This window comes from Mesorhizobium sp. M0701, from assembly GCF_040320365.1.
GTDB lineage: Bacteria > Pseudomonadota > Alphaproteobacteria > Rhizobiales > Rhizobiaceae > Mesorhizobium.
Genome location: NZ_JAMYPO010000011.1, coordinates 1 through 54978, shown reverse-complemented (window position 1 = coordinate 54978; position 54978 = coordinate 1). Strand labels below are relative to the sequence as shown.

Annotated in this window: 59 protein-coding genes, 1 other RNA gene and 1 pseudogene; 24 read left to right on the top strand and 37 right to left on the bottom strand. The window is 62.6% G+C overall.

The window, feature by feature from the left end; all coding sequences use genetic code 11:
• The first annotated feature begins 34 nt into the window (after positions 1 to 34).
• From efp to NKI24_RS13595, 6 genes are all read left to right on the top strand, one after another.
• On the top strand, positions 35 to 601 hold the full coding sequence (efp, locus tag NKI24_RS13620; protein ID WP_023678016.1) for an elongation factor P: 567 nt from the start codon (positions 35 to 37) through the stop codon (positions 599 to 601).
• An 82-nt stretch (positions 602 to 683) separates the two neighbouring features.
• A complete protein-coding gene (locus NKI24_RS13615) occupies positions 684 to 1484 on the top strand; it encodes an inositol monophosphatase family protein (RefSeq protein ID WP_023678017.1) in 801 nt (266 codons plus the stop codon).
• A 99-nt stretch (positions 1485 to 1583) separates the two neighbouring features.
• Positions 1584 to 2291 carry a PAQR family membrane homeostasis protein TrhA gene (gene trhA / locus NKI24_RS13610; protein WP_352742970.1) on the top strand — a complete coding sequence of 236 codons (708 nt, stop codon included), beginning with the start codon at positions 1584 to 1586 and terminating at the stop codon, positions 2289 to 2291.
• Between the two features lie 115 nt (positions 2292 to 2406).
• Positions 2407 to 3432 carry a MotA/TolQ/ExbB proton channel family protein gene (locus tag NKI24_RS13605; RefSeq protein ID WP_352471212.1) on the top strand — a complete coding sequence of 342 codons (1026 nt, stop codon included), beginning with the start codon at positions 2407 to 2409 and terminating at the stop codon, positions 3430 to 3432.
• A gap of 1 nt (position 3433) precedes the next feature.
• Positions 3434 to 4465 carry a peptidoglycan -binding protein gene (locus tag NKI24_RS13600; protein ID WP_352683348.1) on the top strand — a complete coding sequence of 344 codons (1032 nt, stop codon included), beginning with the start codon at positions 3434 to 3436 and terminating at the stop codon, positions 4463 to 4465.
• A gap of 264 nt (positions 4466 to 4729) precedes the next feature.
• Positions 4730 to 5128, top strand: a complete 399-nt coding sequence (locus tag NKI24_RS13595) for a hypothetical protein (RefSeq protein WP_352683346.1) — start codon at positions 4730 to 4732, stop codon at positions 5126 to 5128.
• Positions 5129 to 5206: 78 nt separating this feature from the next.
• On the opposite strand, the pseudogene NKI24_RS13590 reads toward NKI24_RS13595, so the two are convergent.
• Positions 5207 to 5548 (bottom strand): annotated as a pseudogene (locus tag NKI24_RS13590) (DUF1304 domain-containing protein).
• A 184-nt stretch (positions 5549 to 5732) separates the two neighbouring features.
• Between NKI24_RS13590 and NKI24_RS13585 the strand changes: the two are divergent.
• Both NKI24_RS13585 and NKI24_RS13580 read left to right on the top strand, forming a co-directional pair.
• Complete coding sequence (locus NKI24_RS13585) at positions 5733 to 7217, top strand: carboxypeptidase M32 (protein ID WP_352745900.1); 1485 nt, start codon at positions 5733 to 5735, stop codon at positions 7215 to 7217.
• Between the two features lie 206 nt (positions 7218 to 7423).
• The gene (locus NKI24_RS13580) at positions 7424 to 9451 is read left to right on the top strand and encodes a DUF3857 domain-containing protein (protein ID WP_352745897.1); all 2028 of its coding nucleotides are present in this window, start codon (positions 7424 to 7426) and stop codon (positions 9449 to 9451) included.
• A 118-nt stretch (positions 9452 to 9569) separates the two neighbouring features.
• Here NKI24_RS13580 and NKI24_RS13575 read toward each other — a convergent pair whose 3' ends face one another.
• The gene (locus tag NKI24_RS13575) at positions 9570 to 11372 is read right to left on the bottom strand and encodes an ABC transporter transmembrane domain-containing protein (RefSeq protein ID WP_352450844.1); all 1803 of its coding nucleotides are present in this window, start codon (positions 11370 to 11372) and stop codon (positions 9570 to 9572) included.
• A gap of 204 nt (positions 11373 to 11576) precedes the next feature.
• On the opposite strand from NKI24_RS13575, the gene rpmE reads away from it, so the two are divergent.
• Positions 11577 to 11798: a 50S ribosomal protein L31 gene (gene rpmE, locus NKI24_RS13570; RefSeq protein WP_352450845.1), complete on the top strand. Its 222-nt coding sequence runs from the start codon at positions 11577 to 11579 to the stop codon at positions 11796 to 11798.
• A gap of 69 nt (positions 11799 to 11867) precedes the next feature.
• Here the strand turns inward: rpmE and NKI24_RS13565 are convergent, their stop codons facing one another.
• A complete protein-coding gene (locus tag NKI24_RS13565) occupies positions 11868 to 12509 on the bottom strand; it encodes a TetR family transcriptional regulator (RefSeq protein WP_352450846.1) in 642 nt (213 codons plus the stop codon).
• A gap of 133 nt (positions 12510 to 12642) precedes the next feature.
• Here NKI24_RS13565 and NKI24_RS13560 point away from each other — a divergent pair, with 133 nt between their 5' ends.
• A complete protein-coding gene (locus NKI24_RS13560; protein ID WP_352450847.1) occupies positions 12643 to 13122 on the top strand; it encodes an anthrone oxygenase family protein in 480 nt (159 codons plus the stop codon).
• 26 nt (positions 13123 to 13148) lie between these two features.
• Here the strand turns inward: NKI24_RS13560 and NKI24_RS13555 are convergent, their stop codons facing one another.
• The 3 genes from NKI24_RS13555 to NKI24_RS13545 form a co-directional block, all read right to left on the bottom strand.
• Complete coding sequence (locus tag NKI24_RS13555; RefSeq protein ID WP_352450848.1) at positions 13149 to 13460, bottom strand: Rdx family protein; 312 nt, start codon at positions 13458 to 13460, stop codon at positions 13149 to 13151.
• Positions 13457 to 14206 carry a YebC/PmpR family DNA-binding transcriptional regulator gene (locus tag NKI24_RS13550; protein WP_023678028.1) on the bottom strand — a complete coding sequence of 250 codons (750 nt, stop codon included), beginning with the start codon at positions 14204 to 14206 and terminating at the stop codon, positions 13457 to 13459. Before NKI24_RS13550 ends, NKI24_RS13555 begins: the two co-directional genes overlap by 4 nt.
• Before the next feature lie 237 nt (positions 14207 to 14443).
• The gene (locus tag NKI24_RS13545) at positions 14444 to 14767 is read right to left on the bottom strand and encodes an ArsR/SmtB family transcription factor (RefSeq protein WP_023678030.1); all 324 of its coding nucleotides are present in this window, start codon (positions 14765 to 14767) and stop codon (positions 14444 to 14446) included.
• Between the two features lie 51 nt (positions 14768 to 14818).
• Here NKI24_RS13545 and NKI24_RS13540 point away from each other — a divergent pair, with 51 nt between their 5' ends.
• The 4 genes from NKI24_RS13540 to NKI24_RS13525 are packed head-to-tail and all read left to right on the top strand — an operon-like array spanning position 14819 to position 16638.
• Complete coding sequence (locus NKI24_RS13540; protein ID WP_352450849.1) at positions 14819 to 15301, top strand: SRPBCC domain-containing protein; 483 nt, start codon at positions 14819 to 14821, stop codon at positions 15299 to 15301.
• Between the two features lie 28 nt (positions 15302 to 15329).
• Positions 15330 to 15722, top strand: a complete 393-nt coding sequence (locus NKI24_RS13535; RefSeq protein ID WP_352450850.1) for a VOC family protein — start codon at positions 15330 to 15332, stop codon at positions 15720 to 15722.
• Positions 15723 to 15777: 55 nt separating this feature from the next.
• Complete coding sequence (locus NKI24_RS13530) at positions 15778 to 16140, top strand: VOC family protein (protein ID WP_023678033.1); 363 nt, start codon at positions 15778 to 15780, stop codon at positions 16138 to 16140.
• 30 nt (positions 16141 to 16170) lie between these two features.
• Positions 16171 to 16638: an SRPBCC family protein gene (locus NKI24_RS13525; RefSeq protein ID WP_352450851.1), complete on the top strand. Its 468-nt coding sequence runs from the start codon at positions 16171 to 16173 to the stop codon at positions 16636 to 16638.
• Positions 16639 to 16680: 42 nt separating this feature from the next.
• Here the strand turns inward: NKI24_RS13525 and NKI24_RS13520 are convergent, their stop codons facing one another.
• The 6 genes from NKI24_RS13520 to ssrS form a co-directional block, all read right to left on the bottom strand.
• Positions 16681 to 16968, bottom strand: coding sequence for a BrnA antitoxin family protein (locus tag NKI24_RS13520; protein ID WP_352450852.1), 288 nt, complete (start codon positions 16966 to 16968; stop codon positions 16681 to 16683).
• A complete protein-coding gene (locus NKI24_RS13515) occupies positions 16949 to 17236 on the bottom strand; it encodes a BrnT family toxin (RefSeq protein ID WP_352450853.1) in 288 nt (95 codons plus the stop codon). The genes NKI24_RS13520 and NKI24_RS13515 overlap by 20 nt, the downstream gene beginning before the upstream one ends.
• Positions 17237 to 17289: 53 nt before the next feature.
• Positions 17290 to 18057: a TerC family protein gene (locus tag NKI24_RS13510; protein ID WP_352450854.1), complete on the bottom strand. Its 768-nt coding sequence runs from the start codon at positions 18055 to 18057 to the stop codon at positions 17290 to 17292.
• A 70-nt stretch (positions 18058 to 18127) separates the two neighbouring features.
• Positions 18128 to 18952, bottom strand: coding sequence for a TIGR00282 family metallophosphoesterase (locus NKI24_RS13505; protein ID WP_023678036.1), 825 nt, complete (start codon positions 18950 to 18952; stop codon positions 18128 to 18130).
• An 81-nt stretch (positions 18953 to 19033) separates the two neighbouring features.
• The gene (locus NKI24_RS13500) at positions 19034 to 19621 is read right to left on the bottom strand and encodes a 5-formyltetrahydrofolate cyclo-ligase (RefSeq protein ID WP_352742958.1); all 588 of its coding nucleotides are present in this window, start codon (positions 19619 to 19621) and stop codon (positions 19034 to 19036) included.
• Between the two features lie 141 nt (positions 19622 to 19762).
• A non-coding RNA gene (ssrS, locus tag NKI24_RS13495) (6S RNA) lies at positions 19763 to 19918 on the bottom strand.
• A 176-nt stretch (positions 19919 to 20094) separates the two neighbouring features.
• On the opposite strand from ssrS, the gene NKI24_RS13490 reads away from it, so the two are divergent.
• The 7 genes from NKI24_RS13490 to msrB all read left to right on the top strand — a co-directional run bounded on the left by NKI24_RS13490 (position 20095) and on the right by msrB (position 24704).
• On the top strand, positions 20095 to 20934 hold the full coding sequence (locus NKI24_RS13490; protein ID WP_352450856.1) for an AAA family ATPase: 840 nt from the start codon (positions 20095 to 20097) through the stop codon (positions 20932 to 20934).
• Positions 20935 to 21051: 117 nt separating this feature from the next.
• A complete protein-coding gene (locus tag NKI24_RS13485; protein ID WP_352745888.1) occupies positions 21052 to 21498 on the top strand; it encodes a GNAT family N-acetyltransferase in 447 nt (148 codons plus the stop codon).
• A gap of 61 nt (positions 21499 to 21559) precedes the next feature.
• Positions 21560 to 21754, top strand: a complete 195-nt coding sequence (locus NKI24_RS13480; RefSeq protein ID WP_126104508.1) for a type II toxin-antitoxin system HicA family toxin — start codon at positions 21560 to 21562, stop codon at positions 21752 to 21754.
• 9 nt (positions 21755 to 21763) lie between these two features.
• Positions 21764 to 22168 carry a type II toxin-antitoxin system HicB family antitoxin gene (locus NKI24_RS13475; RefSeq protein WP_254816428.1) on the top strand — a complete coding sequence of 135 codons (405 nt, stop codon included), beginning with the start codon at positions 21764 to 21766 and terminating at the stop codon, positions 22166 to 22168.
• A gap of 9 nt (positions 22169 to 22177) precedes the next feature.
• A complete protein-coding gene (locus tag NKI24_RS13470) occupies positions 22178 to 23368 on the top strand; it encodes a vWA domain-containing protein (protein WP_352745887.1) in 1191 nt (396 codons plus the stop codon).
• Positions 23369 to 24190 carry an MBL fold metallo-hydrolase gene (locus tag NKI24_RS13465; protein WP_352745884.1) on the top strand — a complete coding sequence of 274 codons (822 nt, stop codon included), beginning with the start codon at positions 23369 to 23371 and terminating at the stop codon, positions 24188 to 24190.
• 109 nt (positions 24191 to 24299) lie between these two features.
• Complete coding sequence (gene msrB / locus NKI24_RS13460) at positions 24300 to 24704, top strand: peptide-methionine (R)-S-oxide reductase MsrB (RefSeq protein ID WP_352745881.1); 405 nt, start codon at positions 24300 to 24302, stop codon at positions 24702 to 24704.
• Between the two features lie 3 nt (positions 24705 to 24707).
• Here the strand turns inward: msrB and NKI24_RS13455 are convergent, their stop codons facing one another.
• From NKI24_RS13455 to NKI24_RS13395, 13 genes are all read right to left on the bottom strand, one after another.
• On the bottom strand, positions 24708 to 25022 hold the full coding sequence (locus tag NKI24_RS13455; protein ID WP_352471234.1) for a hypothetical protein: 315 nt from the start codon (positions 25020 to 25022) through the stop codon (positions 24708 to 24710).
• A gap of 69 nt (positions 25023 to 25091) precedes the next feature.
• On the bottom strand, positions 25092 to 25532 hold the full coding sequence (locus NKI24_RS13450; RefSeq protein ID WP_352471235.1) for a hypothetical protein: 441 nt from the start codon (positions 25530 to 25532) through the stop codon (positions 25092 to 25094).
• A gap of 61 nt (positions 25533 to 25593) precedes the next feature.
• Positions 25594 to 25854: a DUF2312 domain-containing protein gene (locus tag NKI24_RS13445; RefSeq protein WP_023719653.1), complete on the bottom strand. Its 261-nt coding sequence runs from the start codon at positions 25852 to 25854 to the stop codon at positions 25594 to 25596.
• A 161-nt stretch (positions 25855 to 26015) separates the two neighbouring features.
• Complete coding sequence (gene pyc / locus NKI24_RS13440) at positions 26016 to 29474, bottom strand: pyruvate carboxylase (protein ID WP_352745877.1); 3459 nt, start codon at positions 29472 to 29474, stop codon at positions 26016 to 26018.
• A 191-nt stretch (positions 29475 to 29665) separates the two neighbouring features.
• Positions 29666 to 30784 (bottom strand): branched-chain amino acid ABC transporter substrate-binding protein, encoded by a 1119-nt coding sequence (locus NKI24_RS13435; protein WP_352471237.1) that lies wholly within the window; start codon positions 30782 to 30784, stop codon positions 29666 to 29668.
• A gap of 138 nt (positions 30785 to 30922) precedes the next feature.
• Positions 30923 to 31270: a DUF6867 family protein gene (locus NKI24_RS13430; protein ID WP_352471238.1), complete on the bottom strand. Its 348-nt coding sequence runs from the start codon at positions 31268 to 31270 to the stop codon at positions 30923 to 30925.
• Positions 31271 to 31289: 19 nt separating this feature from the next.
• Positions 31290 to 32018, bottom strand: coding sequence for an ABC transporter ATP-binding protein (locus NKI24_RS13425; RefSeq protein WP_352471239.1), 729 nt, complete (start codon positions 32016 to 32018; stop codon positions 31290 to 31292).
• Positions 32018 to 33184: an ABC transporter ATP-binding protein gene (locus NKI24_RS13420; RefSeq protein ID WP_352540330.1), complete on the bottom strand. Its 1167-nt coding sequence runs from the start codon at positions 33182 to 33184 to the stop codon at positions 32018 to 32020. Before NKI24_RS13420 ends, NKI24_RS13425 begins: the two co-directional genes overlap by 1 nt.
• Positions 33184 to 34812: a high-affinity branched-chain amino acid ABC transporter permease LivM gene (livM, locus tag NKI24_RS13415; protein ID WP_352471241.1), complete on the bottom strand. Its 1629-nt coding sequence runs from the start codon at positions 34810 to 34812 to the stop codon at positions 33184 to 33186. The genes NKI24_RS13420 and livM overlap by 1 nt, the downstream gene beginning before the upstream one ends.
• Before the next feature lie 4 nt (positions 34813 to 34816).
• Entirely contained in the window at positions 34817 to 35719 is a 903-nt protein-coding gene (locus tag NKI24_RS13410) for a branched-chain amino acid ABC transporter permease (RefSeq protein WP_352454929.1), read from the bottom strand.
• Positions 35720 to 36054: 335 nt separating this feature from the next.
• A complete protein-coding gene (locus NKI24_RS13405; protein ID WP_352683322.1) occupies positions 36055 to 37056 on the bottom strand; it encodes a 4-hydroxyproline epimerase in 1002 nt (333 codons plus the stop codon).
• A gap of 28 nt (positions 37057 to 37084) precedes the next feature.
• Positions 37085 to 38335, bottom strand: a complete 1251-nt coding sequence (locus NKI24_RS13400) for an NAD(P)/FAD-dependent oxidoreductase (RefSeq protein ID WP_352745868.1) — start codon at positions 38333 to 38335, stop codon at positions 37085 to 37087.
• 48 nt (positions 38336 to 38383) lie between these two features.
• Positions 38384 to 39277 (bottom strand): dihydrodipicolinate synthase family protein, encoded by an 894-nt coding sequence (locus tag NKI24_RS13395; protein WP_352450868.1) that lies wholly within the window; start codon positions 39275 to 39277, stop codon positions 38384 to 38386.
• 166 nt (positions 39278 to 39443) lie between these two features.
• On the opposite strand from NKI24_RS13395, the gene NKI24_RS13390 reads away from it, so the two are divergent.
• Positions 39444 to 40034 (top strand): GntR family transcriptional regulator, encoded by a 591-nt coding sequence (locus tag NKI24_RS13390; protein ID WP_502900811.1) that lies wholly within the window; start codon positions 39444 to 39446, stop codon positions 40032 to 40034.
• Positions 40035 to 40047: 13 nt separating this feature from the next.
• Here NKI24_RS13390 and NKI24_RS13385 read toward each other — a convergent pair whose 3' ends face one another.
• From NKI24_RS13385 to NKI24_RS13375, 3 genes are all read right to left on the bottom strand, one after another.
• On the bottom strand, positions 40048 to 40362 hold the full coding sequence (locus NKI24_RS13385) for a hypothetical protein (protein ID WP_352450870.1): 315 nt from the start codon (positions 40360 to 40362) through the stop codon (positions 40048 to 40050).
• Positions 40363 to 40666: 304 nt separating this feature from the next.
• Positions 40667 to 40963, bottom strand: coding sequence for a hypothetical protein (locus tag NKI24_RS13380; protein ID WP_352450871.1), 297 nt, complete (start codon positions 40961 to 40963; stop codon positions 40667 to 40669).
• Positions 40964 to 41367: 404 nt separating this feature from the next.
• Positions 41368 to 42864 carry a CoA-acylating methylmalonate-semialdehyde dehydrogenase gene (locus tag NKI24_RS13375; protein ID WP_352745862.1) on the bottom strand — a complete coding sequence of 499 codons (1497 nt, stop codon included), beginning with the start codon at positions 42862 to 42864 and terminating at the stop codon, positions 41368 to 41370.
• 378 nt (positions 42865 to 43242) lie between these two features.
• On the opposite strand from NKI24_RS13375, the gene NKI24_RS13370 reads away from it, so the two are divergent.
• Positions 43243 to 44124 (top strand): LysR family transcriptional regulator, encoded by an 882-nt coding sequence (locus NKI24_RS13370; protein ID WP_023678060.1) that lies wholly within the window; start codon positions 43243 to 43245, stop codon positions 44122 to 44124.
• A 37-nt stretch (positions 44125 to 44161) separates the two neighbouring features.
• Here NKI24_RS13370 and NKI24_RS13365 read toward each other — a convergent pair whose 3' ends face one another.
• The 8 genes from NKI24_RS13365 to rsfS form a co-directional block, all read right to left on the bottom strand.
• A complete protein-coding gene (locus tag NKI24_RS13365) occupies positions 44162 to 45418 on the bottom strand; it encodes a D-amino acid dehydrogenase (protein ID WP_502901456.1) in 1257 nt (418 codons plus the stop codon).
• Between the two features lie 138 nt (positions 45419 to 45556).
• The gene (alr, locus tag NKI24_RS13360) at positions 45557 to 46708 is read right to left on the bottom strand and encodes an alanine racemase (RefSeq protein ID WP_352745861.1); all 1152 of its coding nucleotides are present in this window, start codon (positions 46706 to 46708) and stop codon (positions 45557 to 45559) included.
• A gap of 29 nt (positions 46709 to 46737) precedes the next feature.
• Positions 46738 to 47259: an RNA pyrophosphohydrolase gene (locus tag NKI24_RS13355; RefSeq protein WP_352683312.1), complete on the bottom strand. Its 522-nt coding sequence runs from the start codon at positions 47257 to 47259 to the stop codon at positions 46738 to 46740.
• Position 47260: 1 nt separating this feature from the next.
• Complete coding sequence (locus tag NKI24_RS13350; protein WP_352683310.1) at positions 47261 to 48457, bottom strand: divergent polysaccharide deacetylase family protein; 1197 nt, start codon at positions 48455 to 48457, stop codon at positions 47261 to 47263.
• 203 nt (positions 48458 to 48660) lie between these two features.
• A complete protein-coding gene (locus NKI24_RS13345; protein ID WP_023678065.1) occupies positions 48661 to 49986 on the bottom strand; it encodes a S41 family peptidase in 1326 nt (441 codons plus the stop codon).
• Positions 49987 to 51330: a murein hydrolase activator EnvC family protein gene (locus tag NKI24_RS13340; protein WP_352745859.1), complete on the bottom strand. Its 1344-nt coding sequence runs from the start codon at positions 51328 to 51330 to the stop codon at positions 49987 to 49989. It abuts the gene before it with no gap.
• 151 nt (positions 51331 to 51481) lie between these two features.
• The gene (rlmH, locus tag NKI24_RS13335) at positions 51482 to 51964 is read right to left on the bottom strand and encodes a 23S rRNA (pseudouridine(1915)-N(3))-methyltransferase RlmH (RefSeq protein WP_023678067.1); all 483 of its coding nucleotides are present in this window, start codon (positions 51962 to 51964) and stop codon (positions 51482 to 51484) included.
• Between the two features lie 61 nt (positions 51965 to 52025).
• Entirely contained in the window at positions 52026 to 52403 is a 378-nt protein-coding gene (rsfS, locus tag NKI24_RS13330; RefSeq protein ID WP_023678068.1) for a ribosome silencing factor, read from the bottom strand.
• A gap of 239 nt (positions 52404 to 52642) precedes the next feature.
• On the opposite strand from rsfS, the gene NKI24_RS13325 reads away from it, so the two are divergent.
• Positions 52643 to 53500: a mechanosensitive ion channel family protein gene (locus NKI24_RS13325; RefSeq protein ID WP_352745856.1), complete on the top strand. Its 858-nt coding sequence runs from the start codon at positions 52643 to 52645 to the stop codon at positions 53498 to 53500.
• A gap of 26 nt (positions 53501 to 53526) precedes the next feature.
• Here the strand turns inward: NKI24_RS13325 and NKI24_RS13320 are convergent, their stop codons facing one another.
• On the bottom strand, positions 53527 to 54816 hold the full coding sequence (locus NKI24_RS13320) for an MFS transporter (protein WP_352745854.1): 1290 nt from the start codon (positions 54814 to 54816) through the stop codon (positions 53527 to 53529).
• Positions 54817 to 54978 lie beyond the last annotated feature (162 nt).

Below are 54978 nucleotides of genomic sequence, written 5' to 3'. Positions count from 1 at the left end.
TGCGGCGATCATCTCATTTCCGGATCACCTCACCATGGCCAAGATCAATGGCAACGAAATCCGTCCCGGCAACGTCATCGAGCATGATGGCGGCCTTTGGGTGGCGGTCAGGACCAACACCGTCAAGCCCGGCAAGGGCGGCGCCTACAACCAGGTCGAACTCAAGAACCTGATCAACGGCACCAAGCTCAACGAGCGCTTCCGTTCGGCCGAGACGGTCGAGCAGATCCGGCTCGATCTGAAGGATTTTTCCTTCCTCTACGAGCAGGGCGACGCGCTGGTGTTCATGGACACCGAAAGCTACGAGCAGCTCGAATTGCAAAAGGAGTTCGTCGGCGATCGCGCCGCCTTCCTGCAGGACGGCATGATGGTGACGGTCCAGCTCTATGACGAAAGGCCGATCGGCATTTCGCTGCCCGACCAGGTGACGCTGACCATCACCGAGGCCGACCCGGTGGTTAGGGGCCAGACGGCAGCCTCGTCCTACAAGCCGGCGATACTCGAAAACGGCATCCGCGTGCTGGTGCCGCCGTTCATCGGCTCGGGCGAGCGCATCATCGTTGATACCAACGAAATCACTTACGTGCGCCGCGCCGACTAAGGCGTGATCCCAAAGAGTTGCAGACTTTTTGGATAAAGATCATGCGTCAAGGCAAATAGGCGCAGCGACAGGAAGAACAGCAATGGCGCGTTCCGCGATCCTCAATGTCATGGTCCAGGCCGCAATGAAGGCCGGCCGCTCGCTGTCGCGTGACTTCGGCGAAGTGCAGAACCTGCAGGTCTCGATGAAGGGGCCGGGCGACTATGTCAGCCAGGCCGACCGCAAGGCCGAAGACATCGTCTTTGCCGAACTCTCCAAGGCGCGGCCCGGCTACGCCTTCCTGATGGAGGAACGCGGCGTGATCGAGGGCGACGACGGCCAGCACCGCTGGATCGTCGACCCGCTCGACGGCACCACCAATTTCCTGCACGGCATTCCGCTCTTTGCCGTTTCGATCGCGCTGGAGCGCCAGGGCCAGATCGTCGCCGGCGTCGTCTACAATCCGGCGATGGATGAGCTCTATACCGCCGAGCGCGGCGGCGGCGCTTTCATGAACGACCGCCGGCTGCGCGTCGCCGGCCGCACCAAGCTGGTCGATGCGGTGATCGGCTGCGGCATGCCGCATCTCGGGCGTGGCCAGCACGGCAATTTCCTCATCGAGTTGCGCAATGTCATGGCCGAGGTCTCTGGCGTCCGCCGTCTCGGCTCCGCCTCGCTCGATCTCGCCTACGTCGCCGCCGGCCGCATGGACGGGTTCTGGGAAACCGGCCTGTCGGCCTGGGATGTCGCCGCCGGCATTTTGCTGATCCGCGAGGCGGGCGGTTTCGTCTCCGATTTCGCCGGGGGACAGGATGTGCTGAACGCCGGTTCACTCGTCGCCGGCAACGAACTCATCCAGCGCGCGCTGTTGAAGACTATCAAAAGGCCACTCTCAGCCGGCTGATAGAGGCACGCCGCGCTGAACCGCCGCAGTCGCAAAACCGCAACCAAAGCTTGAAATACTGTCCCGCGGCCGCCCAGATAAGGTGGCGCAGGATCATCGATGACGAACAGCCGGCCCCAACCCCAGAGCGAACTCTCCCAGCTCGACATTCCCTTTATGGGGCGCTGGCATTACTCGCGCGCCGAGATCATCGCCGACGGCATTGTCCACGCCGTGGGCATCGTGCTGGCGATCGCTGCCGGCTCGACACTGCTGGCACTGGCCGCCTATCGAACCGGCCCCGGCGAATACGTCGCCGCCGCCTTCTATGTAGTCTCGCTGCTCACCGTGCTGTCGGTTTCGCTGGCCTACAATGTCTGGCCGGTGTCGTCGCCGGCAAAATGGATATTGCGGCGTTTCGACCATGCCGCGATCTATCTGCTGATCGCTGCCACCTACACGCCTTTCCTGGCCCAGCTCGGCGGCTCGCCGCTGGCCGTTTCCATGATCGTGCTGGTCTGGACCGCCGCGGCGGTCGGCATCGCCATCAAGGTCTTTCTTCCCGGCCGTTTCGACCGGCTGGCGATCGTCTTCTACCTAGCCATCGGCTGGAGCGGTATCGTTCTGGTGGAGCCGCTCGTGCGGACGCTGCCGGCGACATCGATCGCGCTCATCGTTGCCGGCGGCATCGTCTACTCCTGTGGCGTGATCTTCTTCGCCTGGAAGGGCCTGCGTTTCCACAATGCGCTGTGGCATGGCTTTGTCGTCACCGGCGCCGGCCTGCATCTGGCCGCCATGGTCGACTGCCTGGTCATCCACCGGCTTTGACCTCCGGTCGCGGACAGTGGCAATATTGCCAAGCGCCATTCAATTTCGTCACAATTCCGTTTAGAGTCGCAAACACAAATTGATCGGCGGCGACGGCATCGGAAACGGGGCACGGATGACTCTTCTCAGATCCTTCGGCATGGGCAGGCGCTCCGACGTTCTGATCTACGACCCGCACAAATTGTCGAGCCCGCAGGTGTTTCTGCTGACCATGGTGATCTTTCTGTTCATCGTGGCCTTCATCGCCGCCATCCTGACCCGCCAGATCTCGACCGCCTTCGTCACCAATCCCGGCCTCAACGGCCTGATCATCGGCGTGCTGGCGGTCGGCATCCTGCTGGCCTTCGTCCAGGTCGGCCGGCTGTTCCGCGAGGTGCGCTGGGTCAACTCGTTCCGCGCCGGCTCCGAAACCACCGAACCGGTGCTGCTGGCGCCGATGAAGGCGATGATCGGCCGCTCCTCGACGATTGCCTTCTCGACCAGTTCGATGCGCACCATGCTGGATTCGATCGCCACCCGGCTCGACGAAAGCCGCGACACGTCGCGCTATCTTGTCGGACTGCTGGTGTTCCTCGGCCTGCTCGGCACTTTCTGGGGCCTGCTCAACACGATCGGCTCGATTCGCGAAACCATCGAGTCGCTCGACCCCGGCACCGGCGATGCCGCGGCCGTGCTCGAATCCCTGAAGCAGGGGCTTTCCGCTCCGTTGGCCGGCATGGGCACCGCCTTCTCGTCCTCGCTGTTCGGCCTCTCCGGCTCGCTGGTGCTCGGCTTCCTCGACCTGCAGGCCGGCCGCGCCCAGACGCGCTTCTATACCGAACTCGAAAACTGGCTGTCCTCGGTCACCGACCTGTCCTCCGACATCGTCGTTGCCGACACGGCCAAGACCGAACCCTCCGAGGAAATCCGGCTGTTGTCGGAAAAGCTGCGCACTCTGCAGGAGAATGGCGGCGGCTCCAATCCGCGCGTCGCCACCGCCATGGCCAATCTCGCCGACGGCATTTCCGGCCTGGTCAAGAACATGCGCTCGGAACAGCAGATCATGCGCGACTGGGTCGAGGCCCAGTCGGACGAGCAGAAGGCGATGCGCAACACCCTGGAGAAGATCGCCGACGCCTTGAAGAAGCCTGGAGTGCATTGACGTGGCGTTGGCACGAGGCCGGCGCTCCGACCGCCGCATCGATTACTGGCCGGGCTTCGTCGATGCGCTGTCGACGCTGCTGTTGGCGATCATGTTCCTGCTGACTGTTTTCGTGCTGGCGCAGTTCCTGCTCGGCCGCGAGATCTCCGGCAAGGACACGGTGCTCAACCGCCTCAATTCGCAGATCAACGAGTTGACCCAGCTTCTGGCGCTGGAGCGCTCGACGACGCAGGACAAGGAGGACACCCTTGCCAATTTGCAGGCATCGCTGTCTGCATCGGAGGCGGAAAAGAGCCGGCTCGAGCAATTGCTGGCGCAAGGCGCTGGTGCCGGCGATGCCGCCAACCAGCGCGCGACGGCACTTTCCGGCGAACTCGACAGCCAGCGCCAGATCAGCCAGCAGGCGCTGAGCCAGGTCGAGATCCTCAACCAGCAGATTTCGGCGCTGCGCAGGCAGATCGCAGCGCTCGAACAAGCGCTCGACGTGTCCGAAACGCGCGACCGCGAATCCAACACCAAGATCGCCGATCTCGGCCGCCGCCTCAATGTCGCACTGGCGCAACGCGTGCAGGAGCTAAACCGCTACCGCTCCGATTTCTTCGGCCGCTTGCGTGAAATTCTTGCCGACCGCGAGAACATCCGCATCGTCGGCGACCGCTTCGTCTTCCAGTCGGAAGTGCTTTTCCCGACCGGCTCCGAGGTGATCAACGATGCCGGCAAGCTCGAGATGAAGAAGCTTGCCGATGCTATCATCGAATTGCAAAAGGAAATCCCACCGGAGATCAACTGGGTGCTGCGCGTCGATGGCCACACCGACAACAAGCCGCTCTCCGGCACCGGCCGCTACCGCGACAATTGGGAATTGTCGACGGCGCGCTCGACATCGGTGGTCAAGTTCCTGATCGAGAACGGTGTGCCAGCCAACCGGCTGGTCGCGGCCGGCTTCGGCGAATTCCAGCCGCTCGACCCCGCCGATACCGAAGAGGCGCGCAACAAGAACCGCCGCATCGAGTTGAAGCTGACCGAGCGGTGATCTGCAAGCCTTTGGCTTGTATCATGCGCCAGGTCGAGCCGGCTCAAGTCGGCGGCATTTAGGGCACTGGTGCGGCAGCGGCAAGAACTGAAAAAATTACCTTTTTTTAATTACACTTTGCCGCCATGGCCTTTTAGCCTTGGTCATGGGCCGAGAACCGCCGGCGGTGGAACCGCTCATCGCGACGCGACGGAACCTGACGGCCCGCGGCCGGAAGGCAGAACCCTCCCAACCACCGCCTTCCCCAGTAAAGGAGACGCAACCATGCGCTTCTTCGCTCCCAGGAATCTCAGGACTGCTACGCTCGCCACACTTCTCCTCGCCGTTCCGTTTGCTGGCGCTTACGCCGGCCCGCGTGAGACGGCCTTGATCAATCAGATCCAGAGTGTGGAGACGGGTATCCAGGGCGCCATCCGGGCGAACAAGCTCGAGCCGGGCGAGGCACGTGACTTGCGCACGCAGGTCGCTCAACTCGATCGGGCCGCCCAGAGGGCCGCCCGCCGTGGAACGATGCCGAGCACGCAATATCAGCAGTTGATGGCGCAGCTCGACGATATCAGCCAAAAGCTGCGCGCTGACACCGGCAGTGCCTTCCTCATCGGCAACGGCGCCGATGGCGGATACTATCCCAACGGCTATGGCCCAACTTATCCAGGCGGTTGAAATCGGCCGCAGTGCCGGGCGCTGTGGCAATTGATTTGCGCATGATCCTTTTCCAGCTTTCGGTTCAGGGATCATGCGCTAGTCCAACGCCAGCGCAATCAGCGCCAGTACTGCCGGCACTGTCTCGATGAACAGGATTTTGCGCCCGCCGTTGCCGCCGTAAAGGCCGGCGACGGCGACGCAGAGCAAGAAGAAGACTACTGAAAACCGGCTTCGCCGAGGTAAAGCCCCAGGTCAGGCCGGCTGCGAGAAAGCCGTCGTAAAGCCCTGATTGGCCGCGAGCACTTTCGATGCACTGGCGAATTCCGGCGTCAGCCTGAATACCATATGGCCGCGCGGCGTGTCCCACAGCACCATCTCCAGATAGACGATGCAGAGGTGGATCACGGTCACCAGCCCGACCAGCACATTGGCGATCATGTTTCGTCTCCCCCATCGCGGTCTGCCGCCGCCGGACGACATTGATCACGCACGCCACCGCTTCCGCGAGATGCCTTTCGACCGTTGCGGCCGGCAGTCAATGCGTCGGTCGCGGGCGGCTTTCGGGGTTGCCAACAGTTTTGCATTGGTATCTTTTCCCGCCGTCAAATCAGCGGAACCCACAATGTCCTTTCAAAAACTCGACGACCTCGGCCACAAGCTCGAAGCGCTGGAACACGCCCTCGCCATCCTCGGCGCCGACGAGGCGACCCATATGGCGGTCGGCGGCGGCGAGAAGCGCGCAGAGGCAATGTCGGCGCTTGCCGGCATGCACCATGCCCGGGCGACTGCGCCGGAGATTGCCGACTGGATCGCGGCGGCCGAGCAGGAAGCGCTGAACGAAGAGCAGCAGGCCGCGGTCAGGGAGTTCCGCCGGCAACACACCAACCTGACCTGCCTGCCGGTCGAGTTCGTCGAGCGCCAGACGACCGCGCGCATGCGCTCCGAGCAGCTCTGGCGCGACCTGCGCGCCAAGAACGACTGGGCGGGTTTCCTACCGGCGCTCGAAGGCGTCGTGGCGCTGGTCCGCGAGGAGGCGGCCCTTCGCGCCGAGGTGCTCGGGCTCGAGCCTTACGACGCGCTGATGGAGCAATATGACCCGGGCAATCGCGCCGCCGACATCACGCCTGTGTTTGTCGAGTTGAAGACCTTCCTGAAAGGCTTCGTGCCGGAGGCACTGGCCGTGCAGGAAGAGCGGCTGGCGAAACATCCGCTGAAGCCGCTTTCCGGCAGATACCCCTTGGACAAGCAGCGCGAGCTTGGCCTCGCCATGATGGCGGCGGTCGGCTTCGACCTCACCCACGGCTCGCTGTCGGTTTCGCACCATCCCTTCTGCGGCGGCGTGCCGAGCGACGTGCGCATCACCACCCGCTACAAGACCTCGGATTTCCTGTCGGCGCTGATGGGCGTGCTGCACGAGACCGGCCATGCGCTGTACGAGCAGAACCTGCCGAAGGCGTGGGCGCACTGGCCTCTGGGCAGAGCGCGCGGCATGGCGGTGCATGAAAGCCAGAGCCTGTTCGTCGAAAAGCAGATCGGCCGTAATCCAGAATTCTGGCGCTGGGCGCTGCCGGTGGTCGAAAGACACCTCGGCGAGAGCTGGACGATCGACGACATCCTGGCGCATGTACATCGGGTCGAGCGCGGCCTGATCCGCGTCGATGCCGACGAGGTCACCTATCCGCTGCACGTCATCCTGCGCTACGAGCTGGAGCAGGAGCTTGTCTCGGGACGGCTGGAAGCAGCCGACCTACCCGAAGCCTGGGATGCCAAGATGCGCGATTATCTCGGCCTGTCGACGTCAGACAATCCGGCTGACGGTCCGATGCAGGACGTCCACTGGCCGGGTGCCGCCTTCGGCTATTTCCCCTCCTACACGCTGGGCGCCATGATGGCGGCGCAGCAATGGGCGGCGCTGACCAGGGATCATCCTTCAGCCGACGAAGACCTCGCCAAGGGAGATTTCGCCGCAATCAACGACTGGCGCCGCAAAAGGATCTGGTCGCAAGGCTCGCGCTGGTCGACACCGGAACTGCTCGAACGCGCTACCGGCGAAAAGCTCGATGCCGCACATTTCACTGACCATCTGAAGAAGCGGTACGGGAACTGAGCCGCTTCGTCTATTCCAGGTTCTTGCCGCGGTGACTGCAGAAATCCGCGAAACTGGCCTTTACTTTGGTGGGAAAGCCTCTGAAAAAGGAGTTCTTCCAAGTTGGGCGAGCGTAGATGTCTGTCTGTTACAGTTTTCATAGGATGAAGTCTTTCTGGCTCCGCTTGGTATTTTTCATCTTATTGATCGGCCTGAGTTCTCCGGCCATGTCCGACGACATGGTTCTCAAGGGTCCGGCAGAAAGCTGGGTAAAGCAGCTTGATATTCCGGCTGCCGATCCCACCCGATCGGATCAAATCAAGAATGGCGTTTCATGGCTGCTCTCGGACGACCAGATCAAGCATCGCGCCGGCGGCTATGTCGAGTACTCGCGCACCGTCTATAAAATCGTCGACCGTCCCGGCCTGGATCGTGGCGCGAGTATCGATCTGCAGTTCGATCCGTCCCGGCACAAGGTCACGCTCAACCATCTTCACATCATCCGCTATGGTGCCGTTTTGGACCGGCTGGAAGGCGTCGAATTCGACATCTTCCGCAGGGAAAGAGACGCCGAGAAAGGCGTCTTCGACGGCTGGCTGACAGCACATGTCAACATCGATGACGTGCGTGCCGGCGACATCGTCGACTACGGGTCGACCTATGAGATAACGCCGCTGGTCGGCAAGGACCTTTTCTTCAAGAATTTCTCCACCGAATGGGAAGAGCCGGTAGCGCTTATCCGCACAAGCATCATTTGGCCTTCGGGCCAGCCGCTCCAGATCAAGACAAGGGGAACCCGACTTAAGCCGTCAATCTCCCCGACTGGGCCGGACACCACCTATCTATGGGAAGTTCCAAACCCGAAACCGGTCAATGTCGAGGACAACCTGCCCGTGACCTATCCAGGCTGGGGCTCCATCGATGTCGCGTCTACCGCGAATTGGCAAAGTGTGGTCGATGCCGTTGCGCCCTATTACAAGCCAGCGACCGTTTTTCCCCCGGCTTTTGCCGCAAAGCTCGACGACATCGCTCTGCGGCATCCGGTGCCCGAAGACCGGATGGTCGAGGCAATGCGGTTGGTGCAGGACCAGATCCGCTATGTAAGCCTGTCGATGGGTGCCGGTTCCTACGTTCCGCGTGATCCCGCGACGGTTATCCTGAGCGGGTTCGGTGACTGCAAGGACAAGGCCCTGCTGCTGGTTTCGTCGCTTGTGCGGCTTGGCATTGCTGCCGAGGTCGCCTTGGCCGATCTCGACGAGGGACGGGCCCTGGACCAGCATCTGCCGGCGCTCCGCGATTTCGACCATGCCATCGTCAAGGCAAGGATCGGAGCAAAGACATATTGGCTGGACGCCACGAACTATCTTCAGGGCGGCAGGGCGCACAATCTCGCACAGCCGGACTACGGCTTCGCGCTGCCGCTTTCCAGCACCGGCGGGTTGGAGAAGATGCCGAGCCCTGTGCTTAGCAGCCCATCGATCCAGATCGCCGAGGAATTCGACTTTCCGCGGAAACCGGGCGATCCCCTCGTGCTGACGGTCTTCTCGACATATGAGGACGCCGATGCCGATTGGATGCGCGGCAATTTCGCCAGCCGGTCGCTGAGCGAGGTGTCGGACGCCTACCTGAAATACTACAACAAGCAATATCCGGGCATCCAAACCATCGCCAAGCCGGAAATCGTGGATCGCCGCGACGGCAACATAGTGAGCGTGAAGGAAAGTTATCGCTTGCCGGCGGAGGCGCTGGCGGCCAACGATCTGGCAAAGAATTTCCCGATCCGCGCGGCCGATCTCGGCAACAACTCTCTTCCAACCCCGACAATCGTCGACCGAACCGGGCCCGTCTCCCTCGGCCCCCAGTTCTACCGCCGCCACAAGGTGACCGTGCGCAACCTCAAGGCGAGGTTTTCCGGCGAGTCGATGAAAAACGTCGTGACGCCCTATCTGTCTCTCAAGGCATCCTGGTCCAACACGCCCACCGAATTGCAAGTTGAATGGAACTTTCAGACGCTGGCGACTGAAGTACCGGCCAAGGCGATTGCCGATTATCTGAAAACCGTCGATGACCTCGCAGACCAAATTCGCTGGCAGTACGATTTTACCTATGAAGAGCCGCCTGCCGATGTGCAGCTCAGCGATCCGGCAAAGGAGCAGCGACAGACCGTCGCCAGCATGCTTTTGTTGTCGTTGCTTGTCGGCGTTCCCCTGTTCATCGCCTATCGACGCGGCAAACGCCGAGCTTTCGGTAGCTGAAGAATCTCGGCCGCCGCTGGGCACCATGATCCCGAAAAGTGGATGCCGGTTTTCGGAAAAGATCATGGCCAAACAAGAAGATGGAGCCTCATCCCGATTTCATCGGGATGGAGCAATGCTACTCGGCCGCACCCCTGAAAGCATTCGCCCCGGTATCGAACTGCAGCTTGGCCAGCCGCGCATAGATGCCGCCCTTGGCGACCAGGCTCTGATGCGTGCCTTCCTCGACGATGCGGCCGCCATCCATGACCAGGATGCGATCGGCCTTCAGCACGGTTGCCAGCCGATGGGCGATGACGATCGTGGTGCGGCCCTTCATCAGCCGGTCCAGCGCCGTTTGCACCAGCGTCTCGCTTTCGGCATCTAGCGCCGAGGTCGCCTCGTCGAGCAGCAGGATGGGCGCATCGCGCAAAATGGCGCGGGCGATCGCCACGCGCTGGCGCTGGCCGCCCGACAGCGTCACGCCGCGCTCGCCGACCTGGCTGTCATAGCCCTTTTCGAGTTTCAGGATGAACTCGTCGGCAAGCGCGTCCTTCGCCGCCGCCTCGATCTCGGCCTGGCTGGCGCCAGGCCGGCCAAAGCCGATATTGTCGCGCGCGCTTGCGGCAAAGATGGTGACGTCCTGCGGCACGATGGCGATGCGCGCGCGGATCGCCGCCGGATCGGCCTCGCGCAGATCGACCCCGTCGATGACGATCCTGCCGGCCTCCGGATCGTAGAAGCGCAGAAGCAGCGAAAACACCGTGCTCTTGCCGGCGCCGGATGGCCCGACGATCGCCACCGTCTCACCGGGTTTGACCTGAAAGCTCAGGCCATGAACGGCGGCGCGGTCGGGCCGGGCCGGATAGGAGAAGGAGACATCGTCGAAGCTGATCGCGCCTCTCGCCTTTGCCGGCAGCGGCTTCGGATCGGCGGGCGCCTGGATCGCGGGTTTCTCGGCCAGGATCTCGGTCAGCCGTTCGGCAGCGCCCGCTGCCTGGGACAGTTCGCCCCAGACCTCCGACAGGGCGCCGAGCGCGCCGGCGGCGAACACCGAATAGAGCAGGAATTGACCGAGCGTGCCCGGCGACAGCGTGCCGTCGAGCACGTCGCGCGAACCGAACCACAGCACCGCCACGACCGAGGAAAAGATCATGAAGATGGCGACGAAGGTGAGAAAGGAGCGGGCAAAGATCGAGGTCCGCGCCGCTTCGAACGCTGCTTCCACGGCGGACGAAAAATACCCGGTCACAAGCTTCTCGTTGGTGAAGGCCTGCAGGGTGCGCACCGCGCCGATCTGCTCGCTGGCGTAGGCGGTGGCATTGGCCAGAGTATCCTGCGCCAGCCGTGACTTGCGCCGCACCGAGCGGCCGAAGGCGACCAGCGGCAGCACGATCAGCGGAATGGCCGCGATGACCAGGCCGGACAGTTTTGGGCTGGTGAAGACCATCATCGCCACGGCGCCCAGGCCGAGGATGACGTTGCGCAAAGCCACCGAGGCGGTGGCACCGACGGCCGATTTGACCTGTGTCGTGTCGGCGGCGAGCCGCGAGACGATCTCGCCCGACTGGGCCGTGTCGAAAAAGGATGGCGACAGCGTTGTGACGTGGGCAAAGACATCGCGGCGGATATCGGCAACGACGCGCTCGCCGAGTGTGATGACGAAATAGTAGCGGCTGGCCGACGCCGCCGCCAGAACGGCGGCCATCACCACCAGCATGGCGAAATATTCGGCAATGAAGCTGGAATCGGAAGCGGAAAAACCGTGGTCGATCATCCGCCGCACGGCCAGCGGCAGCGCCAGCGTCGTCGCCGCCGCGACGGCCAGCGAGACGATCGCGCCGATGACCATTTTGCGGTAATGCGTAATGTAGGGAAACAGGCGCTGCAGCGGCCTCAGCGAGCGCCTGCGCTCGTCTGCATCGCCGCTGATGTTCGCCATGACCGTTTCCTTTGGCCCTATGAGGCTTGCGCCATCAATATGCGCTTGCCGCGGCCTTGTGATTCAATTCCGGCTGATGTATAGGCTCGCCGACCGTTTTAGAAACCGTGGCTCCTCAATAGCTGCGGCTTCGAGTTTTAAAAAGGGGCGCATCGACGCAGGCTTTAGCCCGTCGGCAGCACCCGGCAAGCCAGGAACAGACCCATGAAGAACGATATTCATCCCGACTACCACACCATCAAGGTCGTCATGACCGACGGCACCGAATACATGACCCGTTCGACCTGGGGCAAGGAAGGCGATACGATGAACCTCGATATCGACCCCACCACCCATCCGGCCTGGACTGGCGGCCAGCAGACCCTGCTCGACCGCGGTGGCCGCCTGTCGAAGTTCAAGAAGCGTTTCGAAGGTTTCGGCCTCTAAGCCGCATTGGCGTTTCGCAGATCGAGAAACCCGCCTTCGTGGCGGGTTTTTTATTGCGAAAATACGGCCCTATTCGCCGACCAGCTCGCGCAGCGCCATACGCTTGTAGGCGGCAACCAGCCGGTCGCCCTCTTGCCGCCCGACCGAGATCGCCAGCCGCATTGCGGCCTCGCCCATCTGCCAGATGAGAAACGCCGTCGTTTCCAGCGCTTCCGGATCGGCGGATGGCCGCAGCCGTTTCAGCACGGCTGTAAGGAATTCGGCGTTGGCCCGGCTATCGGCAAGCTCGAGTTCGCGTAGCGCCTTGTCGGCCTGCGTGCCCGACCAGATGTCGCGTATCACCGGCTCCGCCAGGAACATTCCGTAGTAGATATTCACCAGTTCCGAAAATGCCCGGCGCAGGCCGTCGGCGTCACTGACCTCCGCCAGTGCCGCGGCAATGCAGGCCTGGCTTTCGGCGGTGTAGCGTTCGGCCAGCGCCCAGATGAGCGCCCGCTTGTCGGGGAAGAACTGGTAGAGCGAGCCGATCGACACGCCGGCCCTCTCGGCCACCTCGCCCATGCGCATGGCGTCGCTGCCTTGCTCGGCGATCAGCGCCGAGGCGGCGGCCAGCATCCGCTCGACCCGCTCGCGGCTGCGCTGCTGGCTCGGCGCCCGGCGCGGCGATGCGGTCTGCTCATTGCGGGAACCCGGTGCAGCGGTGCCTTCCATGACTGTCTCCAGAAAAATGGCTTGACTGACAAAATACGAGGGTTTATCACGTTTTGCAAATATGAGGATCGCTCACATTTTCTAAACGCCACGCCAATCAAATTGCTCGAACCCCGAAACCGGAGCAACTGACATGATCATGAAACTGCTTCCCACCCTCACCTTCGTCGCTGCCATTGGCTCAGGCGTTGTCGGCGGCGTTTTCTTCGCCTTCTCCAACTTTATCGTGCCGGCGCTCGCCCGCTTGCCTGCCGCAGGCGGCATCGCCGCCATGAATTCGATCAACATCACCGTGATCACGCCGGCATTCATGACCGCACTTTTCGGCACCGGGCTGGTCTGTCTTGTCCTCGCCGCCGGCGCTCTTATCGGCTGGAGCCAACCGGGTTCGTTCTGGCTTCTCGCCGGCGCCCTGATCTATGTCGTCGGCAATCCGATCGTGACGATGATGTTCAACGTGCCGCTCAACAACGCCCTGGCTGCGGTCGATCCGGCAAGCGCCAACGGCGCCGCCGTGTGGGCCACCTATCTCAAGGACTGGGTGATGTGGAATCATGTCCGCACCATCTCCGCCATCGTGGCGCTGGGCTGCCTCATCTTCGCATGGCGGTGAATGCAGGACGGAAGCGTAAAAGGCCTTCAGGCAGGATCTTTTGGCTTATGGCCCTTGCGATCGGCATGGCCGAGATCGCGATCCGGATCGATGACGTCGCGAACCAGCTGCTTGAGCTTTGCGGCGTCGGGAAAACCGCCGTCACGCTTGCGGTCCCAGACCAGCGTGTCATTGCAGGAAATGGTGAAGATGCCGCCGGTGCCGGGCACCAGCGTCACCTCGCCGAGATCGGTACCGAAGGTGGACAGCAGCTCCTGCGCCATCCAGCCGGCCCTGAGCAGCCACAGGCACTGGGTGCAATAGGTGATGCGGACGGTGGGCAGCGTGTCTTGGATCATGCCGCGCTGAGCTTCGCCAAGGTCTCCTCGTCGACCTCGAAATTGGCGTAGACGCTCTGCACGTCGTCGTCGTCCTCGAGCGTCGCAACTAGCTTCATCAGCGATTGCGCCCGCTCCTCGTCGACCGCGATATTGGTCTGAGGCTTCCAGATCGGCTTCACCGATTCAGCCTCGCCAAGCGCGCCTTCCAGCGCCTTCGACACTTCGCCGAGATTCTCGAAAGCGCAGTAGATCGTGTGGCCTTCCTCGTCCGACTGGACGTCGTCGGCACCGGCCTCGATCGCCGCGTCCATCACCTTCTCGGCGCTGCCGGCCGATGCCGGATAGTAGATCTCGCCGACGCGGTCCCACATGAACGACACCGAGCCGGTCTCGCCCATCGCCCCGCCGGCTTTGGTGAAGGCAGCGCGCACATTCGACGCCGAGCGGTTGCGGTTGTCGGTCAGCGCCTCGACGATCAGCGCGACACCGCCTGGCCCGTATCCCTCGTAGCGCACGGCTTCGTAGGTCTCGGCATCACCCATCGACGCCTTGTTGATGGCGCGCTGGATATTGTCCTTCGGCATCGACACCGCCTTGGCGTTCTGCACCGCAAGGCGCAGGCGCGGGTTCATCGATGGATCGGGCGTGCCGCTCTTGGCGGCAACGGTGATTTCGCGCGCCAACTTGGAAAACATTTTCGACCGCACCGCATCCTGGCGGCCCTTGCGGTGCATGATGTTCTTGAACTGTGAATGGCCAGCCATGGCACCCCTGTCATCTTCTCGGCTAGAGCATCTGCCGCCTGGTGAACCACCCGGCATCTTGCAAAATGCTCGAATTCAAAATTTCAGAACGTCCTGCTGCGTCCCTGACGGACGGACGGCGCTCGCTGTCGGAATGGCCGGCTTATAGATAAATCGGCTCAATTCGTCCAGCCGCGCCATTGCTGCCGGCACGCAAGGGTTTCAAGATCCGAAAATCGGCAGGCTTCGGCAAACCTTTCATCCCTCAAGATCGGATTTCAGCCGGTCGAGGATGCTGATCGCGTGCGTGGCATATTGACTGATCCAGCGGTCGTGGATGTGCTTGATCGGCAGCGCGTTGAGATGGTTCCAGCGTTCGCGCCCCTCGCGCCGCGCCACGACCAGGTCGGCCTCCTCCAGCACCTTCAGGTGCAGCATGACCGTGCAGCGGTCCATGTCGGGGAAGGCATCGCACAACATGCCGGTGGTCTGCGGCGCATCCTTCAGCCGGTCCAGCAACGCACGCCGGCGCGGATGCGCCAGCGCCTTGAAAACATTGTCGTCTCGCGATTGGCTTGACATGTTATATTTCTATAACATATCCTTGAGCCATTCAAGGAAGGAGCTGTGGATATGTCTCTTGGATTCAGGGTTTCTGGCCGCATCGGCAAACCCGTCGCCGAAGTCTTCGATGCGGTCGTCAATCCGAAGAAACTCAGCGGCTACTTCACCACGATCGGCGGCGCCAGCGCACTGCTGGAGGCGGGCGCCACCGTCATCTGGTGGGGCAAGGTTCCGGTCGAGGTCGACGAGGTGAAGAAAGACAGCCGCATCGTGCTGCGCTGGGATGCCACCGACGCCGACGGCAAGCCGACCTACAAGACCCGCATCGAAATGAATTTCGAACCGCTCGACGATGGCGGCACCTTTGTCACCATCGCCGAAACCGGCTGGCACGAGGACGCGGTCGGCCTGAAGAAGTCCTACCTCAATTGCGAGGGCTGGTCGCAGATGCTGGCCTGCATGAAGGCCTATGTCGAATACGGCATCAATCTGCGCGACGGCTATTACCGCAGCGAGATGAAGGGCGAGCCGGCCAACGAGAACAACATCTGAAAAGCCACCAAGATGACGGAGGCCTGCGATGAAGCAAGTGACGCCATTTCTGATGTTCGAGGGCAAGGCCGAAGAGGCAATGACCTTCTATTGCGAGACGATCCCCGACAGCAGCGTCCTTGACATCACACGTTACGGCTCCGGCGAAGACGGCCCGGAAGGAACGGTCAAGCTGGCGCGCGTGTCCATAAGCGGTCTGGAAGTGATGGTCTACAACAGCCCCGTGCACCATGCCTTCACGTTCACGCCGTCGGTCTCGCTGTATGTGAATTGCTCCACGGAGGCAGAGCTGAACGACATTGTCGAGGCTCTGGCCAAGGACGGCAAATTTCTGATGGCGCTGGACAATTATGGTTTCAGCCGCCGGTTTGCATGGCTCAACGACAGGTTCGGAGTCTCCTGGCAAATCAATTTGGCATAGCGAGTTCTGGACCGAACCGGCCAATCGAACCTGAACACGGCAATGGAGTCAGCAAATGACCGCGAAGATCACCGGCGGCATCAACATCGCCATGAAGGTCCCGCCGCATCAATACCAGGCAACGATCGCCTTCTATCGCGACGTCATCGGCCTGAAGCCATTCACGGCCAAATCGCCGGCCGTCGGGTTCGAACTCGGTCCCAATCGACTGTGGATCGACGAGGCGCCGATGATGAGCCAGGCCGAGATCTGGCTGGAACTGTTCACCGATGATTTTCCGGCCGCTGCGGAGCATCTCGCCGAGGCCGGCGTCGTGCGCTGCGATGCCATCGAGGCACTGGGTGAAGGCTTTCGCGGCGGCTGGATCACCAATCCGGCCAACATCATTCACCTCGTACGCGAACCCGATGCCTGGTGAACAGGGCGGCGCCGTGGAAAGGAGGACGCTATGAAAATCCGTGAAACACCGACCGCCGAAGCCGGCATGCTGATAAGGCGGCCGGTCGCCGACGTATTCGAAGCCTTCGTCGATCCGGCGATCACGACGAAATTCTGGTTCACCCATGGCAGCGACAGGTTGGACAGCGGCAAGGAAATCAGTTGGGAATGGCGCATGTATGGCGTCTCGACGACGGTCAATGTCAGTGAGATCGTCGATAACAAGAAGATCGTCATGCAATGGAGCGATCCGCCGACCACGGTGGTGTTGACATTTACCGAGATGCCGGGCGGCACGACCTTTGTCGAGGTCCGCAATTTCGGCTTTGTCGGTAGCCCCGATGAGCAGGTCAAGCAGGCGATCGGCTCGACCGGCGGTTTTGCGCTGGTGCTCGCCGGCGCCAAGGCGTGGCTGGAGCAAGGCGTGATGCTCGGCCTGATCGGCGACCGTCATCCGAAGGGCGTTCCAGCAAATTAAGCAACGGCGAGCCAAGATCGGCTGGCAACAGACCGCGAATGCTCAGGAACGCCGCTTTTCCTGCTCTAGCACATGACGGCGGAGCACGCGGTTGATCTCCGTTTGATAGCCACCGCCTTCGACATGCTCCTTGAACCAGGACAGCACATCAGCGTCAAGCCGAATGGTCACCGGCTGCTTTAGTGGCCGGTAGAGGTGCCCTCGGCGAGCATGAACCCAATTCTCGGCCGAAGTTTCCGGAATGTCGGACGTGTCAATTTCGCTGTCAGGCAAATCTGCCAAATTGGCGAGCTGGTTGCGCTGATCTTGGCTAAGTTCCTTCCTGCTCATAGCGCCTCCTTTCATGCGGCGTTGCTTTCCGGGCACCGACAATCCGAATTCGTTCCTCATCTTCGAGATCGGGATAAGTGTGAACAACGAGCAGTACCACCAGCCCTTGGATCATCCCGATCGCATGCCACCTTTGCTCGCCATCTTCAAACCGGTCAGGCACAATCAGATGAAGCGGATCCTTGAAGACATCTTTGGCGAGATCGAACTCAACACCATGCTTGGCACGGTTGCGCTTGGCCTTCTCGGGATCCCATTCAAATCGCAATATGGCGGCACCGTTATTTACAAAATTGTACGCACAATTCTGTAAGAGTCAAGTCAATGCCCGCCCCCGCCCTTTGCCTTCTTCCGCCGCCGCGCCAGCATGTTGAGCCCTTCGACCAGTGCCGAAAAACCCATGGCGGCGTAGATGTAGCCTTTCGGCACGTGGTAACCCATGCCGTCGGCGATCAGCGTCGTGCCGATCATCAGCAGGAAGCCGAGGGCCAGCATGACGATGCTGGGGTTCCTGGCGATGAAATCGGCCAGCGGCCCGGCCGCCAGCATCATCACGCTCACCGCCACGATCACCGCGATGTACATGATCGCGATTTCGTCGGTCATGCCGACGGCGGTGATGATCGAGTCGATCGAGAAGACGAGGTCGAGCAGCAATATCTGGAAAATCGCGCCGGCCAGCGACAGCTGCAATGTCTCGCCCATCATGGTGTCCTGGTGATCATCGAGATCGACCGTGTGGTGGATCTCCTTGGTCGCCTTCCAGACGAGAAACAGGCCGCCGGCGATCAGGATCAGGTCGCGCCATGAAAACCCGTGGCCGAAGGCGGTGAATATCGGCGTCGTCAGTTGGACGATGATCGAGATGGTGGCCAGCAGGATCAGCCGCATCACCAGCGCGGCCGAGATGCCGAGCCGCCGGGCGCGGGCCCGCTGCGCTACCGGCAATTTGTTGGTCAGGATCGAGATGAAGATCAGATTATCGATGCCGAGCACGACCTCCAGCACGATCAGCGTCAGCAGCGCGACCCATGCCGTCGGGTCGGAGACAAAGGCGAAATGCGGCGCCAGGAATTCGACTAGCTGCATGGAGGTCGTCCCCTCTACGATCTAGAGCAGTTTCGCCGGCAATTGGGTATTGCAAGCGTCTATATCAATGTCACGACCAGAAGGATGGAGCCGTTTCCTCCAGCCGCGGGCCGCGGCGAAACGGCGCGATCCGTTCGGTCAGGCCGCTACGGTCGGAAATGTCGACGCCGACGCCGCACAATGTCGCCGGTCCGGTCGATGCCTCGAAGCGGCCTTTCGGCACCTTGGACAAGAACCGGTTGAGCGGCTCCTCCTTGTCCATGCCGAGCGAGGAATCGTAATCGCCGCACATGCCGGCATCGGAAATATAACCGGTGCCGCCATTGAGGATCTGGTGATCGCCGGTCGGCTGATGCGTATGGGTGCCGACCACAAGGCTGGCACGGCCGTCGACGAAATGAGCGAAGCACATTTTTTCCGAGGTCGCCTCGGCATGGAAATCGATGACGATCGCATCGGCCTGCTCGCCAAGCGGGCAAGCGGCAAGTTCGCGCTCGCCGGCCTGGAACGGATCGTCGAGCTCGGGATGCATGAACACCCGGCCCATGATGTTGGCGACCAGCACGCGCGCGCCGTTCCTGGCGATGTAGACGCCTGAGCCGCGCCCCGGCGTACCCTTGGGGAAATTGGACGGACGCAGGAAGCGCTCTTCGCGCGGCGCGAAAATCAGCGCATCGCGCTGGTCCCAGACATGGTTGCCGGTGGTGACGACATCGGCGCCGGCCGAGATCGTCTCGCGAAAAATCTCCTCGGTGATGCCGAAGCCGCCGGCGGCGTTCTCGCCATTGACGATGACGAAGTCGAGCTTGAAATCCGAGATCAGGCCAGGCAGTTGTTCCCACACCGCCGTACGTCCTGTCTTGCCGACCATGTCGCCGAGGAAGAGAAGTCTCATATAAGCGTGATCCCGAACCGAAGGTCAGCGAAGCAAAAAGCTGCATGACTTTCGCAAAAGACCATGCGTCCAGGAACTTATCTACAATTTCGGCGCGAAGCGGCGCAACCCGCTCTCGGTGAGTATTTCCGGAATGATCACGTCATGCGGCTCGTCCGGCACCAGGGCCACCTCCTGGCAGTCGAAGGCAATGCCGATCAGCCGCGGCTGCTGTCCCTTGTCGGCCAGCCGCACGATCGCCCGGTCGTAATAGCCGGCGCCGTAACCGATGCGGTGGCCGCGCGCGTCGAAGGCGGCGAGCGGCACCAGCATGAGCTGGGGGTCGAGTACCTCGGCTTCCTCGTGCGGCCCGACGGTGCCGAACCCCATGTCGATCATCGGCGCGCCACGCACCAGCTCGCGAAAGACGATGGTGGTCTTGTCCAGAATGGCCGGCAGGCAGAGTCTTGCCCCCTTCTCGCGCAAGGCAAACATCAGCGGCCGGACGTCGACTTCCGAGCGCATCGGCCAGAAGCCTGAGACGATCTGGCCCGGCTCGACCGTGATCCGGTCGCGCGCCGTCTCGGCCATTTCGAGTGCTGCCTCCACCCGCCAGAAAGGATCGAGCGCGTCGCGGCGCCCGAGGGCTTGGTTGCGGAGATTTTTTTTCAGGTCTTTTGGGGATGTCATGCGCCGACGTTAGAAAAGGTCAGATTTGGATGGAGTTTTACGAGCGACGTTTTGGAGGAGCGGGGCGAACTTTTCGTTCGTGAGAGCACCCCACAAAGCGGCGCGACGACAAGATCCGCCAGAGATGGTCTTTTCGATAGGTGACGATCCACACAACCGGTGGAGAGAGCGATCCCGGGAACCTACAAAGTAGGTGGGCGCCGTATGAGAAAACCCACGGGTCTTCCCAGGGACAGCTCCCTAGGGATCATTAAGGCCCCGGGGAAAATGTTCTCCTGCCGGGAAGCGCAGACCGTCTCCGCCAATATAGGCAGACGGCAGACCAAGCGCCAGAGAGACGACATGTTTCGAGTCTTAAATCGACGCAGAACCGCTCGACGAGGGTCGCGCCGGCAAGATCCCCGCTTTACCAGCAGCGCCTTGCACCGCGAAGGCCGCGTCCTTAGGGTCGCGCGATGAACCCGGGAGCAAAAATGCGTTTCGAAGGCACGGCAGCCTATGTCGCCGACAAGGATCTGATGGTGGCGGTCAACGCGGCGATCGCGCTCGAGCGGCCGTTGCTGGTCAAGGGCGAGCCCGGTACCGGCAAGACCGAACTTGCCCGCCAGGTGGCGGCGGCGCTCGGCCTCGATCTGATCGAATGGCATGTCAAATCGACCACGCGGGCGCAGCAGGGCCTTTATGAATATGATGCCGTCTCGCGGCTGCGCGACAGCCAGCTCGGCGACGAGCGCTTCAACGACATCCGCAATTACCTCAAGCGCGGCAAGCTGTGGGACGCCTTTGCTGCCGGCAAGAAAGTCGTGCTTCTGATCGACGAGATCGACAAGGCCGATATCGAGTTCCCCAACGATCTGTTGCAGGAACTGGATCGGATGGAGTTCTTCGTCTACGAGACCGGCGAGACCATCCGTGCCACCGTCCGGCCGATCGTCATCATCACCTCCAACAACGAAAAAGAGCTGCCGGACGCCTTCCTGCGCCGCTGCTTCTTCCACTACATCCGCTTTCCCGACGTCGAGACGCTGCACAAAATCGTCGACGTGCACTATCCCGGCATCAAGCAGAACCTGGTGCGCGCCGCACTCACGCAATTCTATGAAATCCGTGACGTGCCGGGCCTCAAGAAGAAGCCGTCGACCTCCGAGGCACTCGACTGGATCCGCCTGCTGGTCGCCGACGAGATCGCGCCCGAGGACCTGCGCGCCGACCCGAAGAACGTGCTGCCCAAGCTGCACGGCGCCTTGCTGAAGAACGAACAGGACGTGCACCTGTTCGAGCGCCTGGCCTTCATGGCGAGACGGCAGGGATGAGGGGCCGGTCGGCCGGAAGCCCACGAAGTCACCGGACAGCGCTTTCCCGGTGCTGGACCGTTGCCTCTAGCCGGGCACGGAGGCAGCTTCAGGTTGCCGACTTCAGAGGGAAACGAAATGACCGAGATCACCATCCGCCCATTGGCGCAATCTGACCACGCCGATTGGCGGCGTCTTTGGACCGCCTATCTCACCTTCTACGAAACCAAGCTGCCGGAAGAGGTTTACTCCGTCACCTGGAAGCGGCTGTTCACGGCGGGCGAGTTCGAGCCGAAAGGCTTCATCGCCACCCTCGACGGCAAGGCCGTCGGCCTGACGCACTATCTCTACCATCGCTCCTGCTGGTCGCAGATAAACAACTGCTATCTGCAGGACCTGTTCGCCGACCCCGATGTACGCGGCAAGGGCGTCGGCGCCGCCCTGATCGAAGCGGTCAAGCAGGAAGCCGGCAAGATCGGCGTCAAGAACGTCTACTGGATGACCCACGAAACCAACACCACGGCACGCAAGCTCTACGACCACGTGGCGCGGCGGACCGGCTTCATCGAGTACGATCTGCTATGATGAAGCCAACGATTGAAATAATCACCTGTGCGCAATATATTGCGCATGATCAGGGGCGACAGTGCCGCTGATCGAGACCAACACGCGCAAGATTGTCACGAGGCTTTTACGTGACGGCTGGGTGAACGTAGGCGGCGGCAAACACGAGAAGTACGAGCATCCGGAAAGGCCGGAGATCATGATTATCGTGCCGCGGCATCGCGAACAATCTCTGGGTGTTGCGCGGTCGATCGCCCGGCTTGCTGGATGGATTTAAGGACGAATCATGACGCACTATGTCGGAATTCTTGACGGCGCAGATGAAGTCTGGGGAGTGCGGGTGCCTGATCTTCCCGGATGTCACGGCGGTGGCGCAAGTCCCGAAGAGGCGATAGCCGATGCGACTTCTGCCGTTCGCGAATGGGCAGAGACACGAATGGCGAAGAACTTGCCCTTGCCCGCGGCGCGCACTGTGGCAGATCTGCTCCGACTGGGCGAAGTCGATAGCGCTGCCGGTGAATCCGCCGTGATGATCCCTGTGCTGATCGATTCCGGACGGCCTGTCCGGGCCAATCTGTCGCTCGACGCAGGTCTTTTGGCGGCAATCGACGAAGAAGCGGGTCGGCGTGGTCTGACGCGTTCCGCCTTTATCGCCAGCGCCGCACGGGAGAAGATCGAGGGACACAGATAAAGTCGGACCATGTTCATCCCCTTCTTCCTCGAACTGAAGGCAGCGCGGGTTCCGGTCTCGCTCCGCGAATATCTGTCGCTGCTGGAGGGGCTGGAGGCCGGGCTGGTCGACTATGATGTCGAGGGCTTTTACTATCTCGCCCGCGCCGCTCTGGTGAAGGACGAGCGCCACATCGACCGCTTCGACCAGGTCTTTTCGCACATCTTCAAAGGTGTCGAGGCGCTGACTGACGAAGACGCGGTCGATGTCGCAAACATCCCGGAGGAATGGCTGCGGAGGCTCGCTGAAAAGCACCTGACCGATGAGGAGAAGAAGCTGGTCGAGGCGCTGGGCGGCTTCGGAAAGCTGATGGAGACGCTGAAGAAGCGGTTGGAGGAGCAAAACGGCCGGCATCAGGGCGGTTCGAAATGGATCGGCACCGGCGGCACCTCGCCCTTCGGCGCCTATGGCTACAATCCCGAAGGCGTGCGCATCGGCCAGCACGAAAGCCGCAACCGCCGCGCGGTAAAAGTCTGGGACAAACGCGAGTTCAGGAATTTCGATGACGCCGTCGAACTCGGCACCCGCAACATCAAGGTCGCGCTGAAGCGCTTGCGCCGCTGGGTGCGCGAAGGCGCCGAACAGGAATTCGACCTGCCCGGCACCATCCACGCCACCGCCGAGCACGGTTATCTTGACGTTAAGACACAACCCGAACGTCGCAATGCCGTGAAGCTGCTGATGTTCTTCGATGTCGGCGGCTCGATGGACGACCATGTCAGGAGCGTCGAGGAGCTGTTTTCGGCCGCCCGCGCCGAGTTCCGCCAGCTCGAATATTTCTATTTCCACAACTGCCTCTACGAGGGCGTGTGGAAGGACAATCGCCGCCGCCATGCCGAGGTGATTCCGACCTTCGATCTCCTCCATAAATATGGCCCCGACTACAAGGTGATCGTCGTCGGCGACGCCTCGATGAGCCCCTATGAGATCGCTCAACCCGGCGGCTCGGTCGAGCATTGGAACAAGGAGCCCGGCGCCGTCTGGCTCGGCAGGCTGCTGCAGCAATGGCCGAACGCCATTTGGCTCAATCCGGAAGACGCGAAGAACTGGGGTTTTACCCATTCGATTGCCATGATCCGCGATATTTTTGGCGGCCGCATGTTTCCGCTGACGCTCGCCGGCCTCGAAGCCGCGACGAAGCAACTTTCAAGGAAGCACTGAATGGATCCACGCAAAACAGGACGGTCGACCTGTTTCCTTTGCCTGCAATGCGGTGTCCAGTTCGCGGCGACAGCGACGCCGCCGCGACATTGCCCGATCTGCGAGGACGAGCGGCAATATGTGCGCTGGGAAGGTCAGGCCTGGACCACGCCGGAAGAGCTCGCCGCCGGCCATCGGGTCGTGATCAAGGATGATGCCGGCGTGCTCGCCTTCGGCATCGAGCCACGCTTCGCTATCGGCCAGCGCGCATTGCTGGCGCAAACGCCGCACGGCACTGTGCTGTGGGACTGCATCTCGATGGTCAGCGACGAGGCGGTGGCCGAGATCAACCGCCGGGGCGGCCTGGCCGCCATCGCCATTTCGCACTGCCATTATTATTCGGCAATGGTCGAGTGGAGCGAGGCGTTTGGCGGCGTGCCGATTTATCTGCACGCCGATGATCGTCCGTGGATCATGCGGCCGCATCCGGCAATCATCAGTTGGGAAGGCGAGATGCGCGCCATAAACCCGTCGCTGACGCTCATCCGCTGCGGCGGCCACTTTGCCGGTGGCCAGGTACTGCACTGGAAGCGCGACCGCGGCAATGCCATCCTGGCCGGCGACATCCTGCAGGTGGCGCCGACCCGCCGTCATGTCAGCTTCATGTACAGCTATCCGAACTATATCCCGCTCAACGCGACGAAAGTGCTCGGCATCAAGGCCGCGCTGGAGCCTTTCGCGTTCGACCATATCTACGGCGCATGGTGGAACCAGAACGTCATCCGAGATGCAAAGGCAGCATTTTCAGCATCGGTTGCGCGCTATCTCGCCGCCATCGCCTGAGGGATTCTTCGCAGCAGGATAGGAAATACGAGCAAACGCCGTAACAAATGCCTATTTCAGGCGAAGTTGCGAAGGCAACCCAAATAGCGACATAAGCTAAGAGGAAAAAATGGACAGCCGCACCTACCCCGTTACCCGCACCGATGCCGAATGGCGCGCCCGGCTGACGCCCGAGCAATATGCGGTGATGCGCAACCACGGCACCGAGCGGCCGGGAAGCTGCGCCCTGCTGCACGAGAAGCGCGCCGGCACCTTCTCCTGCGTCGGCTGCGACCAGCCCTTGTTTGAATCCAAGCTGAAATTCGAGAGCGGCACCGGCTGGCCGAGCTTCAACGACCCAGTGCGGGGTTCGGTCGAGACCACCGTCGACCGCAGCTACGGCATGGTCCGCACCGAATGCCATTGCGCCCGCTGCGGCAGCCATCTCGGCCATGTCTTCGAGGACGGCCCGCCACCGACCGGTCTGCGCTATTGCATCAACGGCGTGGCGCTCAAATTCGCGCCGGCCGCCTGATCGTCAGGCCACAACCACCAGGATCAGCCACAACGTGGCGCCAAGCGTCATCAGCGAGGCCATGACGCCACTCGATTTTCCGGCAGTTCGCCAAACGGCAAAGGTCAGGAAGATATTGTAGGGCACCGGCGCGAAATGCACCGCCAGGACGAGCGCAAGCGGCAGCTTCAATCCTAGCAGAATGAGCGCCCCCACCGACGACGCGACGTTGATCGCTGTGCCGACAACGACCAGGTCGCGCCAGAACAGCCGATCGAGCGGCACGCCGCCGAACCAGCGTGAGCGGAAGAAGGCGGCAACGCGCGACATGATCGTCATCGATCGATCGGCTCCCTGGCTGCGCACCAGAGCAACCCTTCCACAAGGATTGCGTCTGGAAACCCTGCTTTATTCCTGACCCAGAACGTCGGCAATCGCGCGCTCGAAACGTGAGGCTTCCGTCACCAGCCAGTCGGTCATCGCCGGCCAATTGTCCTCGGCAAAACAATTCACCCGCCACATCGAATTGATGCCGAGGCCGTCGCAACTTTGTTCTGGCCTGAGCTTCAGCCTGTCTTCGATGGCCGGCTGGAACGGCTTCAACCGCGACCAGGCTTGCGTGGCACCGAACTTCTCGTTGCGGCCGAAGAAGACGCCGACATGATTGTGCGCAGGCGCGACATACATGGAAAGGACCAATGCGAAATCGGGCAGCCCACGCTGCCAGAACCACGGTCCGCGCCTCGCCAACAGAGCCCTTTCATCCGGATGCCGTTCCGCGAACAGCGTCCAGAAGCTGCGTTGGCGGAATTCAGAGGCGCGGTGGGCGCCGAAGTCGAATTCACTCATGGCTGGATTCCATGGTCAGAACCGCTTCTCCCGCGATCGTCTCCGGCGCCGAGGCCGGCCTTTACACCATGCCGAGCGCAGCCTTGTACAGATCGAGGATGGACTCCTCTTCCTGCCGCTCGGCCTGGTCCTTCTTGCGCAGCCGGATGATCGACCGCATCGCCTTGGTGTCGAAGCCAGTGCCCTTGGCCTCGGCGAACACTTCCTTGATGTCGTCGGCAATCGTCTTCTTCTCTTCCTCGAGCCGCTCGATTCGTTCGATGAAGGCGCGCAGCTGGCCGGCGGCAACAGTCTGGCTGGTCTCGGTGATGTCGTCGGCCATATTCTTCTCTCCGCGTCGTTTCTCGCCGCGACTCGGGGTGACCCGAGCGGCGAATTGCAGCGGTTCGATGCCCGACCGGGCGCGGCGGGTCAAGGTACTATCGATGCGGCATGAAGGGCTGCTGCCAGGCGCCGACAAGGCCCTATCGATGCCGGCCTGTTTCACCCGAACGCGATCAGCAGATCCTTGGCATCGATCTGGTCGCCGGCCTTGACCAGCACCTCGGCTATGGTGCCGTCGCGTTCGGCATGCAACGCCGTTTCCATCTTCATCGCTTCGATCGACAGCAGCACGTCGCCGGCCTTCACCGCCTGGCCGGCAGCGACCGCAAGCGCCGAGACGACGCCAGGCATCGGCGCGCCGACATGCGCCTCATTGCCCGGCTCCGCCTTGCGCCGTGCCTTGGCAGCGGACGCGCCATGCGCCCGGTCCGGCACCTTCACCCGGCGCGGCTGCCCGTTGAGCTCGAAGAACACGGTGACCATGCCCTTTTCGTCGACATCGCCGATGGCAAGGCAGCGCACCACCAGCGTCTTGCCTTTTTCGATGTCGACGAAAATCTCGTCTTCCGGCTTCATGCCGTAGAAATAGGTCGGCGTCGGCAGCACGCTGACCGGCCCGTAGGTCTCCTGCGCGGCGGCAAAATCGGAAAACACCTTCGGATACATCAGCCACGACGCGAACTCGAACTCGCTGAGCTTGCGCTCGAGCTTTTCCTCGACCTCCGCGCGACTGGCCTTGAGGTCCGCCGGTTTGAGCAGCGAACCCGGCCGCACCGTGATCGGCTTTTCGCCCTTCAGCACCTTCTTCTGCAATGGCTTTGGCCAGCCGCCCGGCGACTGGCCGAGATCGCCGCGCAACATCGACACCACCGAATCCGGGAAGGCGATGTCCCTCGCCGGATTCTCGACGTCGGCGACGGTCAGGTCCTGGCTCACCATCATCAGCGCCATGTCGCCGACGACCTTGGACGACGGCGTCACCTTGACGATGTCGCCGAACATCAGATTGACGTCGTGATAGGTCTGCGCCACCTCGTGCCAGCGTGTCTCCAGCCCGAGCGAGCGCGCCTGTTCCTTGAGGTTGGTGAACTGACCGCCCGGCATTTCGTGCAGATAGACCTCCGATGCCGGTCCCTTCAGGTCGCTTTCGAAGGCTGAATACTGGTTGCGCACCGCCTCCCAGTAGAACGAGATGTTCCTGATCCACTGCGGGTCGAGGCCCGGATCGCGCTCGGTGCCCTTCAGCGCCTCCACGATCGAACCGAGGCACGGCTGCGAGGTGTTGCCGGATAGCGAATCCATCGCCGCGTCGATGGCGTCGACGCCGCTCTCCACCGCCGCCAGCACGGTTGCCGCCGACAGGCCGGATGTGTCGTGGGTGTGGAAGTGGATCGGCAGGTCCGTCGCCTCGCGCAGTGCCTTGAACAGCGCGCGGGCAGCGCTCGGCTTTAGAAGCCCAGCCATGTCCTTGACGGCGATGATATGGGCGCCTGCCGCCTGCAATTCCCTGGCCAGGCCGACATAGTATTTCAGATCGTATTTGGCCCGCGCCGGATCGAGTATGTCGCCGGTATAACAGATCGCCGCTTCGATCAGTCTGCCCTCGGCGCCGATCGCATCCATGGCCACGCGCATGTTCTCGACCCAGTTCAGGCAGTCGAAGACCCGGAACAGGTCGATGCCGCCGGCAGCGGCCTGGCGGACGAAATGCTGGACGACATTGTCGGGATAGTTGGTATAGCCAACGCCGTTGGCACCGCGCAGGAGCATCTGCAGCAGAAGGTTGGGTGTTGCCTCGCGCACCAGGGACAGCCGCTCCCATGGGTCTTCGGTGAGAAAGCGCATGGCGACGTCGAATGTGGCGCCGCCCCAGCATTCGAGCGACAAAAGCTGCGGCAGAGCACGCGCATAGGTGCCGGCAATTCCGGCAATGTCATAGGTGCGCACACGCGTCGCGAGCAAGGATTGATGCCCGTCGCGCATTGTCGTGTCGGTGACCAGCACCTCTGTTTGCTCGCGCATCCACGCGGCGAATTTCTCCGGCCCGAGCACGTCGAGCTTCTGCTTGCTGCCTTGAGGCACATTGCCGTTGAGATATGGCACCACCGGTGGCGCCGCATCGGCCTTTGGCTGCGGCCGGCCGCGCGTCTCGGGATGACCATTGACCGAAACGTCGGCAAGGTAGTTGAGCAGCTTGGTCGCGCGGTCCTGCCGCTTCACACTGGCGAACAGTTCCGGCGTCGTGTCGATGAACTTGGTGGTGTAGGAATTGTCGGCGAAGCTCGGGTGATTGATGATCGCCTCGAGGAACGTGAGGTTGGTCGCCACGCCGCGGATACGGAATTCGCGCAGCGCCCGGTTCATGCGGGCGATGGTCTCGGCCGGCGTCGGCGCCCACGCCGTTACCTTTTCCAGCAGCGGATCGTAGAAGCGGGTGATGACCGCGCCCGAATAGGCGGTGCCGCCATCAAGGCGGATACCGAAGCCGGTGGCACCGCGATAGGCGGTGATGCGGCCATAGTCGGGGATGAAATTATGCTCGGGATCTTCCGTGGTGATGCGGCACTGCAGCGCGTGGCCGTTGAGCCTGATGTCCTTCTGCGCCGGAACGCCCGATTCCGCCGTGCCGATGGCAAAGCCGTCGAGGATATGGATCTGCGCCTTGACGATGTCGATGCCGGTCACCTGTTCGGTGACCGTGTGCTCGACCTGGATACGCGGATTGACCTCGATGAAGTAGAATTTTCCGGTATCGGCATCCTGCAGGAACTCGACCGTGCCGGCGCCGATATAGCTGGTTTCGCGCGCGATCCTCAGCGCGTAGCCGCAAAGCTCCTCGCGCTGTGACATTTCGAGGTAGGGCGCCGGCGCCCGCTCGACCACTTTCTGGTTGCGGCGCTGGATCGAACAATCGCGCTCGAACAGGTGCACGGCGTTGCCATGAGTGTCGCCCAGCACCTGCACCTCGACATGGCGTGCGCGCTCGATCAGCTTTTCGAGATAGACCTCGTCCTTGCCGAAAGCCGCCTTCGCCTCACGCTTGCCTTCCATGACCTCGCGCGCGAGATCGGCCTCGGAGCGGATGGCGCGCATGCCGCGGCCGCCGCCGCCCCAGGATGCCTTGAGCATCACCGGGTAGCCGATCGTCTTGGCGAGTTCCTTTACCGCCTCCATGTCGTCCGGCAAGGGATCGGTGGCGGGAATTACCGGCACGCCGACTTCGATCGCGAGGTTGCGAGCGGCGACCTTGTTGCCTAGCCTGCGCATCGTATCCGGCTTTGGCCCGATGAAGATGATGCCGGCCGTGGCGCAGGCCTCGGCGAATTCCGGGCTTTCCGACAGCAGGCCGTAGCCTGGATGGATGGCATCGGCGCCCGATAGCCTGGCGACGCGGATAACCTCCTCGATCGACAGATAGCTTTCTATCGGCCCCATGTCCCTGGCCAAATGCGGCCCGCGCCCGACCTGGTAGCTTTCGTCGGCCTTGAAGCGATGCAGGGAGTATTTGTCCTCCTCTGCCCAGATCGCCACGGTTTTGAGGCCGAGCTCATTGGCCGCGCGGAAGACGCGGATGGCTATTTCGGAGCGGTTGGCGACAAGGATCTTCGAGATTGCCAAGGACAGGGCTCCGGACGCGGGAAAGGGAACTGCTGGACATGATTAGCGCGAAAATGCTGCAGTGCAAACAAAAATGGAGACGTCGGCTAAACCGATTTAAATCCTTGCGGCTATGCGATGAAGCAAAAGACAAATGAAAAATGCCCGGCGCGAGGCGCCGGGCATTTTTTGGGCTGCAGGCGTTTGCCGGCTTATTGTTCGAAGTAGGTGTACTTGCCGTCGTCACCCTTCTTCCAAGTGTAGATGACGTAGTCGGGACGGGTGATGTCGCCCTTTGCGTCATAGCCGATGTCGCCGATGGCGGTCTTCCACGGGCCACTCTTCTTGATCTCTTCCGCAACCTTCTGCGCGTCGTCGGAAGAGCCGACCTTGTTGGCGGCGGCGGCGACGATCTGCAGCGCGGCGTAGGAGTAGAGCGTATAGGCTTCAGGCTCGAAACCGGCGGCGCGGAACTTCTCCACGAGTTCCTTGGCGTTCGGGTTCTTGCGCGGATCGGGAGCGAACGTCATCAGCGTGCCGTCGACGGCATCGCCGGCGATGGAGGCCAATTCGTTCGACACGATGCCGTCGCCGGACATGAACTGGGCCTTGAGACCCTGATCGGCGAGCTGGCGCATAATCAGGCCGGCCTCGGTGTGCAGGCCGCCATAGTAGACGACGTTGACGCCGGCATCCTTCATCTTGGCGATCAACGCCGAGAAGTCCTTGTCGCCGACATTGATGCCCTCATACATGGCTTCGGTCACGCCATCAGCATTGAGTGCCTTCTTGGTTTCGTCGGCGAGACCCTGGCCGTAAGGCGTCTTGTCGTGGACGACGGCGATCTTGCCGTCCTTAAAGTGCGCGGCGAGGTAGTCGCCGGCAACCTTGCCCTGCTGATCGTCGCGTCCGCAGGTACGGAACGTGTTCCACAGGCCCCGCTCGGTCAGCTTCGGGTTGGTCGCGGAAGGCGTGATGACGAGAATGCCGTTCTCGGCATAGACCTCTGACGCCGGAATGGTGACGCCCGAATTGAAGTGGCCGACGACATATTTGACGCCATCGGCGACAAACTTGTTGGCGACCGAGATGCCCTGCTTCGGATCCGACACGTCGTCGCCGACCTCGATCTTGATCTGCTCGCCGTTAATGCCGCCAGCCGCGTTGATATCGGCGGCAGCCTGTTCGGCGCCCTTCTGCAACTGCGCGCCGAATGCTGCGTTCGGGCCAGTGATCGGACCGGCAACGCCGATCAGGATGTCAGCCCACGCGCTGCCGCTGAACGCGACAAGCGCGGTCAGGGCGACGGCGGACAAAAGTGACTTTTTCATTGAAACGCTCCCATTTACCGAGTGGGCGTGGATGTTGCTTTCATGCGATGCCCACTCTTGCTCGCAGAAAGAGTACTTTGCCGATTTTCAGGCACTTGTCACGCCGATTCATCCCTGAAGCGCCGTTAATGATAAATGTCAACCTTTTGGTTTCCAGCTCAAAAGAGAGGCTCTTTCGTAAAGCCAATTATACTGCGTTACCATCTGGTTGGTGCGCGTGTATTGGTAGCCAATGAAGCCCAATATCATCAGCACGATGGTGTCGACCACGTAGTAATGCAGCGAAAACATCGTTCCGCCGAACAGCGCATGATGGATGAATCTTACGCCGATGCCGAGCCCCAGCATGTAGGCGAACAACTGGGCGAAGCTGCGCCACGTCTGCGCACATGCCTTGCCCGTCATCCACGCCGCCCAGCCGCCGAGCAGGCAGGTGACGAAGAAGAACTGCCAGATCGAGGGTTCCTCATAGACAATGCCCTGCATGATTGATGTCTCCTGAAACTCAGTGATGGCCGCCTTCGAGATAGGCGGCGCGCACCTCCGGATTGGCGAGCAACTCCTTGCCGGTGCCGCTCATCGTCACGTTGCCGTTGACCATGACATAGCCGCGCGTGGCGAGCTTCAGAGCGCCGAAGGCGTTTTGCTCGACCAGGAACACGGTCAGTCCCTGCGTGCGGTTCAGCTCCCGGATAGCGTCGAATATCTGCTTGACGATCAGCGGCGCCAGGCCAAGCGACGGCTCGTCGAGCAAAAGCAGCTTCGGCCGCGCCATCAGCGCGCGCCCGATCGACAGCATCTGCTGCTCGCCGCCGGACAGCGTGCCACCACGCTGGGCAATGCGTTCCTTCAGGCGTGGAAACAGCGTGAACACCTTCTCGACGTCCTCGTCATAATGCTCGAGGTTGTCGAGGCTGGCGCCCATTTGCAGGTTTTCCATCACCGTCATGCGTGGGAAAATGCGGCGCCCTTCCGGCGACTGGGCGATGCGCATGCGCGCGATCTCGTGGGTCGGCATCTGGGTGATGTCGGTACCGGCGAATGTGATGGTACCCGCGCGGGCGCGGGGAGCACCGAAGATGGTCATCATCAGCGTCGACTTGCCGGCGCCGTTGGCACCGATCAGCGCTACGATCTCACCTTGCTTGACCGTGACATCGACGCCGTTCAGCGCCCTGATGTTGCCGTAGTAGGTCTGGACGCCCTTGATATCGAGCAGCGTTGTGCCGGCCATTATTTCCGCCCTCCACGCCGATTAGAGGTGCCGGGAGTTTTTGACTTCACCGGAGCCTTGGAGGCCGGCTTTGCAGTGGAAGATTTTGCGGCAGAAGATTTCGCGGCCGATTTGGCTTTGGCCGGCGATCCGGACTTTGCCGCGGCACTCGACCTTGCATCGATCTGCCCGGCTTTCGAAGCGCCCTTTGACACGGTGACGCGTTCGCCCTCGCTGTGGCCAACCGTGTCGGCAACCGGTCCGGCGAGATACGAAGACGATGTGCCTGGGCCATGGGCCGCATCCGGACCCGTATCCAATTGCTCGATGACGTCTTCGTCGCCGACTTCGGTCAGCACCGTCTCGACGTCCTCGTCTTCGACGCCGAGGTAGGCAGCGATGACGCGCGGGTCGGTCCGCACCGATTGCGGGTTGCCGTCGGAGATCTTGCGCCCGTATTCGAGCACGACGACATGGTCCGAAATCTGCATAACCACCGCCATATCATGCTCGATCAAAAGGATCGACGTGCCGGTGTTGTCCTTGATGTCCATCAGCAGTGCATTGAGCGCCGCCGATTCCTTCGGATTAAGGCCGGCGGCCGGCTCGTCGAGGCACAGAAGCTCAGGGCCGGTGCACATGGCGCGAGCAATTTCGAGCCGTCGCTGCGCGCCATATGGCAGATCGCCGGCAGGATCGTCGGCGCGGTCGACGAGATCGGCCTTTTCCAGCCAGTGCTCGGCCAGTTCAACCGATTCCGCCGAAGCCTGTCTGTATCCGCTATAACCGAACAGGCCGAGAATGGTATAGCCGGACGCCTTCATCAGCTTGTTGTGCTGGGCCACCAGCAGGTTCTCCAGCAGCGTCATGCCCGAGAACAGGCGGATGTTCTGGAAGGTGCGCGCCACCTTGGCCCGCGCCGGGATTTCATGGTTCGGCAAACGTTCGAGCAGGAAGGTCGAGCCGTCGCGCCGATTGAGCGTGATCATGCCTTCCGACGGTTTGTAGAAACCGGTGATGCAATTGAACACGGTGGTCTTGCCGGCGCCGTTGGGACCGATCAGCGCGGTGATCTCGCCGCGTTTGGCCTGGAACGACAGGTCGCCGATGGCGACGAGACCGCCGAACTTCATCGACAAATGATCGACCTGCAGGATGGCATCGTTCACGGAGGGGCTCGCGTTCATCAGCCGTGTCCCTCCTTGGTAAAGGACCCCGACACCGCCCTGCGCACCTTGAGGAAGGCTGTCGGCTCGCGGCTGCCGACGAAGCCGCGCGGCTTCCACAGCATGACGATGACCATGGCCATGCCGAACAACAGCATGCGATAAAGCTCCGGCGTGAAGTCGGGGCCGAACCCGGGTATAACCTTGATGTTGCCCCAACTCAGGCCGGTCTTGAGGAAATCCAGTTCGCGCAGGATTTCGGTGCCGCCGATCATCACCATGGCGGCGACGGCAATGCCGACCAGCGAGCCCATGCCGCCAAGCACGACGATGGCAAGGATGATCGCGGATTCCAGGAAGACGAAGGATTCCGGGCTGACGAAGCCTTGCCGCGCGGCAAAGAACGAGCCGGCGAAGCCGCCAAACATCGCGCCCGTGGCAAAGGCCGTGAGCTTGGTGGTGGTGGTGTTGATACCGAGCGAGCGGCACGCGATCTCGTCCTCGCGCAGCGCTTCCCAGGCGCGGCCGACCGGCAGACGCCTGAGCCTCACGGTGACGAAGGCCGTCAGCAGACAGAGCCCAAGGATCAAATAGTAGAGGAATATCTTGTAGTAGGCACCCGATTGGGCGATGCCGAGCACCTTCGAGATGTAGTTCGGATCGGAGACGTTGAACGACATCAGGCCGAAGAAAGACACCTTCGGGATGCCGGAAATGCCGGCCGAGCCGTTGGTCACCTCGCGCCAGTTGATGATCACCAGCCTTATGATTTCGCCGAAGGCGAGCGTCACGATCGCCAGATAGTCACCGCGCAGGCGCAGCACCGGGAAGCCGAGCATCACGCCCCAGAACGCAGCCATCAGGCCAGCGGCGGGCAGCAGGATCCAGAAGGAGAGGCCGAAATGCGTGCCGAGCAGCGCATAGGCGTAGGCACCGACGGCGTAGAAGGCGACATAGCCGAGATCGAGCAAGCCGGCCAAGCCGATAACGATATTCAGCCCCCAAGCCAGCATCACGTAGATCAGGATCTGGATGCCGTAATTGTCGACATATTTCAGCGAGCCCTGGAAACCGGCGGCCATCGACCCGGCATATAGAGCCAGCACCAACACCACGATAATCGGGTAGAGCGCCAGTGCGGTTATGCCCAATGCCGAGAAATGAGCGTGAATGAAGGCCCGGAACCGATATATCAGCCAAGCCAGCGCATAGATGATTGCGAGCGCCCGCAGGAACCGCACAAAATCGGAAAGTTCCGGCCCTAAGGCCTCGGTCAGAAAGCCGCTGAGCGCGAGCAGAATAACGGCGACGGCGAGCGCCACGATGAACGCGGGAAGGCGGAAGAATCGCGAAGCCAGGCTGACCGGCAGCAGGCCGGTGGCGACGTCGACGATCTTCTGGTTCGCCAGGAAGGGCTGGCCATAGGCGACATAGAGGAAGCGTCCTGCCATGGTGGCGATCACGACGCCGGCGAGCAAGCCCCAGCGTTGCACCAGGATCAGTTCGTTGGAGATATTCTGGTCGGTTTTCAGGCCGATGAACAGCACGAACAGGCCAAGCGAGATGGCGCCGGCATAGAGCGCTTCGCGAAAAGCGCGCTGGACCGGGGTGGCAACGACGGTGCTTTCCGGAGACACGGTAACCGCCATGATCTCAGACCTTTTCGACTTCTGGCCGGCCGAGAATGCCGGAAGGCAGGAAGATCAGCACGATCGCCAGGATGGAGAAGGCGGCGACGTCCTTGTAGTCGATCGAGAAATAAGCCGACCACATGCTTTCGATGAAGCCAATCATCAGCCCGCCGAGCACGGCGCCGGGCAGTGAGCCGATGCCGCCGAGCACCGCGGCAGTAAACGCCTTCACACCGGGCGTAAAGCCGTCGGAAAACACCACAACGCCGTAATACATCAGGAACAACGTGCCGGCGACGGCGGCAAGGGCGGCGCCCATGATGAAGGTGATCGAGATGGTGCGATCGACGTCGACGCCGAGCAGTGCGGCCATCTTGCGATCCTGCTCGCAGGCGCGCTGTGCCCGGCCGAGCGAGGTCTTGTTGACCAGGTACCAGAACAGCGCCAGCAGGACTATGGTGACCAGGACGATGATGATCTGCTTCAGCGAGACGCTGATGCCTTCGATGTTGTAGACCTTGGACACCATTGGCGGGACCGGCTTGTTGCGCGGCCCTTGCGTCACCTGGACGAAATTGGACAGCGCAATCGACATGCCAATCGCGGTGATCAGCGGCGCCAGCCGGAATGAACCGCGCAAAGGCCGGTAGGCCACCTTCTCGATCGTCCAGTTATACAGGCTGGTCAGCAGCATCGCGACGATCATCATGATCAGCAGCGCAACGACGATCGGCAGCGAATAGAACAATGCACCGAGGATAAGGAAAACGATGAGCGCGGTGAAAGCGCCGATCATGAAAATGTCGCCATGGGCGAAATTTATCATGCCGATGATGCCGTAGACCATCGTATAGCCGATCGCTATCAGCCCATAGATCGATCCCAGCGTCAGCCCGTTGATAAGCTGCTGGACAAAATACTGCATGCTGTCGTGGCTCCCCTGGAATGTCGCCCATGCAGACGCATTCCTTTTCGTATTTTCCCTAGTCGTAAAGTTTCGAGCCCGGATTGCAACGTGATTTTTCGATCATTACGCGTGTTTTCGCCGCACGTCGTCCGATTGCCCGTTTTGTTCCGGTGCGCCCCCTGGACCATCGCGGACCCTACCATTGGCCTAACGCAATGTCTTTGACGATTCAATCGCAGCATGCGCTCCATTTCGAAGAAATCGCCGTCAAAATAAGTTGATGAGCGGGATCGTTGCGTCGTCGAAGGCAATCCGTTTGCGCTCTCTTTCTTTCGCTTGCGTCAGCGTTTTCTCTATTTGACGACGAAGCCGTGCGCGAATGGGTCGCGGTCGTCGATGAAGATCGTGTTCAATCCGGTCATCCGCGCCCACCCGCCGATCGACGGAATGATTGCCGGCTTGCCGGCGACGGTGACCTCTTTCTCCACCCTGCCCTTGAACAGCGACCCGATGATCGATTCGTGGACGAAGTCGTTGCCGACCCCAAGCTTGCCCTTGGCGTGAAGCTGCGCCATCCGCGCCGAGGTGCCGGTGCCGCAGGGCGAGCGGTCGATTGCCTTGTCGCCGTAGAAGACGGCGTTGCGGGCATCGGCTTGCGGGTTGGTCGGCGCCCCGGTCCACAATATGTGCGACAGCTTATCGATGCCGGGATTCTCCGGGTGGACGAAGGAATATTTCTCGTTGAGCCGCTGCCGCATCACCGGGCTCCAGGCGATCAGTTCGCCGGCCGAATGGTCGGCCATGTCGCGATAGGTTTTTTGCGGTTCGACGATGGCGTAGAAATTGCCGCCATAGGCGACATCGACGCTGATCTCGCCGAGCCCGGGGCATTCGACCGTCAGAGCCTCGGCATAGAGGAAGGAAGGCACATTGGTGATGCGCACCTCCTCGACATAGTCGCCGACTTGGCTGTACTCCGCTACGACCAAGCCCGCCGGCGTATCCAGCCTGAGCACGCCCGGTGTCTTCGGCTTGATCAGCCCATGCTCGACGGCAAAAGTTACCGTGCCGATGGTGCCGTGGCCGCACATCGGCAAGCAGCCCGAGGTTTCGATGAACAGGATGGCGATGTCGCAATCTTCACGCGTCGGCGGATAGAGGATCGAGCCGGACATCACGTCATGGCCGCGCGGCTCGAACATCAGCCCGGTGCGGATCCAGTCATATTCGGCCAGGAAATGCGCTCGCCGCTCCATCATCGTCGAGCCCTTGAGCAAAGGCCCGCCGCCGGCGACCAGCCGCACCGGATTGCCGCAGGTGTGGCCGTCTATGCAGAAGAAGGAATTCTTGGCCATGCCGGCTCCCAACTGACTGTCTTCGAACTCAAAACCGTTGCGGGCTGAACGGGCCGAGATCGAGCGATGGATTCTGCCCGAGAACGAGCTCGCGGATCAAGCGCCCGGTCACCGCGGCCTGGGTCAGGCCGAGGTGACCGTGGCCGAAACCATACACCACCGACGGCGTTTGTTGCGACCGCCCGATCACCGGCAGCGAATCCGGCAGCGACGGCCGGAACCCCATCCATTCGCGTCCATTGGCCGGATCCAGTCCCGGCAGGAATTTCTGCGCCTTTTCGAGCAGCGCTTTCGAGCGCGCATAATTGGGCGGCCTCTCAAGGCCGCCGAGTTCGACCGCGCCGCCGACGCGCAGGCCCGTCTCGAGCGGCGTGATGACGAAGCCATGCCCGGAGAAGATCAATTGCCGCTTTACGTCGAAGGCAGTCTTCGGCAACGTCGTGTTGTAGCCACGCTCGGTCTCCAGCGGGATTCCGTCGCCGAGATGTCTCGCCAGCAGATGCGACCAGGCCCCGGCAGCGATGACGACGTGCTTCGCCCGTCGCCGCGTGCCGTCGGCCGTTGTCAAGATCGCGCCGTCCTGTCCCGCCTTGACACGCTCGATCCGGGCCCTTTCGAACCCGGCGCCCAACCTCTCGGCATAGGCCCACAAGGCCTTTCCAAGCAGCTTGGGATCGGCAACGGTTTTCCACCCCGGCACGAACGTTCCCTTGACGAAGCGCGGCGACAGACCGGGCTGCAGGGCTGTGAGAGCGCTCCCCTCGACATGGCTGAAGCCGATGCCGAAGCGCTGCCTTGCCGCCCAGCCGGTCAGCGAGGCCTTGAACTCGGCCTCGCTGTCGTAGAGTTCGAGCGAGCCGTCCTCATGCAGCATCGGCCGTGTGCCGGAACGGTCGAGCAAGCCCATCCATTCCGCCTCGGCGAGCTTCATCATCCCGGCCTGCGCGGCAAGGCCGGCTTCATAGCGGTCGCTTCGGCCGGCGCGCCAGAAGCGGACCAGCCAGGGCAGCAGCTTCGGCAGATACGCGGGTGGGATGCTGAGCGGGCCGAGCGGGTCGGCGAGCCATTTCGGCAACTGCTTGATCATGCCCTTGTGGGCGAGCGGCAGCACATCGGAGAAGGCAAAGGCAGCGGCATTGCCGGAGCTGGTTTCCTCACAGATCCCCGTCCGATCGAAGATCGTGACGTTTCGCCCCGCCTCGGCCAGAAAGGCGGCGGCGCAGATGCCGATTATGCCGCCACCAATGATGGCGACATCGAGCGTAGCATTATCATTCATTGCCATGCGCCGCGCTGCACATCTGCAAATGCCTTCAAAGCGACCGGATCAGAATGTCGGCAGCTCTGGCCGCACCACCAGCGCATCCCTGACGATCTTTTCGACTGCCTTGCGCCGCTCGCCCGACAATGGCTGGCGCGGCATGCGCACGCGGTCGTTGGTGTTGATCGCCAACACTTCGGCGAGCTTGATGTTCTGCACCAGATAGGTCGAGACGTCGAGGTCGAGCAGCGGCCGGAACCAGCGGTAAATCTTCAACGCCTCCTCGCGGCGGCCCTGTCTCATCAGCTGGTAGATGGCGACGGTCTCGCGCGGGAACGCGGTGACCAGGCCCGCCACCCAGCCGATGGCGCCGACCGACAGCGCCTCGAAGGCGAGATTGTCTACGCCGGTGAACAGGTCGTAGCGGTCGCCGAGGCGGTTGATGATCTCGGTCGAGCGGCGGATGTCGTCGGAGGACTCTTTTATGGCGACGAAGCGTTGGTCCTTCGCCAACTCCTCCATCTGGTCGACGGTGACGTCGACGCGGTAGGCAAGCCGGTTGGAGTAGATCATCACCGGCAGGTCGCCGGCCGCGGCGACGGCGCTGAGTGCCGCGACCGTCTCCTCGGCATTGGTATGGTAGATCGGGCTCGGCACCACCATCAAACCATTGGCGCCTTCCTTGGCGGCGCGGCGCGCGATCGCCGCCGCCTCGCGTGTACCGGCCTCGTTGACCGTCAACAGCACCGGTTTGTTGCCGGCGATCTTCTGCGCGGTCTTCAGCACCGCGATCTTCTCGTCGTGCGACAGCATCGGGCCTTCGCCGAGCGACCCGCAGACGATGATGCCGTCACAGCCGGCCTCCATCTGCAGCGCAAAGCAGCGCTCCATCTCGGCATGGTCGAGGCCGTCGTCCTCGGTGAATTTGGTCGTAACGGCGGGGAAGACTCCGGCCCACATGTCGATCGCTCCATCTGATATATCAGCCGTATATTTCTTAAGAAGCCGGCTGTCAACGTTGAATCTGATGTGATATATCAACAATATATCAGGAGATGTCGCATTGGTATATGACAGACCTGGCTCCGAGCCGGCGACCGCGAAGGCCTACCGCAGGCTCGAGCACATGATCGTAACTCTCGAACTGGCGCCGGCGAGCTTCATCACCGAGGGGGCGCTGATCGACAGGCTCGGCCTCGGCCGCACCCCGGTGCGCGAAGCGATCCAGCGGCTGGCCTGGGAGGGGCTGCTCGAGGTCCGGCCGCGTGCCGGCATTGCCATTGCCCCGCTTCACCCTGGCGACTGGCTGCGTGTCCTCGACGCCCGCCGTGGCGTCGAGGTGGTGCTTGCCCGCTCGGCCGCCCGCTTCGTCACCCGCGAGGCCGCCGACCTGTTTCATGACGCAGCGTTGGCCATGCAGAAAGCGGTGATTTCGGAAAATGTGTTTTACTTCATCCAGGCCGACAAGGCGCTCGACGAGGCGCTGGCGCTGGCTGCCGACAACCCGTTCGCCGCGCGCCTGGCGGCACCCTTGCAAACCCATAGCCGTCGCTTCTGGTTCCGCTACAAGGCCGATACCGGATTGGCCGAATCCGCCGAGCATCATGTCGCGCTGATCCGTTCGATCCTCGCCAGCGACGAAGAGGCCGCGGCCAAGGACGCCAAGCGGCTGATGGCGCTTTTGCGCGGCCATGCCGAGGCGGCTGCTACGCGCTGAGCCTGCCATTTCGTCATGCGCCCTGGCCGGGCAGGGGCATCACGTTTTCCCAATTGTCGCCGGCCGCGACGATGCAGCTTCTGCCGGCGATATCGGTGACGACGATGGTCCAGGTTCCGGTCTCGGCGACAAAGACTTCCATGACCGCCTCATGACCGATCAGCCCCAAAGCAAACTGCCTTTCCTGGAACTTCTCGCTCAAATGGGCGACGAGCTCGCCATGTTCAACGCAGTATTGATATTGCGCGCCTGCGGTGTTCGTACCCACCGCCAATGCGCCAGCAAGAACCAGGGTTTTCACCCATCTCAACAGCGATTTGCGTGCCATAGGGCACCTCCTTTGCCATCACGTTCCGGCAAAGGAGGGGTTTGACGGCCTCATTTTGCCGGAGCGATTCAGGCCGGTTCCGACGTCATCATCATCGCGTCGTTCCTTTCTGTGTTCCGGTCTGCCATTGGTGGGAACGATTCCAGATGTTCCCATTATGTTCTCGATATATGGTATCGGCAATGGAAAAGCGCAAGCAGGCGCCCAAGCGGGCGCCTGCAGATCCGTTTTACGGCTGTCGCCGAAAAGAATGGGCCACAGGCTGCGCGGCCATGCCGAGGCGCGCAGACCCGTGATAAATCGTTCAGGTGCCTGGCAGCGCCGCTATCGTCATCGCGCTTTCCCAGCCTTCGCCGACTGAAATCACGCAGCTTTGACCTTTTGTGTCGCTGGCGAGGATGGTCCAGGTGCCCTTGTCGGAAACGAAGACTTCAAGCACCACATTCGGATTGACGACGCCGACCGCGCTTGGGTTTTCATGAAACTTCTCGCCGAGCGCCTTGACCATATCGGCGCGAGCCGCGCATTGCTCGGCAGCCATTGCCGGGACGGCGGAAAGGGCCATCGCAGCGCAAGCTATAGTCGCCATGAGACGTGTCATCTGACACCTCCTTTGCGCCGGACATATCCCCCGGAGCCGTTACCAGCGCCGTTGGTTGATCTGCCAGCGTCTCCTTCGCGGCAGGACTGCAACCTAAGAAGATTGCTGCCTTCTTGGTTCCATCACATTAGTGTTCATGCCGATGAAGACCGCGACAAAAAGGCCCGAGCTTGGTGCCCGGGCCTTTTCTTGCTTTCTGCGATTTGGATCAGTTCATCGTCGGAATGCCGAATTCGGCGCCATCCTTCACGCCGGCCCGCGCGCCCAAGCCGAAGGCGAGGACGCGCAGACAGAAAACCGTCCGGCTAATTCATCGTCGGGATGACGAACTCGGCGCCATCCTTCACGCCGGCCCGCGCGCCCCAAGCCGAAGGCGAGGACGCGCAAGACAGAAAACCGTCCGGCTAATTCATCGTCGGGATGACGAACTCGGCACCATCCTTCACGCCGGACGGCCAGCGCGACGTTACCGTCTTGGTCTTGGTGTAGAAGCGGAACGCGTCCGGCCCGTGCTGGTTGAGGTCGCCGAAGGAGGACGCCTTCCAGCCGCCAAAGGTGTAGTAGGCGATCGGCACCGGGATCGGCACGTTGATGCCGACCATGCCGACCTGAACCCGCGAGGCGAAGTCGCGCGCCGCGTCGCCGTCGCGGGTGAAGATGGCGACGCCATTGCCCATCTCGTGCTCGTTGGCGAGCTTGATTGCGTTCTCGTAGGTCGGTGCGCGAACGACCGAGAGCACCGGCCCGAAGATCTCTTCCTTGTAGATGCGCATGTCGGCGGTCACATTGTCGAACAGGCAGCCGCCCATATAGTAGCCGTTCTCGTAGCCCTGCATGGAAAAGCCGCGGCCGTCGACGACCAGCTTGGCGCCTTCCTTGACGCCGGTGTCGACATAGGACTTGACCCGCTCCAGCGCCTGCGCCGTCACCAGCGGGCCGAAATCGGCGGAAGAATCCGTCGACGGACCGACCTTCAGGCTCTCGACGCGCGGCACCAGTCTTTCCATCAGCCGGTTGGCGGTGTCGTTGCCGACCGGGACGGCGACCGAGATCGCCATGCAGCGCTCGCCGGCCGAGCCGTAGCCGGCGCCGATCAGCGCGTCGACGGTCTGGTCCATGTCGGCATCGGGCATGATGATCATGTGGTTCTTGGCGCCGCCGAAGCACTGCACGCGCTTGCCGGCCGCGCAGCCGCGCGAATAGATGTACTGGGCGATCGGTGTCGAGCCTACGAAACCGATGGCCTTGATGTCGGGATCGTCGAGGATGGCGTCGACCACTTCCTTGTCGCCGTTGACGACATTAAGGATGCCCGCCGGCAGACCGGCCTCGATGAACAGTTCGGCAATCCGCATCGGCACGCCCGGATCGCGCTCCGACGGCTTGAGGATGTAGGCATTGCCGCAGGCGATGGCCGGCGCGATCTTCCACAACGGGATCATCGCCGGAAAATTGAACGGCGTGATGCCGGCGACGACGCCGAGCGGCTGGCGCATCGAATAGACGTCGATGCCGGGGCCGGCGCCATCGGTGAACTCGCCCTTCATCATATGCGGCGCACCGATGCAGACCTCGACCACTTCGAGGCCGCGCTGGATGTCGCCCTTGGCGTCGGCGATGGTCTTGCCGTGTTCGCGCGCCAATATCTCGGCCAGCGCGTCATACTCCTTGGCGACCAGCTCGAGGAACCGCATCAGGACGCGTACGCGTCGCTGCGGATTGATCGCCGCCCAGCCGGGCTGTGCGGCCTTGGCGTTTTCGACCGCCGCGCGCAATTCCGCCTGCGAAGCCAGCGCCACCGTGCCGCGCACCGTGCCGTCCATCGGCTGCATGACGTCCTGCTTGCGGCCGCTGGTTCCGGCGACGCGCTTGCCGCCGATGAAATGACCGTATTCGATCATGGTCTCTCTCCCTGGTTCGTGATGAGGCATTGTCCGCCTTTGCGGGAGCGATGGCAACGCGAGCGAAAACGCAACCGTTGTGCGGAGAATAGACAGCGATTGACGGCAGAGCATCAATTCTCGCAAATAGGAAGAATGCAGGTCCCCAGCAGCAAGGATTGAGATTGAGTTCCTTCACCGCCCCCCTCTGTCCTGCCGGACATCTCCCCCTCAAGGGGGGAGATTGGCTGTCACGCCCGCCTTCGGAAATCTTCACCGCGGCAAGAAAGACGCCTGCGGCGAAACTGCCAATCTCCCCCCTTGAGGGGGAGATGTCCGGCAGGACAGAGGGGGGCACGAAGGAACGCGGTTTTGATCGTTATCGCCAGGACCACCCTCATGAACTGGGATGATGCCCGTATCTTCCTTGCCGTAGCGCGGGCCGGCCAGATCCTCGGCGCCGCCAGGCGGCTGGAGCTTAATCACGCGACCGTCTCGCGCCGCATTGCCGCCCTCGAGGATGCGCTCAGGACAAAACTGTTTCGCCGGCTTACCACCGGCAGCGAGCTGACGCCGGCGGGCGAGCGTTTCCTCGAGATTGCCGAACGCATGGAGGGCGACATGATCGCCGCGCGCTCGACCGTTTCAGGCGAAGGCGACGACGTCTCGGGCACCGTGCGCATCGGCGCGCCGGACGGCTTTGGCGTCGCCTTCCTGGCCAGGCGCCTCGGCGCGCTGACCGCTCTGCACCGTGAGCTCACCATCCAGCTGGTGCCGGTGCCACGCTCCTTCTCTTTGTCCCGGCGCGAGGCCGACATTGCCATCACCGTCGAACGGCCGACGGAAGGCCGCCTGGTGGCGGGAAAGCTGGTCGACTACACGCTCGGCCTGTTCGCGTCGCGGGCCTACGCCGACACCCATGGACTGCCCGGAACCGCCGCCGAGCTAGGCCAGCATACGCTGATCGGCTACGTGCCGGACCTGATCGTCAGTCGCTCGCTCGACTACGCGGCCGAATTCAGCCCTGACTGGCGCACCAGCTTCGCTATTTCCTCCGCGCTCGGCCAGGCCGAAGCAGTGCGTTCCGGCGCCGGCATCGGCATCCTGCACACCTTCGTTGCCCGCTCGATGCCGGAGCTGGTGCCTCTCGATATCGTCGCACCCATACGCCGCGCCTACTGGCTGGTCTATCATGAATCGGTCAGGCCGCTGCGCCGCGTCCAGGTCGTCGCGAGCTTCATTACCAAGGCCGTCGAACGGGACAGGGGTTTGTTCGCGTGAGCCTGCCGGCCGCTGGCTGTCTTAGCTGGTGGGCGTCTTACTTGGCGTATCGTCCGGGCCCGAGATCGCCGACGTCGATCTCGGGCACCCGGCTGGAGATGATGTCGGCCAGAACTTTGGCCGAGCCGCAGGCCATGGTCCAGCCGAGTGTGCCATGGCCGGTGTTGAGATAGAGATTGGAGAAATCGGTGCGGCCGATCAGCGGCGGCCCGTCCGGTGTCATCGGCCGCAGCCCGCACCAGAAGGTCGCCGATCGCATGTCGCCGCTGCCCGGAAACAGGTCGCCGACCGAATGTTCGAGCGTGCGCCGCCGCGATTCGTGCAGCCGCAGGTCGAAGCCGGAAATCTCCGCCGTGCCGCCGACCCGGATACGGTCGCCGAGCCGGGTGATCGCTACTTTGTAGCTCTCGTCCATCACGGTCGAGACCGGTGCGGCGGCGGCGTCCTTGATCGGCAGGGTGATCGAATAGCCCTTGACCGGGTAGACCGGGATGGGCCGCTTCAGCATGCGCATGAACCGTGCCGAATAGCTGCCCATCGCCATCACATAGGCATCAGCGACCATCCAGCCCTTGCTGGTGCTGACGTTGGTGATGCGATCGCGCTTCTTGACGACGCGCCGTATCTCCGTGTCGTATTCGAAGGTGACGCCGCGTGCCGCGCAAAGCTCGGCAAGCCTGTCGGTGAACATCTTGCAGTCGCCGGTTTCGTCGCCGGGCAACCGCAGGCCACCGACGAATTTTTCGCGCACGCCGGCCAGCCCAGGCTCGGCCGCAATACAGCCGTCGGGGTCGAGGACCTCGTAGGGGACGCCATAGGCCTTCAGCACCTCGACATCGCCGCCGACGCCGTCGAGCTGCTTTTGCGTTCGGAAGAGCTGCAGCGTGCCCTTGGCGCGCTCGTCATAGGCGATGCCGGTCTCCTCGCGCAGCGCCTTCAGCGTGTCGCGGCTGTACTCGGCCAGCGGCACCATGCGCGCCTTGTTCAGCGCGTAGCGTTCAGCCGTGCAATTGCGCAGCATCTTGACCAGCCATATCCACATATGCGGATCGAGGGCCGGTCGCACCACCAGTGGACCGTGCTTCATCAAAAGCCATTTGATGGCCTTCAGCGGAACGCCGGGCCCGGCCCAGGGCGAGGCATAGCCGGGCGAGATCTCGCCGGCGTTGGCAAAGCTGGTTTCCAGCGCCGGGCCTTTCTGGCGATCGATCACCGTCACCTGATGACCGGCCTCGGCAAGAAAATAGGCGGTGGTGACCCCGATCACGCCGCCGCCCAGCACGAAGATCTTCATCGTTTGGTTCTCCGCGGCGGCATCTCGTCGGGATTCGAGACCGGGATCATCGCCGCCTCATGTCTGCCGGATTCTGTGGCGTCAGCCAAGTGCCGATGCTTAGGGAAAAGACATGCGTGAGGACAACAACCTTGCGTCCTAGCCATTCACATATCGCCGGTGGAAACGGTGGCCGAGGCTGGTCAAGACCTCATAGCCGATGGTGCCGGCTTGGCCGGCTACCTGGTCCACCGTCTGCGACGACGGTCCGATGAGTTCGACGAGGTCGCCGGCCTTCAGCCTGCCGGGCGGCAATGCGGAAATGTCGAGGATGATCGAATCCATCGAAACCCGGCCGACGAAGGGCAGCCGCACATTTTCGAGCCAGGCGGAGGAAGCGGCCAGTCGATGCCAGCCATCGCCATAGCCGAGCGAAATCGTCGCCGCGGCAAGCGGAGCCTTGGTGTGGAAAGTGTGACCGTAGCCGACACCGGCGCCGGCCTCCAATATCCGCGTCTGGATGACCTTGGCTTGCAATCGCACCACCGGCAGCATCGGATTGTCCTTCGCCGGCGTCGGATTGACGCCATAGAGAGCGGCACCCGGACGAACGAGGTCGTAGTGATAGCGCTGCCCGAGAAAAATGCCTGATGAATTGGCAAAGGAAGCCGGCGCTTCCGGCAGCATCCGGCGCAGCCGTTCGAATTCCAGCCGCTGCCGCTCGTTGGCCGGCTGCTCGGGTTCATCGGCGCAGGCGAGATGGCTCATCACGAACGTCAGTTGGACACCGTCGAAAGCCTGCGGATCCTGCGCGACTGCCTGCACCTCGGATGGCGTCATGCCGAGCCGCGACATGCCGCTGTCGACCTGGAGGGCGGCCGGCAACTTACGGCCCACCCGCCCGGCCATCTCGCGCCATGCCGCGAGTTGGCTGACGCTGTTGAGTACGGTGCAAAGCCCTGCCGCAACCGCTTCCCTTTCCGCACCCGGCGGAATGCCGTTCAGCACATAAATGGCCGGGTCTGAGCCGAGCGCCTTACGCAGCAAGATGCCGCCGGCCAAATGCGCAACAAAGAAAGTATTACAGCCCTCACCCATCAGCGCCGCCGCCACCGGCGCCGCGCCAATCCCGTAACCGTCGGCCTTGACCACTCCAGCACAGCCGACGCCGCCCAGCCGCGCCTTCAGCCGCCGGTAGTTCTCACGGACGGCGCCGAGATCGATGGTCAGGATCGCCCCTGCCGCGGCTTCGCTGATCGGTTCGCCCAGGGTGACGGTCGGCGGAAGAGATTTGCTGGAGATGTCGCTCATGCCGACCTGTTTTAACGGAAGGCCGGCGGCTACGCCACCAGGTGCCGGAACGCCGCCACCACGTCTTCGTAGACCTTGCGCTTGAACGGCACGATCAGGCCCGGCAATTCCAGCATCGGCCGCCACGCCCACCGGTCGAACTCGGCCTTGTGGCCACCCGGCGGCGGATTGATCGCGATCTCGCTTTCGTCGCCGTGGAAACGGAAGGCAAACCATTTCTGCGTCTGGCCGCGATATCGTCCCTTGAAGGCGACGCCGACCAGATGCGCCGGCAGGTCGTATTTGATCCAGTGCGGCGCCTCGGCCAGCAGCGACACCGAGCGCATGCCGGTCTCTTCGTAAAGTTCACGCGCCGCCGCGGGCAGCGGCTCCTCGCCATCATCGATGCCGCCCTGCGGCATCTGCCAGAGCTGCGTCGCTCCAGCGAATTCGCTGTCCGGCTCGGCAATGCGACGGCCGACCCAGACCAGGCCGGCCTCATTGAGGACCATCACCCCTACGCAGGGCCGGTAGGGCAGCGTCTCGGGCTCAACGAGCTTGTTCTTTGTCATCTCAGCCTTTTTCCGGATCTATGGCCACCGCCGAAACCGGCACGATCTCGATGCCGCGCTTCTTGGCCTCGGTCACCCAGGAAGACACGGTATCCACCGTCAGGTCGAAAGCCGAGCCGATGCCGACGGCAAACCCTTTCGCCCGTGCCGTCGCTTCCAGCCCATCCAGTTTCTTCAATATGGCGCCGCGGTCCTGCACCGCATCGATCGCCGTATCGCCGCCGACGAACGGCACGCCGTCCTTCAGCGCCAGTTCGGGTGCCAGGCTGCGCGCCGACGAACCGTCGTCGACATAGGCCAGACCACGCTTGCCAAGCTCGGCCATCAACGGCCCCATCGCCGTCGCGTCGGCCGAAAAGCGGGCGCCCATATAGTTCATGACGCCGGTGTAGTTGGTCGTTCGCGACAGCGCCCAGCGTAAATTCTTCAAATTCTCGTCCGGCGTTGCAGCCACGGTCAGCGTGTTACGGCCGGGATTGACGTTCGGATAGTCGAACGGCTCAAGCGGTACCTGCATGATGACCTCATGGCCGCTCTGCCGCGCCACCTGCATCCAGCGGCCGATGCTGTTGCCTTGCGGCGCGAAGGCCAGCGTCACTTCCGCCGGCAGCTTGGCTATGGCTGCCTGCGTGCCGGTCTGCGACACGGCAAGCCCGCCGATGACGAGCGCGACGCGTGCACCGCGAGCCCCGGACCACGGCCGCGCATAGACATCGAACGGGCGCCTGCCGTCGGCGGCGCGGATCGGCAACGGACCGGTTTCGCTGGCCTCGACCAGCGCCTTGTCGGGAATATGCGCGACCCTGAGGTTCTGGCCGATCGTCGAAGGGTCGCGAATGACTATGGCCGCCTCGGGTGGAGCGTCGCCCCCCTCGGTCTGGACATGGATGATCTGCGGACCGCCCGTCTTCGGCCCGCCTATGTTGGCCCCACTTGCGTTGCTTGGCGCAGCCATTTCGGGCGTCGCCTTGGCGGGCGCGGCGACGGTATCCGCCGCCGGCGTCTTCGGCGTCGAAACGGCTGCTTCTTGCAGCTTCCGGAACGGCTTGTCTCGCAAGGCGATGGCGCTGGAGACGCCGACCATGGACAGCACGACAAGCGCGGCCGCGACCGTACCGGCGCTGATCCCGCTGCCTGAGCGCGGCAGCCGGATCGCCTGTCCGAGAGGTCGTTCTATGTCCTTGCCGATATCAGCCAAGCCCGCATCCCCGGCGCGCATCCCCGAAGTGAAACCTTCTCCGGAGGCGCAAAATCCAAAATGTCGGCGCGTCCCCTTGCTTCACTGGACGCGCAGCATGCCGGCCGCGGCCCCCGAATCAAACTGCCGGAGCCTCGCGGCCCCGGCAGCATCGCATCGCTTCGCTCAGGCAGCCAGACCTGTTTGGCCCGGCTTGCCTGCCCTTACTGGTTCAACACGGCCTTTTGCGGATTCGGCGGGAACGCCGGATCGGTCTTCTGGCCGCGCAGCAGCTGCTCGGCATAGATGAGCTGCAAATCGTCCTTCGGTTCCGGCGGCACATAGGCTGCCGAACCCGAACCGGTCGTGCTTTCGTCGGCGCCCTTGATATGGCCCTTGAGGTCCGATTCGCCGCGCGTCAGGTCCCTGCCCTGCAGTTCGGCCGGCAGCGGCTGGTCGACCTTGATGTCGGGCGTGATGCCCTTGCCCTGGATCGACTTGCCGGACGGCGTGTAATAGAGCGCCGTCGTCAGCCGCAGCGCCCCGTTCTCGCCAAGCGGAATGATGGTCTGCACCGAACCCTTACCGAAGGACTGCGTGCCGACCACCGTGGCGCGGCGCAGATCCTGCAGCGCGCCGGCGACGATTTCCGAGGCACTGGCCGAGCCGCCATTGACGAGCACGATCAGCGGCTTGCCGCCGATGTCGTCGCCGGCCCGCGCGTCGAAGCGGGTGACGTCCTTCGGGTCGCGGCCGCGCGTCGAGACGATCTCGCCACGGTCGAGGAAGGCATCCGACACGCTCACCGCCTGGTCGAGCAAACCGCCCGGATTGAGGCGCAGGTCGAGCACGTAGCCCTTGAGCTTGTCGTTCGGCACCTGCTTCTTGATGGTGTCGATGGCATTCTCGAGGTCGTCATAGGTTTTTTCGGTAAAGGAGGTGATCTTCATGTAGCCGATGTCGTTTTCGACCCGGAACTTGACGGCCTTGACCTTGATGATATCGCGCACGACGGTCAGTTCGATCGGCTTGTCGGCGCCCTGGCGCAGGATGGTGAGCTTGATCGGCGTATTGACCAGCCCGCGCATCTTCTCGACAGCGTCGTTGAGCGTCAGGCCGCGGACCTCCTCGCCGTCGATCTTGGCGATATAGTCGCCGGCGAGCACGCCTGCCTTGGCGGCCGGCGTATCGTCGATCGGCGTGATCACCTTGACCAGGTCGTTCTCCATGGTGACCTCGATGCCGAGGCCGCCGAATTCGCCCTTGGTCTGCACGCGCATGTCCTGCGCTTCTTCGGCATTCATGTAGGAGGAGTGTGGGTCGAGCGACGACAGCATGCCGTTGATGGCATTTTCAACCAGCGACTTGTCGTCGGGCGGCGTCACATAATTCGCCCGTACCCGTTCGAAGATATCGCCGAAGATCGCCAGTTGCTTATAGGTCTCGGAGCCCGCAGCCTTCGCTGTCGAGCCGGGCGCGCCATAGACCAGGCTCATCGCCGATGCACCCATCAGCGCACCGGCAAACAGAAGCGACAGTTTCCGCATCATTCACGTCCTTCCAGAAAAACGGTCCGCCCACCATGGGGCCGGATCGACGGGTTTTCCATCCTTGCGGAACTCGACATAGAGCTCCGGCGTGGCATTTCCATTCTTCGATGCCGAGGTGCTCGCCACCCGGGCCTCTCCCATCGCGCCGACCGGCTCACCTGCGAGCACCGACTGGCCAGACGCGACGCTGATTCTGCTCATCCCCGCCAGGACGACATGATAGCCGTCACCCGCATTCAGGATCAAGAGTTGACCGTAAGAGCGGAAAGGCCCCGCATAAAGCACATTTCCATCCGCCGGCGCTGTGACGATGGCTCCCGATTGTGTCGCAACCATGTCACCGAGCATCACCGCGCCGTTACCGTCGTTGGCCCCGAAGCGCCGCTTGATCCTGCCGGTGACCGGCAGCGCGATCTGCCCTTGAAGCGCGGAAAACGGCGCGGCAGCGGTGAGCCTGTTGCTCTCCGGCACCGGCAGCGAGGCCAATTCCGTCGGCGCCGCAGCCGATGCCGGGCCCTTGTCGGCGTCGGCCGTCTTTTGCTCGGCTGCCTTGGCCGCATCCGCCGCCTTGCGGGCTCTGTCGGCCTCGAGCGAGGCGATCAGTTCTTTCAGGCTGCCGGCCTTTGCCGCCAACGTCGCGGACCGCTGCTTTTCGGCGGCCAGCGCGGTTTGCGTATCGGCGGCGAGCTTCTGCTTGGCTTCGAGCAGCATGCCGAGCCGCTTTTTTTCCGCCGCCTGCTCGCCGACAGCTGCCGTCAGCCGCGCCCGCTCGGCCTCGATCGAGGCCGTCACCCGCGACTGCTCCTTGAGGTCGGCCAGCAACATGTCGGTCTGCTGGCGCAGTTCCGGCACCACGGCACCGAGCAGGATGGCGCTGCGCACCGACGACAATGCGTCCTCCGGCTTGACCAGGATCGCCGGCGGCGGATTGAGCCCCATGCGCTGCAGCGCGCCGAGCACTTCGGCCAGAACGTCGCGTCTGGCGGCCAGTGAGGCGCGGATCTTCTGCTCCTGCGCCTTCAGCCCTTCCAGCTTGCCGCCAATGTCCTCGATGTCCTGGCCGAGCTTCTGCTCGGTCATCGCCGACTGGATCAGCGCCGCGGTGATCGAGGCGTGGTCCTTCTTGACAGCCGCTATGTCGGCGGCGAGCTTGGCCAGCCGCTCGGACGACAGCGTGATCTCTTTCGATACTTTTTCGTATTCGGCGCGGCTCTGGTCCGGGTCGGGCGCCACGTCGAGCGTGTTCTCGGCCCGCGCGACGCCGAGCGAAAGCGCGATCGTCGCCACGGCGATGCCGTAGCGCACGCGCCAGGAGCCCGTTCGTGATTTCCAGTCTTCAGACATTGAAGCCCAACTCTATGCGCGGCTTCGTTAACGAACCATCAACCATGTTCGAGCCCCGGCCGTCATCGACAAACCCCATGAGGCCAAACTGTCGATGAGCATTGGGGCAAAAATCCGGGCGGCTGGCATCAATTCGCCGACGGAGCCGACTTCATGAACGATGGTAGGGGTGACCGGAAAGGATCGTGGCCGCCCGGTAAAGCTGCTCGCCCAGCATCACGCGGACCAGCTGATGCGGCCAGGTCAGCGCGCCGAGCGACACCGTCAGATCAGCCAGGTCGCGCAGTGACTGGTCATGGCCGTCGGCGCCGCCAATGGCGATCACCAGCGCCTTGCGCCCGCCATCGCGCAGCGAACCTATGCGGCCGGCGAAATCCTCGGAGGAAAGGTTCTTGCCGCGCTCATCCAGCAGCATCAGCGCCGTGCCCGGTTGCAAGTGCGTCTGCAGCTTCTGGCCTTCCTCGCGCCGGCGCTCATTGGCCGTCTGCGCGCGACCTTCGGCAATCTCGACGATCCCGGCGAATTCGAGGCCTACGGCAGGACCGCTCCTGGCAAAACGCTCGAAATAGCGGTCGGCCAACTGCTTCTCGGGGCCGGCTTTCATTCGGCCCACGGCATGAACCGTAATCTTCATCCCTGCCTCGAAGAGCCGCTGATGCATGTCGGACAACGACATGCATCAAGACGAATACGGCTCAGTGGAGGGTCTCCTCCTCGAGATCGGGCGCCTGCCACATCTTTTCGAGATTGTAGAAGTCGCGGACCTCGGGACGGAAGACATGGACGATGATGTCGCCCGAATCGATCAGGACCCAGTCGGCGCCAGCCAGCCCCTCGACGCGCGCAGTGCCGAGCCCGGCATCCTTGAGCGCCTTAAGGAGATGATCGGCAACAGCCGAGACATGACGGTGCGATCGGCCAGACGCGACGACCATGTAGTCGCCGAGGCTCGATTTCCCCTGAATGTCGATTGAGACGATGTTTTCGGCCTTGGAGTCTTCCAGACTGGCAAGGACTGTCTTGATGGCGCGGGACACGGCGTCGTTTACGCTGATCCCGGCCGGCGAAGGCACGATGTCGGCCTTCTTCCGCAGTGCTGTTCTCAGTGTATTTCCTTTCGCAGCAAGAACAACCAAATCACCTCTGAAATCAGGTGACACTGCTTAGATAGGCAGAGTTAGGTTGCAGTTTCAAGACACCGCTCGCAAGCAGGCACCCGGCAGCGGCCGAATATCCGGCTTTTCGGGCCAGAAAATCGGAACCGCCTCGCCCCGCAGCGGTTATCGGCTCATCCACGAACCGGAATCCCGACATGCCGATCGATCCCCAGAACGCCCTCCTCACCGTGCAATCCGGCCTGGCGCAACTCAGCACGCTGATCGTCTCCTACTCGCTTTCGGCGGTCGGCGCCGTCATCCTGCTGGTCATCGGCTACATCGTCGCCGGCCTCGCCGAGCGTTCGATCTATGCCGGCCTCGGCCATATCAGCGGCTTCGACGAAACGCTCCGCCATTTCTTCTCGCAGGTCGTCCGCTACGCCATCCTGGGACTGGTCGTGATCATGGTTCTCGGCCAGTTCGGCGTGCAGACGGCTTCGATCATTGCCGCTATCGGTGCCGCCGGCCTGGCCATCGGCCTGGCGCTGCAAGGCACGCTGCAGAACATTGCCGCCGGCATCATGCTCCTGGCGCTGCGGCCGTTCCGCATCGGCGAATATGTCGAAGTCGGCGCGATATCCGGCACCGTCGAGGAGATCGGGCTGTTTGCCACAACGCTGAGGACGGTCGAAGGCGTCTACGTGCTTGCACCCAACTCGACCCTGTGGAACCAGCCGGTCCGCAACTTCACCCGCAACGGTGTGCGCCGCGGCGACATCACGCTCAGCATCGGCTCCTGGAACGACATCGATTTTGCGCAGAAGACCATGCTCGGTGTCGCCGCCGCCGACCGGCGCGTCAGGCGGCAGCCGGCGCCGATCGCCTTTGTCGCGACTGTCGGCGACAGCACCGTCGCCATCACCTTGCGCTACTGGACGGCGGCTGCCGATTTTTTCGCCGCCCAGATCGACCTCACCAAGAGCGTCAAGCAGGCATTCGATGCCGAAGGCCTTTCGGTCCCGGCGCCGGCACCGAAAGCGCCTCAGCCGGATGCCTCAGCCACGCGGCAATAGAGGATTTGAAACCAGCTGGAGGGTGTTCAAAGTCCTTCGCGCCGGCGCTGATCTTCAGGCGCGAAGGCGAGATCGACAGGCAACGGCGCCTGCGCCGTCATTGGCGCGAAACTGCCGGTCTCGGTGGCGGGCACCGGCCGCACCATGACGACGCGCCAGAGAACGAACAGGCAGTAGGCGGTGGCAATGACGATTGCCACATAGATGAAGGCCTGCGTGCCGTAGACGGCGGAAAGCCCGGTCACAATGCCGGGTACGACGAAGCCGGACAGCGACCAGGCAAACAAAAGCGAGCTCGACAGCGCCACCATGTCGTCCTTGCCGGCGCGGTCGCCGGCATGGGCGCTGGCCAGCGAGTAGATCGATTCCGAGGCGCCGTCCCAGACCACATAGATGACAAGCAGCGCCGCCAGCGCGCCGCCGTCGAAACCGAGGGCAAACAGGCCCGCCGCGGCGGCAAGCGCCGACGCCGCGATCAGCACAAAGCGCCGGTCGGTGCGGTCGGAAATCCAGCCGAGCGGAATCTGCAGGATCAGCGTGCCGGCCGGCATTGCCGAAAGCAGCAAGGCGACGTCGGCCTGGCTGTAGCCCTTGGTCGTGGCATGGATCGGCGCAAAACCCGAGATCGTCATCGACAGGCCGCCGACGGCAAGCATGCCGGCAACGCCGACCGGGGAGATCCGCCAGGCGCGGCCGAGCGCCACGGACGCCGCTTGCGGCGCCGGCGGCTGCGCAAGCCGCGTCAGCCCGACGGGAAGGATCGACAGCGCGGTGAAGGCGATGCCGATCAGCGGCGCATCGGCCGCGCGGATATCGATCAACGCCAGCGTCGAATAACCGACGCCGAGCCCGGCGACATAGGCAACGTAGAAGATAGCCATGACCCGGCCGCGGATGGCGTTGGCGACGACATCGTTCAGCCAGCTCTGCGCGACAATGAACAGGCCGCATATGGCAAAGCCGTAGAGCGCCCGTGCAGCGATCCATGGCAATGGGTGCGGCCCGGCGCCGACCGCGGCGTTGGACAGCACGATCAGCGCCGACAGCACCATGAATACGCGGGCATGGCCGACACGCCGCACCAGCGGCCCGGTCAGGATGCAGCCGGCGAGGCCGCCAGCCGAAAGGCCGGTGACGATCAGCCCCGCCCATGTCGGATCGAAGCCCTCGGCGCCGAGCCGGACTGGGATGTAGGCGAACATCAGCCCATTGCCGACGGCGATCAGCGCCATCGACAACAGGATGCTGGCAATGGCGATCGACGGCGCCGGCTGCCCTAGACCGTTCTTGTCCTGGTCGCGCTCGAGAATCGTCATGACCGAGGATCGCCCATCAAGCAGGTCAAGGCAGCGGCAAAAGCGACATCACCGGACTTGCCTTCTCCCCTTCTTGTGCAGGGGAATCGCATATGGCGATTTTGGGGTTGAGTTTAGGCTGAGAAAGGATTCTTTGGAGAGGCAGTTGAGCGAAGGAGCGAC

Coding starts and splice junctions, on each gene's coding strand:
- efp (WP_023678016.1), top strand. CDS start 35: ATGGCCAAGATCAATGGCAACGAAATCCGTCCCGGCAACGTCATCGAG.
- NKI24_RS13615 (WP_023678017.1), top strand. CDS start 684: ATGGCGCGTTCCGCGATCCTCAATGTCATGGTCCAGGCCGCAATGAAG.
- trhA (WP_352742970.1), top strand. CDS start 1,584: ATGACGAACAGCCGGCCCCAACCCCAGAGCGAACTCTCCCAGCTCGAC.
- NKI24_RS13605 (WP_352471212.1), top strand. CDS start 2,407: ATGACTCTTCTCAGATCCTTCGGCATGGGCAGGCGCTCCGACGTTCTG.
- NKI24_RS13595 (WP_352683346.1), top strand. CDS start 4,730: ATGCGCTTCTTCGCTCCCAGGAATCTCAGGACTGCTACGCTCGCCACA.
- NKI24_RS13585 (WP_352745900.1), top strand. CDS start 5,733: ATGTCCTTTCAAAAACTCGACGACCTCGGCCACAAGCTCGAAGCGCTG.
- NKI24_RS13580 (WP_352745897.1), top strand. CDS start 7,424: ATGTCCGACGACATGGTTCTCAAGGGTCCGGCAGAAAGCTGGGTAAAG.
- NKI24_RS13575 (WP_352450844.1), bottom strand. CDS start 11,372: ATGGCGAACATCAGCGGCGATGCAGACGAGCGCAGGCGCTCGCTGAGG.
- rpmE (WP_352450845.1), top strand. CDS start 11,577: ATGAAGAACGATATTCATCCCGACTACCACACCATCAAGGTCGTCATG.
- NKI24_RS13565 (WP_352450846.1), bottom strand. CDS start 12,509: ATGGAAGGCACCGCTGCACCGGGTTCCCGCAATGAGCAGACCGCATCG.
- NKI24_RS13560 (WP_352450847.1), top strand. CDS start 12,643: ATGATCATGAAACTGCTTCCCACCCTCACCTTCGTCGCTGCCATTGGC.
- NKI24_RS13555 (WP_352450848.1), bottom strand. CDS start 13,460: ATGATCCAAGACACGCTGCCCACCGTCCGCATCACCTATTGCACCCAG.
- NKI24_RS13550 (WP_023678028.1), bottom strand. CDS start 14,206: ATGGCTGGCCATTCACAGTTCAAGAACATCATGCACCGCAAGGGCCGC.
- NKI24_RS13545 (WP_023678030.1), bottom strand. CDS start 14,767: ATGTCAAGCCAATCGCGAGACGACAATGTTTTCAAGGCGCTGGCGCAT.
- NKI24_RS13540 (WP_352450849.1), top strand. CDS start 14,819: ATGTCTCTTGGATTCAGGGTTTCTGGCCGCATCGGCAAACCCGTCGCC.
- NKI24_RS13535 (WP_352450850.1), top strand. CDS start 15,330: ATGAAGCAAGTGACGCCATTTCTGATGTTCGAGGGCAAGGCCGAAGAG.
- NKI24_RS13530 (WP_023678033.1), top strand. CDS start 15,778: ATGACCGCGAAGATCACCGGCGGCATCAACATCGCCATGAAGGTCCCG.
- NKI24_RS13525 (WP_352450851.1), top strand. CDS start 16,171: ATGAAAATCCGTGAAACACCGACCGCCGAAGCCGGCATGCTGATAAGG.
- NKI24_RS13520 (WP_352450852.1), bottom strand. CDS start 16,968: ATGAGCAGGAAGGAACTTAGCCAAGATCAGCGCAACCAGCTCGCCAAT.
- NKI24_RS13510 (WP_352450854.1), bottom strand. CDS start 18,057: ATGCAGCTAGTCGAATTCCTGGCGCCGCATTTCGCCTTTGTCTCCGAC.
- NKI24_RS13505 (WP_023678036.1), bottom strand. CDS start 18,952: ATGAGACTTCTCTTCCTCGGCGACATGGTCGGCAAGACAGGACGTACG.
- NKI24_RS13500 (WP_352742958.1), bottom strand. CDS start 19,621: ATGACATCCCCAAAAGACCTGAAAAAAAATCTCCGCAACCAAGCCCTC.
- NKI24_RS13490 (WP_352450856.1), top strand. CDS start 20,095: ATGCGTTTCGAAGGCACGGCAGCCTATGTCGCCGACAAGGATCTGATG.
- NKI24_RS13485 (WP_352745888.1), top strand. CDS start 21,052: ATGACCGAGATCACCATCCGCCCATTGGCGCAATCTGACCACGCCGAT.
- NKI24_RS13475 (WP_254816428.1), top strand. CDS start 21,764: ATGACGCACTATGTCGGAATTCTTGACGGCGCAGATGAAGTCTGGGGA.
- NKI24_RS13470 (WP_352745887.1), top strand. CDS start 22,178: ATGTTCATCCCCTTCTTCCTCGAACTGAAGGCAGCGCGGGTTCCGGTC.
- NKI24_RS13465 (WP_352745884.1), top strand. CDS start 23,369: ATGGATCCACGCAAAACAGGACGGTCGACCTGTTTCCTTTGCCTGCAA.
- msrB (WP_352745881.1), top strand. CDS start 24,300: ATGGACAGCCGCACCTACCCCGTTACCCGCACCGATGCCGAATGGCGC.
- NKI24_RS13455 (WP_352471234.1), bottom strand. CDS start 25,022: ATGACGATCATGTCGCGCGTTGCCGCCTTCTTCCGCTCACGCTGGTTC.
- NKI24_RS13450 (WP_352471235.1), bottom strand. CDS start 25,532: ATGAGTGAATTCGACTTCGGCGCCCACCGCGCCTCTGAATTCCGCCAA.
- NKI24_RS13445 (WP_023719653.1), bottom strand. CDS start 25,854: ATGGCCGACGACATCACCGAGACCAGCCAGACTGTTGCCGCCGGCCAG.
- NKI24_RS13435 (WP_352471237.1), bottom strand. CDS start 30,784: ATGAAAAAGTCACTTTTGTCCGCCGTCGCCCTGACCGCGCTTGTCGCG.
- NKI24_RS13430 (WP_352471238.1), bottom strand. CDS start 31,270: ATGCAGGGCATTGTCTATGAGGAACCCTCGATCTGGCAGTTCTTCTTC.
- NKI24_RS13425 (WP_352471239.1), bottom strand. CDS start 32,018: ATGGCCGGCACAACGCTGCTCGATATCAAGGGCGTCCAGACCTACTAC.
- NKI24_RS13420 (WP_352540330.1), bottom strand. CDS start 33,184: ATGAACGCGAGCCCCTCCGTGAACGATGCCATCCTGCAGGTCGATCAT.
- livM (WP_352471241.1), bottom strand. CDS start 34,812: ATGGCGGTTACCGTGTCTCCGGAAAGCACCGTCGTTGCCACCCCGGTC.
- NKI24_RS13410 (WP_352454929.1), bottom strand. CDS start 35,719: ATGCAGTATTTTGTCCAGCAGCTTATCAACGGGCTGACGCTGGGATCG.
- NKI24_RS13405 (WP_352683322.1), bottom strand. CDS start 37,056: ATGGCCAAGAATTCCTTCTTCTGCATAGACGGCCACACCTGCGGCAAT.
- NKI24_RS13400 (WP_352745868.1), bottom strand. CDS start 38,335: ATGAATGATAATGCTACGCTCGATGTCGCCATCATTGGTGGCGGCATA.
- NKI24_RS13395 (WP_352450868.1), bottom strand. CDS start 39,277: ATGTGGGCCGGAGTCTTCCCCGCCGTTACGACCAAATTCACCGAGGAC.
- NKI24_RS13390 (WP_502900811.1), top strand. CDS start 39,444: ATGATCGTAACTCTCGAACTGGCGCCGGCGAGCTTCATCACCGAGGGG.
- NKI24_RS13385 (WP_352450870.1), bottom strand. CDS start 40,362: ATGGCACGCAAATCGCTGTTGAGATGGGTGAAAACCCTGGTTCTTGCT.
- NKI24_RS13380 (WP_352450871.1), bottom strand. CDS start 40,963: ATGACACGTCTCATGGCGACTATAGCTTGCGCTGCGATGGCCCTTTCC.
- NKI24_RS13375 (WP_352745862.1), bottom strand. CDS start 42,864: ATGATCGAATACGGTCATTTCATCGGCGGCAAGCGCGTCGCCGGAACC.
- NKI24_RS13370 (WP_023678060.1), top strand. CDS start 43,243: ATGAACTGGGATGATGCCCGTATCTTCCTTGCCGTAGCGCGGGCCGGC.
- NKI24_RS13365 (WP_502901456.1), bottom strand. CDS start 45,418: ATGAAGATCTTCGTGCTGGGCGGCGGCGTGATCGGGGTCACCACCGCC.
- alr (WP_352745861.1), bottom strand. CDS start 46,708: ATGAGCGACATCTCCAGCAAATCTCTTCCGCCGACCGTCACCCTGGGC.
- NKI24_RS13355 (WP_352683312.1), bottom strand. CDS start 47,259: ATGACAAAGAACAAGCTCGTTGAGCCCGAGACGCTGCCCTACCGGCCC.
- NKI24_RS13345 (WP_023678065.1), bottom strand. CDS start 49,986: ATGATGCGGAAACTGTCGCTTCTGTTTGCCGGTGCGCTGATGGGTGCA.
- NKI24_RS13340 (WP_352745859.1), bottom strand. CDS start 51,330: ATGTCTGAAGACTGGAAATCACGAACGGGCTCCTGGCGCGTGCGCTAC.
- rlmH (WP_023678067.1), bottom strand. CDS start 51,964: ATGAAGATTACGGTTCATGCCGTGGGCCGAATGAAAGCCGGCCCCGAG.
- NKI24_RS13325 (WP_352745856.1), top strand. CDS start 52,643: ATGCCGATCGATCCCCAGAACGCCCTCCTCACCGTGCAATCCGGCCTG.
- NKI24_RS13320 (WP_352745854.1), bottom strand. CDS start 54,816: ATGACGATTCTCGAGCGCGACCAGGACAAGAACGGTCTAGGGCAGCCG.